Origin of the sequence: Staphylococcus sp. EZ-P03 (assembly GCF_003344575.1) — a bacterium.
GTDB lineage: Bacteria > Bacillota > Bacilli > Staphylococcales > Staphylococcaceae > Staphylococcus > Staphylococcus simulans_B.
In genome coordinates, this window is record NZ_QPMO01000008.1 from 1 (window position 1) to 57,671 (window position 57,671).

The window sequence follows — 57,671 nt, forward strand, 5'->3', positions numbered from 1 at the left end:
TCTATTTAAAATTAAAACAGGAAGATTTTTCATTTTTTATCATGAAAATCTTCCTGTTTTCGGTTCTGAGTCACATTAATGTCCCAGCCCCTTTTTCTGATTATTTTACGATTAATACAGGGATATGAGCACGTTTCGCTACTTTATGGCTGACACTGCCAAGTACGAATTTTTTTCTTGCTTGTGCTTTTCGGTTACTTACTACTAAGATGTCGTAATCACCGCTGTTCGCAAATTTTACTAATTCTTCTTTCGGATTGCCGCGCACGATAATCTCATCGTATTCAATACCATAGCCGTCAAGAATATCACGCGTAGGTTGTAATTCTTTGCTGCGTGCTTTTGTTAATTCATTTAGATGTGTGCCGCCTTTGATTGATGCTTGCGCATCTTGTTCTGAAATAGCATTTAATAAAGTGACAATTGTGCCTTCACCAGATAACTTTTTAACGTTTTCCAGTGCTTTTTTGTTTTCTAAATCTGTATCAACGCCAAGTAAAATGTTTTTATACATTCTCTATCCCTCCTTAATACTTATTCTAATAAAAATGTGTCAACATTTCCAATTAAATTTATATTCAACAAATTAAACTGATTTTAAATTACAAATTCTCAAATAATGCGTTAGGTACAGCAACGAATACATGTTAAAATTCAATAGAGGTTAGCTTCGATTTTTACTTCAAAGAAAGTTATAATTAAAAGAAGAGTAAGTAGAGAATGAGGGAAGTAAGTAATGACAAAACATGAACAAATTCTTGCACATATTGAATCACTTGCGGTAGGTCAGAAAATATCAGTCCGCAAAATAGCTAAAGATTTAGAAGTATCTGAAGGTACTGCATATCGCGCAATCAAAGATGCAGAACAGTTAGGTCTCGTTGCTACGATAGATCGCGTAGGAACTGTAAGAATTGAAAAGAAAACAAGAGAACAGATAGAACAATTAACCTTCGGGGAGATTGTCAAAATTATAGATGGGCAAGTATTAGCTGGACGCAACGGCTTGCATAATACATTGACAAAATTTGCGATAGGCGCAATGAAGCTTGAGAACGTAGTCAAATATTTAACAAAACATACATTACTTATTGTCGGAAACAGAACAGATGTACAGCTTGAGGCTTTGCGCCATGGAAGTGCAGTTTTAATTACAGGCGGATTCAATACGACGCCTGAAATCAAACGTTATGCAGATCAGCACAATTTGCCGATTTTATCTTCGAACTATGATTCGTATTTAGTCGCAAATATGATTAACCGTGCGATGTATAATCAAATTATTCGTAAAGAGATTCTCATCGTTGAGGATATCGTTAAACCGGTAACGGATGAAACAGTTGTCAAAGAGTCAATGACAGTGGCCGATTTAAAAAAGCGTTCTCAGCAATCAGGACATTCCAGATTCCCTGTTGTTGATGATGACTTTAAACTTGTAGGAATTGTGACAAGCAAAGATATTATTTCTAAAGACTCTGATGAATATGTGCATAAAGTTATGACAAAGCCAGTACTTAACGTACAATTGTCTACTACAGTAGCAACTTGTGCGCATATGATGATTTGGGAAGGTATTGAATTGCTTCCGGTTACAACCGTCAATAAAAAGCTTTTAGGTGTTGTTTCACGCGAAGACGTATTGAGAGCGATGCAATTATTAGGACGTCAGCCGCAAGTCGGTGAAACAATCAATGACCAAGTCGGCAAATACATTTCTGTTAACAAAGATAAAATCACAGTAGATGTTGCACCGCAATTAACAAGCCAATACGGGACTTTAAGTAAAGGCGCCTTTGTTGCAATCATTGAAGAAACGATACGTTTTAAGATGAGACAATTGAAAAAACAAGAAGTCATGATTGAAAGTCTCAGTATTATCTATATGAAAACTGTGTCGATTGAAACAGAACTTGAAATCCAATACAACATGCTAGATGTAGGGCGTAATTTTGCTAAAATAGAAGTAAGTATGCAAGCCGATCAGCAAGATGTCGCAAAAGCATTGATTATTTGCCAAATGCTTGAAAGCTGATAGGCGAACGCACCTGGAATTTGAAAATGAAGGAGTAACTCAGATGAACACGTTTAATGAAATTATGGAACAAATTGAACAAGCAGATACGATTATTATTCACCGTCACGTACGTCCGGATCCTGATGCGTACGGTTCTCAACTTGGATTAAAATCCTACTTGCAATTGAAATTTCCGAATAAACAAATTTATGCAGTAGGGGAAAGCGAATCTTCACTTGATTTTATGGGAACTTTTGATGCAGTGGATGATGCTTTGTATCAAAATGCACTTGTAATTGTGTGCGATACAGCAAATGCACCGAGAATCGATGATCAACGTTATAAAACAGGCAAGGGCTTGATTAAAATCGATCATCATCCGCCTATTGATCAATATGGTGATTTGAACTATGTCAATACTGAAGCTTCTTCTACAAGTGAAATCATCTTTGATATCATTCGTCATTTTAACGATACGTCTGTAATTAATGAAGAGACTGCACGCTTGCTTTATTTAGGTATTGTCGGCGACACTGGCAGATTCTTATTCAATAACACTACGCCGTATACAATGAAGTCAGCGGCACAATTATTGGAATATCCGTTTGAACATAATGCGGAATTGAATAAAATGGCAGAAAAAGACCCTAAATTAATGCCGTTCCAAGGCTATGTTTTGCAACATTTCGATATGAATGAAAACGGGTTTGCGAAAGTACAAATTACAGATGAAGTATTAAAAGAATACGGCTTAGCACCCAATGAAGCTTCGCAATTTGTTAACACTATCTCAGATTTGCGCGGATTGAAAATCTGGGTATTTGCAGTCGATGAAGGCAGTGAAATCCGTTGCCGTATCCGTTCGAAAAATATAGTAATCAATGATGTTGCACAAGCTTTCGGAGGCGGCGGCCACCCGAATGCATCTGGTGTTTCAGTAGACAGCTGGGAAGAGTTCGACCGCTTAGCTGAAGCGTTAAACCAAAAGTTGATTGATTAAGACATTGAATTCTAAGAAAGGAGGGATTGTCAGACATGAAAGCACATCTTAACATTCATACTGCTTACGACTTGTTAGAGTCGAGTTTGCGTATTTCAGACATTATTAAAAAAGCACAAACAGAAGGCTATCACGCACTCGCGATGACAGATCAGAATGTCTTATATGCAGTCCCTCAATTTTATGATGCATGTCTCGCAGCAAATATCAAACCTATTATCGGCATGACGGTCGTTTTAAGCGATGGACTGACAGAGATAGAAACAGTCTTATTAGCTAAAAACGACGATGGTTTGAAATCACTTTATCAATTGTCATCAGCGATTAAAATACAAGATAAACGCACAATTTCTATTGAATGGCTAAAACATTATCAAAATGATTTAGTCATTATTTTTAAGCGTGCAAATGCTGAACACTTGAATTTGATTGAAGCTTTCAAAGCACATGATGAAGTATATACAGACCATTTAAGCAGCGGTGCAGCTGAACAGTTAGATTTAGGCAGAGTGTGGATGCAAGAAGCTAAATATTTAGATGAACAAGATGCAGATTCGGTCAGTGCATTAAATGCGATTAAAAATAATACTGCCTTGGATTTAGTGAATACCGGCAGTGAGCAGCATGCACATTTCTACAGCCAGCAAGATATCGATAATCTAAGTCTGTCAGAAGATATCATTGAAACAACAGAAGCGGTCGCAAGCAAATGTAATGTTAATCTTCAATATCATCAATCATTATTACCGCAGTATGAAACACCTGACAAATCCTCATCAAAAACATATTTATGGAATCTATTAGAGCAAGCACTGACAAAGATGAATTTAGATCGACCTCAATATCGCGAACGTTTAGAGTATGAGTTTAATATCATTACAGAAATGGGCTATGAAGACTATTTCTTAATTGTCAGCGATTTGATTCATTATGCGAAAACACATGATGTCATGGTAGGGCCTGGCCGTGGGTCCTCTGCAGGTTCGCTCGTCAGCTATCTGTTAAATATTACTACGATTGATCCGCTTCGCTACAACTTGCTCTTTGAACGTTTCTTAAACCCGGAACGTGTCACGATGCCGGATATTGATATCGACTTTGAAGATACAAGACGTGAACGTGTCATTCAATACGTACAAGAAAAGTATGGAGAATACCATGTTTCAGGTATTGTCACATTCGGTCATTTATCCGCAAAAGCTGTAGCACGTGATGTAGGACGTATCATGGGATTTGAAGAAAAAACATTAAGCGAAATATCAAGGCTGATCCCTTCAAAATTAGGGATTACCTTAAATGAAGCTTATCAAGAACAAAACTTTAAAGACTTTGTGCACAGAAATCACAGACATGAACTATGGTTCGATATTTGTAAGAAGTTAGAAGGGCTGCCGCGTCATACGTCTACACACGCAGCAGGGATTATTATCAATGACCGCCCCTTGTATCAGCATGTTCCATTATTAATGGGGGATACAGGTTTATTGACGCAATGGACAATGACTGAAGATGAAAAGCTGGGCTTGCTTAAAATCGACTTTTTAGGATTAAGAAACCTTTCTATTATCCATCAGATCATTAACCAAGTTAAAAAAGATTTGAATCAAACAATCGAAATGGAAAAGATTCCGTTTGATGATAAAAAAGTATTTGCAATGCTGTCAAAAGGTGATACAACCGGATTATTCCAATTAGAATCTGATGGTGTCAGACATGCATTGAAACGTTTGCAGCCGCAGCATTTCGAAGATATTGTGGCGATGACTTCTTTATACCGTCCAGGACCGATGGAAGAGATTCCGACTTATATTGCAAGACGGCATGATCCTTCTAAAGTTCGTTATCTGCATCCGGATTTAGAGCCGATATTAAAACAAACTTATGGTGTTATTATCTACCAAGAACAGATTATGCAGATTGCAAGCAAGTTCGCAGGATTCAGTTATGGTGAAGCGGATATCTTGCGACGTGCCATGAGTAAGAAAAATAGAGCGGTACTTGAAAGCGAACGCCAGCACTTTATAGAAGGTGCGAATCAAAATGGTTATTCAGAACAGCTCAGCAAGCAGATTTTTGATTTGATACTTAAATTTGCGGATTATGGTTTCCCGCGTGCACATGCGGTAAGTTATTCTAAAATTGCATATACTATGGCTTATTTGAAAGTACATTATCCAAATTACTTTTATGCCAATATCTTAACGAATGCGGTAGGCAGCGAGAAGAAGACGGAACAAATGATTGCGGAAGCAAAATCAATGGATTTAAAAATCTTGCCGCCGAATATTAATGAAAGCCACTGGTATTATAAGGCAACTCCAAATGGTATATACCTTTCTTTAGGTGCAGTAAAAGGTGTTGGATATCAAAGTGTGAAAACCATCGTCGATGAACGCTACCAAAATGGACCGTTTAAAGACTTCTTTGATTTTACCCGCCGTTTATCCGGCCGTGTCAAAACACGCAAACTTTTGGAAGCTTTGATTCTCGTCGGAGCATTTGATCAATTCGGCGAAACACGTGCGACTTTATTAGGAACACTTGATCAAGTGCTGGATGGTGTCAGTCAAGTGGAACAAGATGAAATGCTGCTGGATTTTGTGACGCCAAAGGCAGAATATGAGAAAAAAGAAGAATTGCCAGACCAGGCACTCAGTGATTTTGAAAAAGAATATTTAGGCTTCTATATTACTAAGCATCCTGTAGAAAAATTATTTGAAACTAAACAATATTTAGGGATTTTCAAGCTGGACAATGCGTTGAATTATCAACCTGTTTTGGCACAAATCGACACATTGAGAAGAATCCGTACTAAAAATGGACAACCTATGGCTTTTGTTACGCTGAATGACGGTAATAAGAACATGGATGGTGTGATATTCCCTGATGCATTCCAAAAATATGAACTTGAACTCAAAGAAGAAGTACCGCTGATTGTGCAAGGGAAGTTCGAAGTCAGAAATAACCAAGATCAATTGATTATCAACACGGTACAATCATTAGAGGTGTTTGAAGATATGCGCTTTAAACAAGCAAAAATGATTGTGCTGAGAAATGTTGCGTTAGAAGATTTAACTTTTGATAGAAAAGGCAGTTCCGATTATCATCAACTGCCGATTTATGAATTCCATGAGCAATCACAAAAAATGGAGAAAGTGGGACAAATTAATAGAAATCATGAAACCATTGCGGCTCTCATCAGCCAGATATCACCTGAAAATATCAGACTGATGTGATAGCGTACAAAGTAAAGTGCTATAGAATCAGCTTATCTGAAGTTTTAGAAAGCTGATGCGTAAAACTTGCAAATTTTAAGGATTTCATGCATGTGAATCAGTGAAACTTCTGTTTCTGTGTTATAATCAGTACATATTTTCAAAGTGATACTAAAATTGGGATAGCAATGGTTAAATTTCAAGATAAAGACAAGACAGCTATTGCATCATTGAAGCATAAAAATCACAGAACTCATATCGATAATATGCAACAATTTTATTGAACAAAGGAGCGATCAGTTTGTCATTAAGAGATGAAGCTTTAGAAATGCACAAAAGAAATCAAGGCAAAATAGACATAGCGCCTAAAGTTAAAGTAACAAATAAAGAAGAATTGAGTTTGGCTTATTCGCCAGGTGTTGCGGAACCATGTAAAGAAATTTACGAAGATCCGCGCAAAGTCTATGATTATACATCAAAAGCCAATACAGTAGCTGTAGTTACAGACGGAACAGCAGTATTAGGTTTAGGCAATATCGGACCAGAAGCAAGTATTCCGGTAATGGAAGGTAAAGCTGTATTGTTCAAGAGCTTTGCTGGCGTAGCAGGCGTTCCGATTGCACTGGATACGACAGATACTGAAGAAATTATCCGTACTGTTAAATTATTGGAACCGAATTACGGCGGTATCAATTTAGAAGACATTTCAGCACCGCGCTGTTTTGAAATTGAAAACCGTTTGAAGAAAGAAACTAAAATTCCGGTTTTCCATGATGACCAGCATGGTACAGCTATTGTGACAATGGCAGGTTTAATCAATGCATTAAGAATTACAGGCAAATCATTATCAGATATCAAAGTTGTATTAAATGGTGCCGGTGCTGCAGGTATCGCAATTGTGAAATTGCTTTATTCTTATGGTGTCAGAGATATGATTATGTGCGACTCAAAAGGGGCAATTTATAAAGGTCGTCCGCATGGTATGAATGAAACTAAAGAATTTGTAGCGGAATGGACGAACAAAGATAAGCAAGAAGGCAAACTTTCTGATGTGATTAAAGGCGCAGATGTCTTTATCGGTGTATCTGTTGCTGATGCTTTATCTCAAGATATGGTAAAATCAATGAATAAAGATAGTATTATCTTTGCGATGGCAAACCCTAATCCGGAAATCAACCCGGATGATGCGAGAGCAGCAGGTGCCAAAGTTGTAGGAACGGGACGTTCTGATTATCCGAACCAAATTAATAATGTGCTTGCATTCCCTGGTATTTTCAGAGGGGCATTAGATGTGAGAGCGACACATATTAATGAAAAAATGAAACAAGCTGCAGTTGAAGCGATTGCTGACTTGATTAAAGAGGACGAATTATCACCTGAGTACTGTATTCCTGCACCGTTTGATAAACGTGTTGCACCTTCAGTAGCCAGAAATGTAGCAAAAGCAGCAATGGAATCTGGAGTTGCAAGGGTTGAAGTTGATCCAGATGATATATACAATAAAACGATGAGATTAACTGATATTAAATAAGTTATTTTTTTATAAAGCGCTGTTATGCGGTAGAAATCAGCATAATAGTGATGTGGAGGTTGACCAATGTTTAAAGATTTTTTTAATCGCGGCAGTAAAAAGAAAAAATATGTTACTGTTCAAGATTCAAAACAGAATGATGTTCCATCAGGTATCATGACTAAATGCCCTAAATGCAAAAAAATCATGTATACTAAAGAACTTTCTGAAAATCTCAATGTATGTTTCAATTGCGATCATCACTTATCATTGACCGCATATAAACGAATTGAAGCAATTTCAGATGAAGGTACATTTAAAGAATTTGATAAAGGCATGACGTCTGCGAATCCATTAGACTTCCCAGGATATGAGGAAAAGATTCAAAAAGACCAAAGCAAAACGGATTTGAAAGAAGCGGTGGTTACAGGGACTGCAAAATTAGATGGCGTTGCTTATGGTGTTGCAGTTATGGATTCGCGTTTCAGAATGGGCAGTATGGGTTCTGTAGTCGGAGAAAAAATCTGCCGTATTATAGATTATTGTACTGAACATAAATTGCCTTTCATTCTCTTCTCAGCCAGCGGCGGAGCAAGAATGCAAGAAGGTATTATTTCATTAATGCAAATGGGTAAAACAAGTGTGTCTTTAAAACGACACGCTGATGCAGGCTTATTATATATTTCTTATATTACACATCCGACAACAGGAGGCGTTTCTGCAAGTTTTGCGTCTGTTGGCGATATCAACTTATCAGAACCGCAAGCTTTAATCGGATTTGCGGGCCGCCGTGTCATTGAACAAACAATTAATGAGAAATTGCCGGATGATTTCCAAACGGCTGAATTCTTATTAGAGCACGGTCAATTAGACAAAGTGGTACACCGTAAAGAAATGAAAGCTACATTAAGCCAGTTATTAAGAATGCATACAGGACAAGGGGTGAAAAAAGATGCTTGATTTCGAGAAGCCGTTATTTGATATTAAAAATAAAATAGAAGCTTTGAAAGAATCTCAGGAGAAAAATGATGTAGATTTGCAAGAAGAAATCGAAATGCTCGAAGCTTCTCTCCAAAGGGAAACTGAAAAAATCTACAAGCATCTTAAACCTTGGGACCGTGTCCAGTTAGCAAGATTGCAAGAGCGTCCGACGACTTTAGATTATATTCCGTATATTTTCGATGACTTCATCGAATTGCATGGTGACAGAAACTTTAGAGATGACCCGGCTATGATCGGCGGGCTGGGTTATTTAAATGGTCAACCTGTTACTATTGTAGGGCAACAGCGCGGGAAAGATACGAAAGATAATATTTACCGCAATTTCGGGATGGCGCATCCTGAGGGATACAGAAAAGCTCTGCGCTTGATGAAACAAGCTGAAAAGTTCAATCGACCTATCTTTACGTTTATTGATACAAAAGGCGCGTATCCTGGTAAAGCAGCCGAAGAACGCGGTCAAAGCGAATCGATTGCCAGAAATTTAATTGAAATGGCAAGCTTGAAAGTACCGGTAATCACATTGGTTATCGGCGAAGGCGGAAGCGGCGGTGCTTTAGGTATCGGTATTGCGAACAGAGTATTGATGCTTGAAAACAGTACGTATTCTGTTATTTCACCTGAAGGTGCAGCAGCATTGTTGTGGAAAGACAGCAATCTTTCTAAAATTGCGGCTGAAACAATGAAAATTACTGCGCCTGACTTAAAAGAATTAGGTGTCATTGATGAAATGATAGCTGAACCTTTAGGCGGCGCGCACAAAGATATTGAAGAACAAGCAAAAAATATTAAAAAGGCATTTACAGCGCAATTAGCTGAACTTGAAAAGTTAGATGGCCAAGCGCTTGCTGACGATAGATTTAATAAATTCCGCCAAATGGGTGAATTTAAGGAACAATAAGGGAAAAGGATTCTATACTTCTTTTTAATGAAGTAGTATAGAATCCTTTTTTGTATCAAAAAGTGCACTTGATTTTCACTTTATGGGCTGTAGCATAATACATTAAAAATGGTACGAAAAACAAGTAGATTTCCTCCGTATCGATTCGATATTTAATAAAAAGTGTGGCTATATTTCGAAATGATAAATATAAAACGTTTACATTATAGATTGCATTGTATTTTTATGGATAACCACGCTATTTTATGGTATTTTTAATGTAAATCATACAAGTTAGGAAGGTCAGTTGTCATGAAAAAAATTGCAGTTTTGACTAGTGGTGGAGACGCACCGGGAATGAATGCTGCCGTTCGAGCAGTTGTGCGTACAGCCATCTATAATGGGATTGAAGTTTACGGTGTGTATCAAGGCTATCTCGGATTGATAAATGATGATCTTAAGAAGCTTGAATTAGGATCAGTGGGAGATACAATCCAAAGAGGCGGTACATTCCTTTACTCAGCACGTTGCCCAGAATTTAAAGATAAAGAAGTACGTGCGAAAGCAATTGAAAATCTTAGAAGCCATGGAATTGACGGATTAGTAGTAATCGGCGGTGACGGAAGCTACCGCGGTGCACAACGTATCAGTGAAGAGTGCCCTGATATTCAAACTATCGGTATACCGGGAACAATTGATAATGATATTCCAGGTACAGACTTTACAATCGGTTTTGACACAGCGCTCAATACAATTATTGAATCTGTCGATAAAATCCGTGATACTGCATCAAGTCATGCGAGAACATTTATTATCGAAGTCATGGGTAGAGATTGCGGCGACCTAGCTTTATGGGCTGGTTTAGCTGTTGGTGCAGAAACAATTTTAGTGCCAGAAGTAAAAACTGATATCAAAGATATCGCAGAAAAAATAGAAGCCGGTATTAAACGAGGTAAAAAACATTCAATCGTAATGGTTGCTGAAGGTGTTATGTCAGGACAATCTTGCGCTGATGAACTTGCCAAATACATCCATGTTGATGGACGTGTATCTGTATTAGGCCATATCCAACGCGGCGGAAGCCCGACTGGTCAAGACAGAGTATTGGCATCAAGATTAGGCGGTCATGCCGTTGAATTGTTAATTGAAGGTAAAACAGCATTGGGAGTAGGTATTAAACAAAACCAATTAACTCAAACACCATTTGACGATATCTTCAATAATAAAGGTAATAAATTTGATTTAAACATGTATGAGTTAGCACAAGAATTATCAATTTAATGATAAATTTAGTGAAATTTTTTAGGAGGCTTTTATAATGAGAAAAACTAAAATCGTTTGTACGATTGGACCTGCATCAGAATCTGAAGAAATGTTAGAAAAATTAATGAACGCTGGGATGAACGTTGCCCGCTTAAACTTCTCACATGGTGATCATGCGGAACACAAAGTACGTATTGACCGTATCAGAGAAGTTGCGAAACGTTTAGATAAAACAATTGCAATCATGTTGGATACAAAAGGACCTGAAATCAGAACACACAACATGGAAAACGGTGTGATCAACTTAGAAAAAGGTAAAGAAGTTATCGTCAGCATGACTGAAGTACTTGGAACAGCAGACAAATTTTCTGTAACTTATGAAGATTTAATCAATGATATTGAACTTGGTTCATACATCTTGTTAGACGATGGTTTAGTTGAATTAGAAGTTAAAGAAATCAACAAAGATAAAGGCGAAGTATTATGCGAAGTCTTAAACTCTGGTGAAATCAAAAACAAAAAAGGTGTTAACTTACCAAACGTTAAAGTAAACTTACCAGGTATCACTGACAAAGATGCGGACGATATCCGCTTCGGTATCGACGAAAACGTTGACTTCATCGCAGCAAGTTTCGTACGCCGTCCTAGCGATGTGTTAGATATCCGCAAAATTTTAGAAGAAGAACGCAACACTAACATCAGCATTCTTCCTAAAATCGAAAACCAAGAAGGTATCGACAACATTAAAGAAATCCTTGAAGTTTCTGACGGTTTAATGGTAGCTCGTGGTGACATGGGTGTTGAAATTCCACCTGAAAATGTACCAGTTATCCAAAAAGACCTTATCAGACAATGTAATAAATTAGGCAAACCAGTTATCACAGCAACTCAAATGTTAGACTCTATGCAACGTAACCCACGTGCTACAAGAGCCGAAGCAAGTGACGTAGCAAACGCTATCTATGATGGTACAGATGCAGTAATGTTATCTGGTGAAACTGCTGCTGGTTTATATCCTGAAGAAGCAGTTAAAGCAATGAGAAATATCGCAGTTGCTGCTGAAGCTGCTCAAAACTACAAAAAATTATTAAACGATCGTACTAAATTAGAAGAAACTAACTTAGTAAACGCAATCGGTGTTTCTGTTGCACATACTGCACTTAACTTAAAAGTTAAAGCAATCGTTGCAGCAACTGAAAGTGGTTCAACTGCTAAAACAATTTCTAAATTCCGTCCGCATTCAGACATTATCGCAGTTACACCAAGTCCTGAAACTGCACGTCAATTAGCATTAGTATGGGGCGTATTCCCAGTTGTTAAAAAAGGCCGCAAAACAACTGATGCATTATTAAACAATGCAGTGGCTACAGCAATCGAAACTGGACGTGTACAAAACGGTGACTTATTAATTATCACTGCCGGTGTACCAACTGGTGAAAAAGGTACTACTAACATGATGAAATTACATTTAGTAGGCGACGAACTTGTTAAAGGTCAAGGCGTTGGCCGCAACTCTGTTGTAGGTAATGCTGTAGTAGTTAACGAAGCTTCTGAATTAGAAGGCAAAGACCTTACTAATGCAGTAATCGTAACACACTCTACTGACGAAACATTCGTACCTTATGTTGAACAAGCTGCCGGTTTAGTTGCAGAAGAAGGCGGTATTACTTCTCCAAGCGCAATCATCGGTTTAGAACAAGGAATCCCAACAATCGTTGGTGCAAGCAACGCAACTAAATTAATCCATGATGATGCGGTTGTAACTGTAGATGCAAACACTGGTCGTGTTTATGACGGTTACGCAAACGTACTTTAATCAAAAGCGTTAAAATTTCATATTAAATTATATAAGCTGTCTGTTTCTTTTTTTGAAGCAGGCAGTTTTTTTATTGTTAGAAGTACGAACGCTAAAATGATTCATGTAATGATACATAATCTAGGAAATATTAATAACTTTAAGGTAATTTTTATTATTATTTAATAAGTAAATTGGTTTGCTAAGCTAACTATTTATGATAAAGTTTTTTCTGTAATTTATTTCAGAAGGGAGGTTTAATATTGGAGGTTAAGCACGCTTCTCATCAAAAGAGAAATGTGATTGTAGTGATCATGCTGATCAGTGCCTTTGCGGCAATGTTGAATCAAACGATTCTAAATACAGCGCTGCCTGCAATCATTAAAGATTTGGGTGTGCATGATACAACAGCACAATGGCTGATTACCGGCTTTATGCTTGTGAACGGTATTATGATTCCGCTCACTGCATATTTAATGGACAAGTATTCAACGAAGACGCTGTATATATTTTCCATGGCAGCATTTCTAATAGGTTCTGTCATTGCGGCACTTTCGCCTGTCTTTGCGATTTTAATGGCAGCGCGTGTCATTCAAGCTATCGGTGCAGGGATACTACTGCCGTTGATGCAATTTACAGTATTCACATTGTTCCCAGTTGAAAAACGGGGCTTTGCGATGGGATTAACCGGCATCGTTGCACAAACAGCACCTGCAGTCGGTCCTACATTAACAGGTCTGCTGATCGACCATTTCACTTGGCGTATACCATTTTTTGTTGTCGCAGCGATTTCAGTCGTTGTATTTATCTTCGGTATCTTCTTTGTAGAGCGTCAAAATCAACCTAAAGCAGCACATCTGGATAAAATTTCAGTGGTTTATTCTACATTTGGTTTCGGACTCATTTTATATGCATTCAGTACGGTGGGAAAATTAGGTGTGACTTCACCAGTTGTAATTTCAGCATTACTGCTTGGTCTTATAATTATCGTTGTTTTTACGTTAAGACAGTTGAAATTAAAATATCCTCTACTGGATATGCTGGTGTTTAAAAGCAGAACTTTCTCCTTGTCCGCATTTGCGTCTATGGCGCTGTTTATCGGAATTGTCGGACCTGCTTTATTAATTCCGATGTATGTGCAGACAGGTTTAAGATTATCAGCACTTTTATCAGGTTTAGTTATCTTGCCTGGAGCCGTATTCAATGCCATGATTTCAGTTTATACAGGAAAAATATACGATCGCTTCGGAGCACGGGTATTAATTATCCCTGGTTTCCTTCTACTGATTGTGATGACAATCTTACATGCGATGTTAACGGTAGATACGCCGTTTTGGTACGTAGTAGTGATATACGCGATACGAATGTTTTCTGTAGGCTTATTGATTATGCCATTGAATACTGCTGGATTAAACGCATTGCAAGATCATGAAATTTCTCATGGTACTGCAATTATTAATGCGCTACGTATTATTGCAGGTGCTATGGGCACAGCAATCAGTATCACAATTATGTCAGCCGTCGCAAAACATTTTACTGAACAAGCTCACCACCATGTTTCATCGCAAATGATTACGAGAATGGCAACAGTCAAAGGGATAGATGCCGCATTTGTTTTTACTACTATTATTATGATTATCGGTTTTGTATTAAGTCTGTTTATTAAAGAGCAGCGCACATAAAACAAGTTATTTATTGAAAGGATGGATTTCTGAATGTCAGTATTAACTAATGAAGAACGTGTTGAAATTTTGAGTAATATCGTCAATATTAATTCTGTGAATGATAATGAGATAGAAGTGGCCCAATATTTGAAAGGGCTGTTTGAAGCGCATGGAATTGAAACTGAAATAGATGAGATAACACAGACACGTGTGAATTTAATCGCTAAAATCGGAAGCGGTTCACCTGTAGTGGGTATTTCTGGTCATATGGATGTCGTATCAGAAGGGGATCGCGATGCATGGAAATATCCTCCGTTCGAATTAACTGAAGCAGACGGCAAGCTTTATGGGCGCGGTGCCTCTGATATGAAATCAGGTTTAGCAGCACTGGCGATTGCTTTAATTGAAATCAAGGAACAAGACTTATTGAAACAAGGTACCATTAAATTCATGGCAACCAGCGGTGAAGAAATGGAACAATTAGGTTCTAAACAGTTGTATGAAAAAGGATACATGGATGATGTCGATGCATTGATTATTGCAGAACCGTCAGAAACAAACATTGTATATGCACATAAAGGTTCTATGGATTATCGCATTACATCTTATGGTGAAGCAGCACACAGTTCTATGCCGATAATCGGACGCAATGCGATTCAGCCTTTAATGCACTTTGTATTAAATATAGATGAAGCTTATCAAGAAGCACTTCGTACATTGAATACAAGTCAATTAGACTTCACGCAAATGGTTAATCATTTAGGACACCGCTTTGGTGATAAAGTAGATTTAAATGAAGCGCAAAAAGTATTATCTGGTCTTGTCATCAGCAATACGATTTTCAACGGCGGCAATCAAGTCAATTCTGTACCAGATCGCGCAACAGCTGAATTCAATATCAGAACGGTACCTGAATATAACAATGACGATGTTAAAGCACTCTTCAACCATCATTTAAAAGCCGCTAACAACAACGGGGCAGATTTAAAAGAAGATTTATATTTAGACTTAGATCCTGTCATTACAACAGGTCAAAATACTTTAATCGAAACAGGTTACCAAATCGCAAAGGATATGTTTAATAAAGAGATTTTAATTACACCTATGCCAGGGGTTACAGATGCATCTAACTTATTAAAAGGCAAAGATGAAAACTTCCCATTCTTAATGTACGGTCCTGGCAGTACAGCACATCAAATCAACGAATATGTAGATAAAAAGACATATTTGGATTTCATTGAATATTTCATTTCGCTTTTAACACAATATACTAATAAAGCCGCTGAAAAATAAGCGCAAAAAGATACGCCTGCACAAAATAAGATGTGCAGGCGTTTGATTTGTTTATTGGGTGCTTTTTATTTTTGGTTTTATGATTGATGTTTCTTAAGTTGTTGTGTGTATCTCCAGTACATTAAACCTAACATGATAAACCAAATCGGTGATAAGAAAATCGCTGTTCTTGTGACAGGGTTGACAAATAATAATCCGAATACAAAGATGAAGAAGATTAAAATTGCATAACCTGAATACTTACCGCCCGGCAATTTATAAATTGCATTTTTATGGTTTTTAGGTTCGCGTCTATGGTAGTTGATATACGCGATTGTAATTAATGACCAAACGACTAAGAATAATACTGTTGATACTGTTGTTACGTAAGTAAATACTAAAGTAGCATCCGGAACAATATAGTTTAATAAAGCTGCGACAAGTAATAGGGCACATGAGACGATAATCGCAATGTGCGGTACACCGTTTCTATTTGTTTTATGGAAAATAGGCGGTGCTTGTTCTTGTCTTGATAATCCGAATAACATACGGCTATTTGAGAAAATACCGCTATTACAAGATGAAGCAGCTGCTGTTAATACCACAAAGTTGATGATACCAGCCGCAAATGGTATTCCGACCAATGCGAATAATCGAACGAACGGACTATCTGACGGGTCGACTTTATACCAAGGAATAATAGACATAATCACTGCAAGTGCACCAACGTAGAAAATCAAGATACGTGCAGGTACACTGTTGATTGCTTTCGGAATCGTTTTTTCAGGGTCTTTAGTTTCACCCGCTGTTACACCGATTAATTCGATCCCAACGAATGAGAACACTGCCATTTGGAATGACATGAAGAAACCTGAAATACCTTTAGGGAAAATACCGTGATTATAAAGGTTAGCCACATTTGCATGACCGAATTTCGTTTCATACGCTACGAAAATCATGCCAAGACCAACGACAATTAAAACGATGATAGTTGTCACTTTGATGATCGCAAACCAGAACTCTAATTCCCCGAAAATTTTCGCACTTAATAAGTTGAAGGCCATTAAGATAATGACACAAAACAGAGCGCTGACCCAGTTAGGAATCTGCGGCCACCAGAAGCTGACATATTTTGCGACTGCTGTAACTTCTGCCATCCCTGTAATAATCCAACATAACCAATATGTCCAGCCGGTTACGAACCCTGCAAAAGGTCCTATGTACTCATTTGTTACATCGGCGAAAGACTTGAAGTTAGTATTTGAAATCAGAATTTCACCTAAGCCTCTCATGAACATAAATAACATCAAACCGATAATGATGTAGGTTAATAAGATGGAAGGTCCTGTCATCGCTATCGTCTGTCCTGCCCCCAGGAACAATCCAGTACCGATTGCGCCACCAATCGCAATCAACTGAATGTGACGATTGCTCAGTTCTCTTTGTAAATTGTTTGCCATAGTTTAAAAACAACTCCCTTTTTGCACCTTAATAATATTATGCACATATCCCTTCAAGATGACAAATATTTTTTGGAAATAATGAGAATTTTCATGCAATTCTCAATGAAATATAGTTATTATGAATGATAATAATTTAAAATGGATGGCTGAAATCATGATGAAATCGTTACTTTAAGCTATAAAAATGTAATATATTACCAGAATTAAGAGGGGAAATTGCATTTTTCGCTGTGTACGGGTAATTACAATAGTATCAGCGCTTAATTTAAAGTTTCTAAATTGTTCACAAAAGCGTTCATATTGGATATAATACTAAATGAAAGCCATTTCAATTTGTTATAGAAAAGGGGAAATTAATATGGCAGAATTGCATAAAGGTTTAGAAGGGGTAATTGCAGCTGAAACAAAGGTAAGCTCAATTATCGATAGCCAACTGACATATGCTGGTTACGACATCGATGATTTAGCAGAAAACGCATTATTTGAAGAAGTCATTTTCTTATTATGGAACTATAGACTTCCAACACAAGATGAATTAAATGAGTTGCAAGAAAAACTATACGAGTATAAGAAATTAGATCAAAGAGTTTATGATCATTTCGAAGACTATGCAACTGACAACGTTCATCCAATGACAGCACTAAGAACTTCAGTTTCTTATGTTGCGCATTTCGATGAAAATGCTGAAAGCGAAACTGAAGAAGAAAAGTATGACCGTGCGATCAGAATTCAAGCGAAAATGGCATCATTAGTCGCTTCATTCGAACGCGTAAGACAAGGCAAAGAGCCTGTTTATCCTAAAAAAGGCTTAAACTATGCAGCTAACTTCTTATATATGCTGCGCGGTGAAGAACCAAGCGACATTGAAGTAGAAGCGTTTAACAAAGCATTAGTATTGCATGCTGACCATGAATTAAATGCTTCAGCATTCACTGCACGCTGTGCTGTATCATCACTTTCTGATATGTATTCAGGTATTGTTGCAGCTGTAGGTTCATTAAAAGGACCTTTACACGGCGGCGCAAACGAACGTGTAATGAATATGCTGTCTGAAATTCATTCAGTAGATGAAGTAGAACCATATATTGATAATAAATTGAAAAACAAAGAAAAAGTAATGGGCTTTGGTCACCGCGTATATAAAAACGGCGACCCTCGTGCTAAGTATTTAAAAACAATGAGTAAGAAAATCACTGATGAAACAGGTCAAAAACACTTGTATGATATCTCAGTGAAAATTGAAGATTTAATGAAGGAACGTACAGGCATTATCGCAAACGTTGACTTCTACAGTGCAACTGTATATCACAGCATGAACATTCCTCATGATTTATTTACACCGATTTTCGCAGTCAGCCGTACTTCAGGCTGGTTAGCTCATATCTTCGAACAATATAGAGATAACCGTATTATGAGACCGCGTGCACAATATATCGGCGAAACAAATCGTGAATATGTACCTATCGAAGATCGCTAATATTAAATAAAGAGACGACTTGGAATCATCACAATAATTTATATTAACGGAGGAATTTAGAATGGCACCAGAAAAAATTGTAAAACAAGAAGACGGTTTATTAGTACCTAACAATCCTATCATCCCTTATATCATCGGCGATGGTATTGGACCAGATATTTGGAGAGCAGCAAGCCGCGTATTAGACGCTGCTGTTGAAAAAGCTTATAACGGCGAAAAACAAATTGAATGGAAAGAAATCTTAGCAGGTCAAAAAGCTTATGACGAAACAGGCGAATGGCTGCCTCAAGAAACTTTAGATACAATTGAAGAATATCTTATCGCAATCAAAGGACCTTTAACAACACCAATCGGCGGAGGTATCCGTTCATTAAACGTAGCATTGCGTCAAACATTAGACTTATATGCATGCTTACGTCCTGTACGTTGGTTCAAAGGTGTTCCATCACCAGTTAAACGTCCAGAAGATACTGACATGGTTATCTTCCGTGAAAACACTGAAGATATTTATGCAGGTATCGAATTTAAAGAAGGTACACCAGAAGCTAAGAAATTAATCGATTTCTTACAAGATGAAATGGGTGCTAAAAATATCCGCTTCCCAGAAACATCTGGTATCGGTGTAAAACCTGTATCTAAAGAAGGTACTGAACGTTTAGTACGTTCTGCAATCCAATATGCGATTGATAACAACCGCAAATCAGTAACATTAGTACACAAAGGGAACATCATGAAGTTCACTGAAGGTGCTTTCAAACAATGGGGTTACGATTTAGCTGAAAATGAATTCGGCGACAAAGTATTCACTTGGCAGCAATATGATCGCCTAGTTGAAGAAAAAGGCAAAGATGAAGCAAACAAAATCCAAGATCAAGCTGAAGCAGACGGCAAAATCATCATCAAAGATTCAATTGCGGACATCTTCTTGCAACAAATCCTTACACGTCCAGCTGAATACGATGTAGTAGCAACTATGAACTTAAATGGTGACTACATCTCAGATGCATTGGCTGCACAAGTCGGCGGTATCGGTATTGCACCAGGTGCAAACATCAACTACGATACTGGTCATGCTATCTTCGAAGCGACTCATGGTACAGCACCTAAATACGCTGACCAAGATAAAGTAAACCCATCATCTGAATTATTAAGTGCAGTGTTAATGTTAGAACACTTAGGTTGGCAAGAAGCTGCTGACTTAATCACAGATTCAATTGAGAAAACAATTGCATCTAAAGTTGTAACTTACGACTTTGCACGTATGATGGAAGGCGCTAAAGAAGTTAAAACTTCTGAATTCGCTGATGAATTAATTAAAAACTTATAATCCATTCATAATAGATGGAAAGCTATACTGCTCTTTGGGGAGCGGTATAGCTTTTATTTTTACCTTTCAAATTATTTTGTTATTAACCTAATGTTAAGATTGTGTAAAGTTAATACATAGTATGTTATCTTTATGAAAATATAAGTTATAATTAGGTTGAAAAATACACAGGGGGTACTACCATGACTCAGAAAATTTTAGTAGTCGATGATGAACAATCAATTGTAACGTTGCTGAAATATAATTTGGAAACAGCAGGTTATTTAGTAGAAGTGGCCTATGATGGAGAAGAAGCGCTCCAAAAACTAGACGCTGTTCAACCTGATTTGGTCGTATTAGATGTAATGCTGCCTAAATTAGACGGTATCGAAGTCTGCAAATCGATTCGTTCAGATAAAAATCTTGTTCCGATTTTAATGTTGACTGCGAAAGATGATGAATTTGACCGTGTTTTAGGTCTGGAATTAGGTGCAGATGACTATATGACAAAACCATTCTCTCCAAGAGAAGTCGTCGCACGTGTTAAAGCAATTTTACGCAGATCTAAACAAGTGCACAGCCAAAAAGAAGATGAAACAGATAACGAAGATGTTATTATAGGTTCAATCAAAATCAGACCTGAATATTTTGAAGTATATAAGAACAACGAATTATTAGAATTAACCCCTAAAGAATTTGAATTATTATTATATTTAATTGAGCGTCAAGGACGTGTGATTACAAGAGAGCATATGCTGAACTCTGTATGGAACTATGAATTTACAGGAGATTCAAGAATTGTTGATGTGCACATCAGTCACTTAAGAGATAAATTAGAAGAAAATCCTAAGCAGCCGAAATTGATTAAAACTGTTCGTGGTTTAGGCTATAAATTAGAAAGACCGAAGTCAGCTAATTGAAGTTCTACACACGCTTACTGCTTACGTTAGCCGTACTGATTATCTCTTGTCTCATTGCGTTAGGATTATTAATCAATCATGCGATTTACACGACTATCTCTCAAAGGGATGCGGAAAGTTTAAAGCATGATGCCGAACGCATCAATGAGTCATATGAAAAGCATCACGAACAGACCATCAAAGAATTTGCACATTTAAATAATTTTGCAGTATCCATACATAACAATGATGGAGGCAAAACATTATTTAAGGCAGGAAATGATGTCCCGCCTAACAAGAACATCAATGTTGTCGGCAACCCGTCGAATCTTTTATACGATACGCATAAAGGCAACCACAGATTTACGTATAAGTTTATTGCGAATGATCATTTTGTCATCATTACAGGGTATAACAACGAGATTACGCAGCTTCAATTTGAAGCATGGAAATATATTGCGATTATCGGACTGTTTATTATTGTACTTGTCTTTTTAATTGTCAGAAATATCAACCGTACGTATATCAGACCCATCAATGATGTGACATATGCGACGAAATTGCTTGCACAAGGGCATTACCATATTCGTGTTCCTGAAAGCAATGTCAAAGAGACACGTGATTTATTCGTTACGACGAATGAGTTGGCACGCCGTTTGCAGAAAATGTATAACGAACAAAAGATTCAATCTAATCGTTTAAAAACAACACTTGAGAACATTCCAAGTTCTGTATTGATGATTGATAAATATGGCAAGATTGTAATTGCGAACACTGCTTATTATGATATGTTCAATCCGGAATCAAGTGTAGTAAACAAAAACTATAATAGAGTGATTAAAGGCAAACTCAATACGTTGATTATCGATGCATTCAAAACTGAAAAAACGATCAATGATCAAGTTAAAATTTACTTGAACAATGTACATGAAAGATACTTTGATACAGTGTGCGTACCGATTTTGTCGCGCAAGAAAAAAAGGCTTCAAGGCATGGTAGTTGTGCTCCATGATATTACCAGCTTGAAGAAACTTGAGAACTTGCGTCGCGAATTTGTCGCAAATGTATCGCACGAGTTGAAAACACCGATTACATCTATTAAAGGTTTTGCGGAAACGTTGATAGACGGTGCTAAAAATGATGAAACTACATTGGATGAATTCTTAAATATTATCTTGAAAGAGTCGAACCGCATTGAATCATTAGTGGAAGACTTGCTTGATTTGTCTCACATTGAACAGCAGACAGAAATTACTACAGAGCCTGTTGATTTATCTGAAGTGACCAGAAATACTGTCAAAACGCTGTATACGAACGGCAAAAAGAAAAATATCACATTAGACACTGAAATCGAAGATTATGTGTTGATTGATGCACAAGAATCTAAAATTGCACAAGTTGTCGTGAATATCGTCAGCAATGCGATCAACTATTCGCCAAAAGACAGTGTTGTCCATGTGAGAGTGTACAAAGATAAAGAGAAATGTGTCCTAGAAGTGGAAGACTATGGTATTGGTATTGCGCCTGAAGATCAAAAGCATGTGTTTGAACGCTTCTATCGCGTAGACAAAGCACGCAGCCGAGATTCTGGCGGTACGGGTCTTGGTCTTTCTATCACAAAACACATTGTTGAGGCTTATCATGGCCGTATTCAAATTGAAAGTGAAGTCGGTGTCGGAACAACGTTCAAAGTTATCTTTTTCGACAATAAAAATAAATCTAATAAAATCTCATAATCTTTGCGCCGGATGAATTTCCGGCGCTATTTTTATGAGTGGCATACAGACATATGATAAAATAGAACCAAACCAATTCTGGAGGTTATAGTGTGGAAAAATTAGTGTTAATTGATGGAAATAGTTTAAGTTTCCGTGCATTTTATGCATTGCCTCTATTAACGAATCGCGCTGGAATTCATACGAATGCGACATATGGATTTGCGATGTTATTAGAAAAAATTATCAAAGAAGAAAATCCGACGCATTTCTTAGTCGCGTTTGATGCGGGCAAAACAACATTCAGACATCAAACATATGGTGATTACAAAGGCGGAAGACAAAAGACGCCACCAGAATTAAGTGAACAGTTCCCGCTGATCAGACAACTTTTAGATGCTTATCATATTAAACATTATGAGTTAGAGAATTATGAAGCGGATGATATTATCGGTACATTAAGCAAAGCAGCTGACGAAGCAGGGATGCAGACGATTATTGTAACAGGCGACCGCGACTTAACGCAGCTTGCGACAGATAATGTAACCATTTATTATACGAAAAAAGGTGTAACAGATGTGGACCACTATACACCTGCATTTATTGCTGAAAAATATAATGGACTTAAACCGTCTCAAATTATTGATATGAAAGGTTTAATGGGTGATACATCAGATAATATTCCTGGTATTGCAGGTGTAGGAGAAAAAACAGCGATTAAATTATTGAATCAATTTGATTCTGTTGAAAATCTTTACGACCATTTGGATGAAGTGTCCGGCAAGAAGTTAAAAGAAAAACTTGAAAACGGACATGAAGATGCATTAATGAGCAAACAGTTAGCCACTATTAACGTAGAGAGCCCGATTGAAGTTTCATTGAAAGATACGAAACGACCTGAAGATACAGATCAATCACAAAAAATCGAACTCTTTAAAGAATTAGACTTTAAACAAATGCTGAATCAAATCGATGTGGATGCTGATGTTGAAAGTGAAAGTGCAAAAGAATATAAAGTAGAGACAGATTTTGATGCTATCGACTTTAATCAATTAGAAGCTGCTGCGATTCATTTTGAAGTGGATGAGGGCGACTATTTAACAGCAGATATTTTAAAATTCGGTCTGCATACAGATGACCATTATGTGGTGATTGACGGGTCAGAAGTAACACAACACTCTGCACTTGTTCAATGGTTAGAAAATAAAGATACGAAAAAATATGTTTACGATGCGAAAAAAACGTATGCAGAAGCACATCGTTTGAATATTGATATTCAAAACATTACCTTTGATATTATGCTTGCAAGTTACATTTTAGATCCATCGCGTTCGATTGATGATGTACATTCAGTAGTCAGCCAATATGGACAAAATTATGTGGCTGAAGCGGTACATGTATACGGCAAAGGACGCAAACGCCAAATTCCAGAGGATGAAGTCCTTAATCCTTATATAGCGGCGATATTAGATGCTATTAATCAATGTGTGCCGATTATGCATGACCAATTAAAAGAATACAATCAACTAGATTTATTCAAAGACTTAGAATTGCCGTTAGCACGTATTTTAGGCAAAATGGAAGAACTGGGTGTTTATACGGACGTTGAAGAACTTAAAGAGATGGAAAGCGAAATTCAAGGCAAACTTGATACATTGATTGCACGTATTCATGAAGCAGCAGGCGAATCATTTAATTTAAACTCGCCGAAGCAGCTAGGTGTAGTCTTGTTTGAAAAGTTAGGGCTGCCTGTTATTAAAAAGACAAAGACAGGTTATTCTACAGCAGTAGATGTACTTGAACAGTTACAAGGCGAACATCCGATTATTGAAGATATTTTAGAATATCGCCAACTTTCAAAACTGCAATCAACGTATGTTGAAGGCTTGCAAAAAGTAATACAAGCCGATAATCGTATTCATACACACTTTAACCAAACACTTGCACAAACAGGGCGTCTATCTTCAGTTGATCCTAATTTGCAGAACATTCCTGTTCGTTTAGAAGAAGGCAGACGTATCAGAAAAGCATTTAAACCTGCAGAATCAGGCAATGTGATACTATCTGCGGACTACTCTCAAATCGAATTACGTGTATTAGCACACATTACTGAAGATGAAAGTATGATGAAAGCATTCAGAGAAGGACATGACATTCATACTGCAACAGCGATGAAAGTCTTTAATGTCGAAGCGGATGATGTCGATGGTTTAATGCGCAGACAAGCCAAAGCAGTCAACTTCGGAATTGTTTATGGTATCAGTGATTATGGTCTCAGCCAAAGCTTAGGAATCACAAGAAAAGCTGCTAAACAATTTATTGATGACTATTTAGACAGCTTCCCAGGTGTGAAACAATATATGAGCGATATTGTTAAAGATGCGAAAGCAAAAGGATACGTAGAAACATTGCTGCATCGACGCAGATATATTCCAGATATTACCAGCCGTAATTTCAACCGACGCAGTTTCGCAGAACGTACAGCCATGAATACACCGATTCAAGGCAGTGCTGCAGATATTATCAAACTTGCAATGGTCAATTATGACAAAGCAATACAAGATACAGACTTCAATGCGCATTTATTACTACAAGTACACGATGAGCTGATCTTTGAATTGCCTGAAAGCGAAGTTGAAGCGTTCAGTGCCTTTATCGAAGAAATTATGGATAATGCGATAGAACTTGAAGTTCCTTTACAAGTAGATACGAATTACGGACCTACTTGGTATGATGCAAAATAGAAAGAGGGTACAAGATTGCCGGAATTACCAGAAGTTGAACACGTAAAAAGAGGAATAGAGCCTTTTGTGGTGAATCAAACCATAGAAGATGTAGTATTCTCTGATAAAGTTATAACGGGAAAGAAAGAGAACAGAGATACAATTATTAAACAAATGGACTTATCCATGTTTAAAAATCGTACAAAGGGATATAAAATTACACGTGTAGAACGTAGAAGCAAATATATCCTTCTCTATCTGGAAAATGATAGCGACCGCAGAGTAATTGTCAGTCATTTAGGTATGACTGGCGGTTATTTTGTGGTGAATCATTTAGATGAGATTATTGTACCGAATTACAAAAAACACTGGCATGTCAATTTTAAGTTGAGTAGTGGCAAGCAATTGATCTTTTCAGATATCAGACGGTTCGGTGAAATCAGAAATGTAGATGACATTACGGCATATGCGTCATTTAAAGATATGGCACCTGAACCTTTTGATGAAAATGCGTTGGCACATTACCAACAACAGTTAAAATTGGGTAAATATAAGAATAAACCGATTAAACAGGTCATATTGGATCATAAAGTCATAGCAGGGTGCGGCAACATTTATGCTTGCGAAGCTTTATTTAATGCACGTATTCATCCTAAACGCACGGTACAATCTTTAAGTCAAAAAGAACAGCAGCGTGTGTTTGAAGCAGTCGTGGATGTTTTAGCATTAGGCATTGAACAAGGCGGTACAAGTATATCTGATTATCGCCACGCAGACGGAAAGACCGGCCATATGCAAGATTACTTGAATGTATATAAGAAAAAGGTATGTCCGGTATGTAATGGTCCGATTGAAACAGAAGTGATTGCAGGAAGAAACAGTCACTTTTGTCCAAACTGTCAAAAATAAATTGTGAACGAGGGAGATTTTAATATGCAAAAGGTAATAGGTCTAACTGGCGGAATCGGAACTGGAAAATCTACCGTTTCCGAGTTGTTAGCAGTACACGGCTTTAAAATTGTAGATGCTGATATTGCGGCGAGAGAAGCGGTAGAAAAAGGTTCTGAGGGTTTAGAACAAGTCCGCCGAACTTTCGGAGATGAAGCAATAGATGAAAATGGCGAAATGAATCGTAAATATGTGGGCGAAATTGTGTTTAACGATGACAAAAAGCGCGAAGAACTCAACAATATCATTCATCCGATTGTGAGAGAATTGATGGAAAAACAAAAAGAAGCATATCTGGAACAAGGCTATAATGTCATCATGGATATTCCGTTGTTATTTGAAAATAATTTGCAAGATACTGTAGATGAAACTTGGTTGGTATATGCTTCTGAGAGTATTCAAGTGGAACGTTTAATGGAACGTAATGATTTAACACAAGAGGAAGCTAAAGCACGTGTTTACAGTCAGATTTCAATAGACAAAAAACGCCGCATGGCTGATCATGTAATTGATAACCGCGGTACACTATTGGAATTAAAACAAAACCTAGAAGCATTGCTTGTACAAGAAGGCTATATTAAGAGCTCTGAAGAGGTTTAATTCAGTTTCAATAACAATGTAAATATGAAATCAAAAATTGCTTATCATTAATGATAAGTAATTTTTTTGTTAATTTTGATAAAACGCTTTCATTTTTACGTAAATATGCTATACTTATTCCATAAAGTATAACACATATAAAAATCGAGGGGTGCTTTTTATGACAACGAATATTGCAATTAATGGAATGGGACGCATTGGACGCATGGTTTTGCGTATTGCTTCTAAAAATGATGACTTAAATGTGGTAGCAATCAATGCGAGTTATCCTCCAGAAACAATTGCACATTTAGTAAAATACGATACAACACATGGAAAATATGACGGTGAAGTTGAACCGACAGAAAATGGTATTCGTATTGATGGTCATGATATTAAATTAGTTTCAGATCGTAATCCAGAAAATTTACCTTGGAAAGATTTAAATATTGACATTGTCATAGAAGCAACAGGAAAATTCAATCATGGCGACAAAGCAGATGCGCACATTAAAGCAGGTGCTAAAAAAGTATTATTAACAGGTCCTTCAAAAGGCGGCCATGTACAAATGGTTGTTAAAGGTGTAAACAACGAAGACTTAGATGTTGAAGAATACGACATCTTCAGTAATGCTTCTTGTACAACAAACTGTATCGGTCCAGTAGCTAAAGTATTAAACGACAGCTTCGGAATTGAAAATGGTTTAATGACAACTGTTCACGCGATTACAAACGACCAAAAGAATATTGATAATCCGCACAAAGATTTACGTCGTGCGCGTTCATGCAACGAAAGTATTATCCCAACTTCAACAGGTGCAGCAAAAGCATTGAAAGAAGTTTTACCTGAATTAGAAGGTAAATTGCATGGTATGGCATTACGTGTGCCGACTAAAAACGTTTCACTTGTTGACTTAGTTGTAGACTTAAAACAAGATGTTACAGCTGAAGAAGTTAACAAAGCATTTGAAGATGCTGATTTAGACGGTGTATTAGCAGTTTCAGACGAACCGTTAGTATCAGTAGACTTCAATACAAACCCTAACTCAGCAATCGTTGATTCAATGTCAACACTTGTTATGGATGACAAGAAAGTTAAAGTTATCGCTTGGTACGATAACGAGTGGGGTTATTCAAACCGTGTCGTTGATATTGCAGTTCAAATTGGTGAATTGTTAAAGACTAAAGAAACAGCAACAGCTTAATTGATACTGCTGTCATAAATTTTTGACCAGTTAATTGGAAGTAGGGCTCCAATTAACTGGTTTTTTCATGTCTTAGTTTCCTTTCTTTTGTGACAACAATTTTTATAGTATAATAGGCCTAATCAATAAAAGAGGTGAAAATGAATGAAATGCCCTAAATGTAATTCGACACATTCTCGTGTAATAGATTCCAGACATGCTGATGAAGCTAATGCCATTCGCAGACGCCGTGAATGTGAAAATTGCGGGACTCGTTTTACCACATTCGAACATATTGAAATGAGTCCATTAATCGTTGTGAAGAAAGATGGTACGCGTGAACAATTTTCACGTGATAAGATTTTAAATGGGCTAGTTCGTTCATGTGAAAAGAGACCAGTAGGCTATCAGCAACTTGAAGATATTACCAATAAAGTTGAGTGGCGCCTAAGAGATGAAGGTCAAGCAGAAGTTTCTTCAAGAGAAATAGGCGAACATGTGATGAACTTATTAATGCACGTAGATCAAGTATCTTACGTACGGTTTGCATCAGTTTATAAAGAATTTAAAGATGTCGATCAATTACTTGCGTCGATGCAAGGTATTTTGCAAGAAAAGAATAAACGGAGTGAATCATAATCATGATGCGTCAAAGCGATTTCGGTTTACGACCTCAAGATCCTTTTAAAGTATTGCAAGCTGAAAAACTATCTGAAGCACAATTAGAAGTGCTTAATCGCTTGTTTACGCCGCTAATCGGCACAACAGCTATCGGTGTATACCATTATCTGTCGCAGTTTGCGTCATATCCTGCTGAAAGCAATAAAACTCATTATGTGATTATGAGTGAACTGAAGATAAACTTAGGCGATTTCAGAGAAGAGATGAATCGTTTAGAAGCGATAGGGTTAGTTAAAACATTTGCCAAACATAACGAGCAATATTCACAGTTTGTCTATCAATTAATAGAACCTCCCACATCTAAGAAATTCTTTAATGATCCTATGTTGTCTGTCTATTTGTATAAAGAAGCAGGCGGTAAAAGATTCCATGAATTAAGACGCTATTTTGAAAGCACTCCCATTAATTTAGATGAGTATCATGAAGTGACGCGCAATTTTACAGATGTATTTAAAGTACCGAATCATGTATTTGAACAGATGGATACAACCAATTCAATTATGGAAACTCCGCGATATGAAGGAATGAACTTAGAGCGGATTCAGTTTGATTTCGAACTGCTGTATCAATTGCTGAGCAATCATTTTGTCAGTGCTGAAATTGTCGAAGAAAAATCTAAGCATCTTATTACACAATTAGCAGTATTATACGGCATTACACCTGAAGGTATGAAGAACTTGATTTTAAAATCGCTGACAAGTGCACAGAAAATTTCGTTTGAAGAGTTGCGTAAACAAGCGCGTGCCTATTATGCGATTGAGCATGAAAATCAACTGCCTTCATTAGAAGCTAAAGCAGATATGCCGAATGCTGCACCAGCAAAAGAAACTACGGTATCGCTGACAACAATGCCTAAAACAGACGAGGAGTTTGAAGCGTGGTATCAACTGTTAGATGAAACCAGTCCGGTAGATATGTTAACCAGCTGGTCGGATTCAGAACCGACACCAAGTCAAAAGTATTTAATTGAAGACTTGATTGTTCGTGAACAGCTGCCGTTTGGAGTGATAAATATCTTACTGCAATATGTAATGCTGAAAAATGATAGTCAGCTGCCTAAAACGTATATCTTAGAAATTGCTTCTAATTGGAAGAAAAAAGGTTTCAGTTCGGCAAAAGAAGCCTTTAAGCATGTCAAGTCGATGCAGCAATCGCAAAAAGAGAAAGCACAGCAGCCGCAAAATTACAAAAATCGCAGCAAGTTCAATGATTATAGAAAGCAAACGGTATCGAAAGAAATCACTCCGGATTGGCTGTTGAACAGACAGCATGAAAAACGCCGTAAAAAAGGCGAAAAACGAAAAGTAGATACACATGATGAACAATTCTTAAAAGATAGAGAAGCCTTTTTAAAACAATTAAATGAAACATGGAAGGAGGATGAATAAACATGAAACGATTCAGCAATATTATGCAGACATCACCGGATTTTCAAAAACGCTTTGAAAAGATAAAAAGGGATGTTGTCAATGACCCGGATGTCAAAAAATTTTTAGAAGCACATCAATCAGAGGTCACAAATCGTATGATTGAAGAAGATTTGAATATTTTGCAAGAGTATAAAGATCAGCAAAAACATTATGATGGTCATGAATTCAAAGATTGTCCTAATTTTGTAAAGGGGCATGTACCTGAACTTTATATTGAAAATGGCAGAATCAAAATCAAATACCTTCCATGTCCATGTAAAATCAAACATGATCAAGAGCAGAAAGAAGCACATTTGATTACGTCGCATCATATGCAGCGAGATACACTGGATGCGAAATTAAACGATATTTATATGGATAACCGTAATCGTTTGGATGTCGCAATGGCAGCCAAACGATTATGTGATGATATAGTGAAAGGCAAAAGGGTCAAAGGTTTATACTTATACGGCTCTTTCGGCACAGGCAAATCCTTTATATTAGGTGCAATTGCCAATCAGCTGAAATCTGAATTGATTCCGTCTACCATTGTTTACTTGCCGGAATTTATCCGTACATTAAAGAACGGTTTTAAAGATGGTTCTTTTGAGCGCAAACTGCAAGTGGTCAGAGAAGCTGAAATTTTAATGCTTGATGATATCGGTGCTGAAGAAGTTACACCGTGGGTGCGTGATGAAGTGATTGGACCGCTGCTGCATTACAGAATGGTTCAAGAATTACCGACATTCTTCAGTTCAAACTTTGATTTCAAAGCATTAGAACATCATCTTTCGATTACAAGAGATGGATCTGAGCAGACAAAAGCTGCACGAATTATGGAACGTATTAAATCGTTAGCGGAACCTTACGAATTAGTAGGAGAGAATTTACGTGACGATTGATATTTTTAGAAAATAGGTTATAATGGAATTAAATCTAAATCAACGTAAACATAAGAGGATATGACAATTTATTCCCTGCTATACAGAAAGCTGCTGGTGATGAGAATGCGGCTATCATAATAAAGTGTTACTCCCTTTTAGATATGATATTTGTAATGAATATCCGGCTCAAGACCGTTATCTTATGCAGAGATGAGAAACAGTTATATGGGAATGTTCCTGTTTCTTAAACTAGGGTGGTATCACGAGAACCTCGTCCCTTTACAGGGCGGGGTTCTTTTTATTTTTACGTGAGATTAAAATGGAGGCGTTTTTAAATGGATAAAATCAACATTACTTTTCCAGATGGAAATAGTACTGAATTCGACAAAGGTATTACAACTGAAGAGATCGCACAATCAATCAGTCCGGGATTAAGAAAGAAAGCAGTTGCCGGCAAAATCAATGGACAAATGGTAGATTTAACTCGTCCGCTAGAAGCAGACGGCACAATTGAAATTGTGACACCTGGCAGCGATGAAGCATTAGAAGTATTACGTCATTCAACAGCACATTTAATGGCACAAGCACTTAAACGTTTATACGGAGATGTTAAATTCGGTGTAGGTCCTGTCATTGAAGGCGGTTTCTATTATGACTTTGATACAGATGCTAAAATTTCTTCTGAAGATTTCCCTGAAATCGAAAAAACAATGAAACAAATCGTGAATGAAAATCATAAAATCGAACGCAAAGTAGTCAGCCGCGACGAAGCAAAAGCATTCTTCAGCGACGACCCTTACAAGCAAGAATTAATCGATGCGATTCCTGAAGATGAAAATGTGACACTTTATACACAAGGCGAATTCACTGACTTATGCCGCGGTGTACATGTGCCATCAACTTCTAAAATCAAAGAGTTCAAATTGCTTTCAACAGCTGGTGCATATTGGCGCGGCGACAGCAACAACAAAATGCTTCAACGTATTTACGGAACTGCATTCTTTGATAAAAAAGATTTAAAAGCACACTTGAAAATGCTGGAAGAACGTAAAGAACGCGATCACCGTAAAATCGGTAAAGAACTTGAATTGTTTATGAACAGCCAATTAGTAGGTGCAGGCTTGCCGTTATGGTTGCCGAACGGTGCAACTATCCGTCGTGAAATCGAACGTTATATTGTGGATAAAGAGGTCAGCTTAGGTTACGACCACGTTTATACACCAGTAATGGCGAACGTAGACTTATATAAAACATCAGGCCACTGGGATCACTATCAAGATGACATGTTCCCACCGATGAAATTGGATGAAACTGAAGAAATGGTTATGCGTCCGATGAACTGCCCGCATCATATGATGATTTATAAAAACAAACCGCATTCTTACAGAGAATTGCCGATTCGTTTAGCTGAATTAGGTACAATGCACCGATATGAAGCAAGTGGTGCTGTATCAGGCTTGCAGCGTGTCCGCGGTATGACTTTGAATGATGCGCATATCTTCGTACGCCCAGATCAAATCAAAGAAGAATTCAAACGCGTTGTACAATTAATCTTAGACGTGTATGACGACTTTGGTTTCGAAAACTACAGCTTCCGTTTAAGCTATCGCGATCCAGAAGATACTGAAAAATACTTCGATGACGATGAAATGTGGGATAAAGCAGAAGCAATGCTTAAAGAAGCAGTAGATGAAATGGGCTTGCCATATGAAGAAGCAATCGGCGAAGCGGCATTCTACGGTCCTAAATTAGATGTTCAAGTGAAAACAGCTATGGGTAAAGAAGAAACTTTATCAACTGCACAACTTGACTTCTTATTGCCAGAACGCTTTGATTTAGCTTATATCGGCAAAGACGGAGAAGAACACCGCCCAGTTGTTATTCACCGTGGTGTAGTATCAACTATGGAACGTTTCGTAGCATTCTTAACTGAAGAAACAAAAGGTGCATTCCCAACTTGGTTAGCACCAATGCAAGTTGAAATCATTCCTGTAAATGTTGATTTGCATTATGATTATGCACGTCAAATTCAAGATGAATTGAAATCTCAAGGTGTACGTGTTGAAATTGATGACCGTAATGAAAAAATGGGATACAAAATCCGTGAAGCACAAATGCATAAAATTCCTTATCAATTAGTAATCGGTGATAAAGAAATTGAAAATAATGAAGTCAACGTACGTCAATATGGTTCAAAAGAACAAGAAACAGTTGAAAAAGATGAATTCATTTGGAATTTAGTAGACGAAATCCGATTGAAAAAACAAAGACAAAATTAACTCCTTGATATTACAGAAGAATTAATGTATATTACAATGTAGTTGAATAAATATTAAAAAAAGTGTTAGAGGTTGCATCTTTGAAGAGTTGCTTATCAGAAGCTTTATCGGAGCGTATGTTGAATAAGTTAAAGGCAAAGATGCCGAAATTTACAATAGCCGTAACTATTGTATTTTGGGACAGTTTCCTAATAGGAGCTGTACTGTCACATAATGTGATGTGCTACCGTATATTATAAAGTTCTAATGATGGTCGCATATCAAGCAAGATAGCGGCCATCATTTTTATATTCATGCAAGCCTCTATACTAAAGAAAGGAATCGATTATGAACAATCAATCTAATCAGGATGCAGGCATCCAAAGAGGTCTGAAAGACCGACATATTTCCATGATTGCAATCGGCGGATGTATCGGAACAGGTTTATTCGTAACATCAGGCGGCGCAATTCATGATGCTGGGCCTTTAGGAGCGCTTTTAGCGTATGCTGTTATTGGTATTATGGTTTTCTTCCTAATGACTTCATTAGGTGAGATGGCAACGTATTTACCTGTTTCTGGTTCATTCAGTACGTATGCCACTCGATTTGTAGATCCGTCATTAGGCTTTGCTTTAGGATGGAACTATTGGTTTAACTGGGTTATCACTGTCGCAGCAGACGTAACCATTGCTGCACAAGTAATTCAGTATTGGGACCCGATGAAAAGTATTCCAGCTTGGGCATGGAGTGTATTATTCCTTATCATTATCTTCGCACTGAACTCATTGTCAGTTCGTGTCTATGGTGAAAGTGAATATTGGTTTGCATTAATTAAAGTTGTAACAGTAATTGTCTTTATCGCAATCGGGCTGCTTACAATTGTCGGAATTATGGGCGGAAAATTCATTGGATTTGAAACCTTTACTTCAGGCGACGGTCCAATCCTAGGCGGTAATTTAGGCGGAAGCTTATTATCTATCTTAGGTGTATTCTTAATTGCTGGTTTCTCATTCCAAGGAACTGAGCTGATCGGTATTACAGCAGGGGAATCTGAAAACCCTGAACGTGCCGTACCAAAAGCAATTAAACAAGTATTCTGGAGAATTTTATTATTCTATATTTTAGCAATCTTTGTTATCGGTATGATTATCCCTTATACTCATCCAGCATTGATGGGCGGGGAAGATAACATTGCGACATCTCCGTTTACATTAGTGTTTAAAAATGCCGGTTTAGCATTCGCGGCTTCATTCATGAACGCAGTTATCCTAACTTCTGTATTATCTGCCGGCAACTCAGGTATGTATGCATCAACACGTATGCTGTACTCTATGAGTAAAGATAAACTTGCTGCACCAGTATTCGGCAAAACATCTAAACAAGGTGTGCCGTTCATCGCATTAGTTGCAACAGGTGTAGTTACAGTTGCTATTTTCTTATTACAAAAATTAAGCGGCGGCGCTTATGAATATATTGTTGCTGCGAGCGGTATGACTGGATTTATTGCTTGGGTTGGTATTGCAATCAGCCATTATCGTTTCAGACGTGCATTCACTGCACAGCATCATCATAAATATGAATTAAAATATAAAGCAAAATGGTTCCCATTCGGACCTATCTTTGCAGGTATCTTATGTGTGATTGTTATTATCGGACAAGATGTCGACTTCATTAAAACAGGCGACTTTGATCCAAACAGATTCTTAATCACATATATGGGTATCCCAGTATTCTTAGCTTTCTTCTTGTATCATAAAATCAGATACAAAACGAAAAAAATTCCATTGAAAGAGGTAGATTTACGTCAAGACGTGGATATGAGCCAATTTAAATAAAGTTTCAAATTTTAATTGACTTTATCTCTTAATGTTGATATGATTGTATACGTTGAATACGAAACGAACCAAGTAGAAGCTTCCCGCTTCTCACCTGTAGCGACGCTTAAGGCTGTTGGCAGGTCCAAAACAACGTTGCAATAAGACAACGTTGACTTTATGGAAAAGAGCGGGCACTTCTGTGTCCGCTCTTTTTACTTGGGATATTTCGTAAATATAACGGAGGTGTTAACCATAGCAAAGGATCAAACGCAAGTTAACGAAAGAATTCGTGCAAGAGAAATTCGTGTCATTGGTCAAGACGGTGAACAAATCGGTGTTAAACAAAAACGTGAAGCATTAGAAATGGCGGATCGTGTAGGTTTAGATTTAGTCGTAGTCGCGCCTAATGCTAAACCTCCTGTTGCTCGTATTATGGATTACGGTAAATACAAATTCGAACAACAGAAAAAAGAAAAAGAAATGAAGAAAAAACAAAAAGTTATCAACGTTAAAGAAATTCGTTTAAGTCCAACAATTGAGGAACATGACTTCCAAACTAAGTTGAAACAAGGACGCAAATTCTTAACTAAAGGCGATAAATGTAAAGTTTCAATTCGTTTCAGAGGACGTGCTATTACGCATAAGGAAATTGGTCAACGTGTATTAGAGAAATTTGCAGGCGAATGCAAAGACATCGCTACAGTTGAACAAAAGCCTAAAATGGAAGGCCGTCAAATGTTTATCATGCTAGCACCACTAGCAGAAAAATAATTTTTAAAGATATTATAGGAGGAATTTCATTATGCCAAAAATGAAAACACACCGCGGAGCAGCTAAACGTGTTAAAAGAACTGCTACAGGTAAATTAAAACGTTCAAGAGCTTTCACATCTCACTTATTCGCAAACAAAAGCACTAAGCAAAAACGTAAATTACGTAAAGCAAGCTTAGTATCACCAAGTGATATGAAACGTGTAAAACAATTATTAGCTTACAAAAAATAATTGACTAGAATCAAAACGCTTAACCAGTTCTGCTTTAGCTTTGATGAAAAGATTGCAGACTGAACCAAATTAAAATAATCAAGTTATAGATATAACCAAGGAGGAATTCAATATGCCACGTGTTAAAGGTGGAACAGTAACAAGAGCACGTCGTAAAAAAGTAATCAAATTAGCTAAAGGTTACTTCGGCGCAAAACGTACTTTATATAAAACAGCTAAACAACAAGTAATGAAATCAGGTCAATACGCTTTCCGTGACCGTCGTCAAAGAAAACGCGACTTCCGTAAATTATGGATCACTCGTATCAATGCGGCTGCACGCAACCACGGTTTAAGCTACTCTAAATTAATGAACGGCTTAAAACAAGCTGACATCGATATCAACCGTAAAATGCTTTCTGAAATCGCAATTTCAGACGACAAAGCTTTCGGTGAATTAGTAGAAAAAGCTAAAGCAGCTTTAAAATAATCAACTTACAATACTCAATCATTGGTAATCTTTATACTGATGATTGAGTTTTTTATTAGAAGCAGCTTTACTCAGATTTCTAATCTTTGATAAAATAGCAACGAGTACATATGTAAATAGTAAAGGAGAAAACCATGTCAAAATTTGATGAGAAAATCATTGTAGTACCAAGAGATATTGTGTTTAATCATGAAAAAAATGCTTTCAACGGCTTTTTACCGCAAAATGATCCAACTGGAGAAGCTATTTTTGAAACGTTAGATAAATATGAAGTAAAACGCCGCGGAGATATGGAAGAAGATCCTGCGTACAAACAACTTATCTCATATTGCTTGCTAGAAAATGAAAAAGGCGAAACGCTCGTATATGAACGTTTATCCGGCGGCGGCGAAGACCGCTTGCATGGTCAATCTTCTATCGGTGTAGGCGGACATATGAATGATGTAATGGACGCACAAACAATTAATGAAGTATTGCGTGTGAATGCACAACGAGAATTAGAAGAAGAAGTCGGTTTAAGTACAAGCAAAACACAAAATATGGAATATATCGGTTTCATTAATGATGATACGAATGAAGTGGGCGAAGTACATTTAGGAATCGTCTTTAAAATCAGAGTGGATTCTGAAAATGTAGAAGCAAAAGAAACAGATACACTTAAAATCAAATGGGTGAATCAAGGCAGAATCGAAGATTATGATGATTTTGAAACTTGGAGTGCGCTCATCTTAAAAGCATTGAATTAGAAGCGGGTGTTAACATGTCTGATGTAATTCCATTCCCTCAAAACAAAGCAAAACTGACGAAAGATATTAAATCGCATTTTGAACATGAAAATTACGATGAGATGTACGATGCATTTATGAAATTCGAAAAAAGTTTTGAATTAGATACTGAATTAGCTTTATTAAAATGTGAGATGCTTCTAAGAATGGAGCAATATTTGGAATTGAGAGAAGAAGCAATCATCCTATTGAAACAAGGTTTTGATGCCTACAATCGCTTAATGGTCTATTATATGACCAGCTTGCATGGGTTAGGACAGTACTATGAATGTGTGGAAGTCTTTAATCAGATTATAGATCAAGTGAATGATCATGATATCCGCATGCAGCTGTTTCCGATTAAAGAAGATGCCCAAATGCAGCTGAATGAAAACAAAAAGCATTATATCAGCAGGATGAAACAATTTACAGAATTGCAAGTCGATCAGCAGTTGTATTTATTGTTCGATATGATGCATGAAGGACAGTATGGTTTTTCAGATACGTTCGCAGAAATCATCAACCAAACAACATTACATGCACACGTTCAAACCATTATTTTGGAATACTTGAAAAAAGCACAATACCAACATCATGTGAGGTTCATTAAGAATAAAACAGAGTTCGATGTCGTACCTAAAGACTTGCCCGGCTTAGAGTATGCGCCTTTTACACAAAAGGTGATTCCTGAAGTAATGCAGCGGTTTGAGGATGCTTTCGGAGATCAAATGAGACCGGAAATTTCTCAGATGCTGCAAGGCTTTGCGATTGGGATTTATCCGCTTGAAATTGAAACATATGCGCCAATTGACGAGTGGATTACGACCTTCTTCAATTATATACAGTCAATGTTGAATCTGTCTGTATCTGATGAATTGAAGATGAATGATGAGGTCCTTAAATGGATTCATTTGATTGAACAGAATATCACAAAATGATTAGGGTATTATGATAGTATTACAACAATTAAGAGAAAAGATTAAATTGCAGCAGCAACTCGCAATACACTAATCACAAGGTTTGTAACCGTATTGTACGTATGCTATAATGAAAAAGTTGAAAAATTAAAATTACGATTATCATGGAGGTTTTTATATCATGACAGCAACATGGGAAAAAAAGGAAGGTAACCAAGGCGTTTTAGAAGTTACTGTTCCTGCTAAAAAAGTAGATCAAGCAATTGATCAAGCATTCAAGAAAGTAGTTAAACAAGTAAATATTCCTGGTTTCCGTAAAGGGAAAGTACCTCGCCAAATCTTTGAACAACGTTTTGGTGTAGAAGCACTTTACCAAGATGCAGTTGATCTTTTATTACCAGAAGCTTACGGTGAAGCTATCGAAGAAACAGGTATCAAACCAGTTGATCAACCTGAAATCGAAGTTACACAAATCGAAAAAGGCAAAGACTTGACTTTCAACGCTACTGTAACTGTAGAACCAGAAGTTAAACTTGGAGACTACAAAGGTCTTGAAGTTGAAAAGCAAAATGCTGAATTAACAGACGAAGAATTACAAGAACAAATTGATCACAGCTTAGGTCACTTAGCTGAAATGGTAATCAAAGAAGAGGGTGCAGTTGAAGAAGGCGATACTGTAAACTTAGACTTCGATGGTTATGTTGACGGGGAACAATTCGAAGGCGGACAAGCTGAAGGCTACGATTTAGAAATCGGTTCAGGTATGTTCATTCCTGGATTTGAAGAACAATTAGTAGGCTTGAATACTGGCGACGAAAAAGACGTTAAAGTTACATTCCCTGAAGAATACCACGCTGAAGAATTAGCGGGTAAAGAAGCGACTTTCAAAGTTAAAATCAACGAAGTAAAATACAAAAACGTTCCTGAATTAGACGATGAAATCGCTAATGAATTAGATTCAGATGCGGATAACGTTGAAGAATACAAACAAAATCTTCGCAAACGTCTTGAAGAAGAGAAAAAAGTCAACGCTGAAAACGTTGAAAAAGAAGAAGCAATCAACAAAGCTGTTGAAAACGCTGAAGTAGATATTCCTGAAGCAATGATCAACACTGAATTAAACCGTATGATGCAAGAATTCGAACAACGTATTCAACAATCAGGTTTAAACTTAGAAACTTACTTCCAAATCTCAGGTCAAGATGAGTCTCAATTAAGAGAACAAATGAAAGACGATGCTGAAGCACGTGTTAAAACAAACTTAACATTAACTGCAATCGCAAATGCTGAAGACATCGAAGCATCTGATGAAGATATCGATAAAGAATTAGAAGCAATGAGCGAACAATTCGGCATCTCAGCTGAAGATATCAAGAAAACATTAGGCAACACTGACTTAATCAAAGGTGATGTACGTGTTAAAAAAGTTATCGACTTATTAGTGGATAATGCTAAATTTGTTGAAGCTTCTGAAGATAAAAAAGAAGAAAAAGAAGACAAATAATCAATTCATTTCCAATTGAATAAATGAATGGGTAGAGGGTGAAGTTGCATTTCTAATGTGTCAATCAGCTTGAGAGATTCAAGGTGTTTGAGTTGCAGAATGTAGTTTCATCCTCTACAGTGATTTGTAATCGTAATTATTTCGTTTTAGTAAACCCTATGCTATATTGTTTGTAAGCAACATTGTTGCATAAACTTTACAAAATGATATATTCGATATACAAGTTCAATAAAGTAAAAATCTCATCATAGATATAATCAATACAATCATCAATAATTCTTAACCTGATTTAAGGAACTGTAATGATTGGTTTAAAAGTAACGATAAAGTCTATAAACAAATTCATTGCATAGTTTAAAGTCTTTGCGTATAGTCTTTATGGAATAGAGGTGTAAATAATAAATGTTTAAATTCAATGAAGATGAAGAAAAATTGAAGTGTTCTTTCTGTGGTAAGGACCAAGATCAAGTTAAGAAACTTGTGGCAGGCAGCGGTGTCTACATTTGTAACGAATGTATCGAATTATGTTCTGAAATCGTAGAAGAAGAACTTGCCCAAAATGCTACAGAAGAATTTACAGATTTACCAACTCCGAAAGAAATTATGGATCAACTAAATAACTATGTCGTTGGTCAAGAGAAAGCGAAAAAATCATTATCAGTGGCGGTATACAACCATTACAAACGTATCCAACAATTAGGGCCTAAAGATGATGAAGTAGAATTACAAAAAAGTAACGTCGCTTTAATCGGACCAACTGGTAGCGGTAAAACATTACTTGCACAAACATTAGCGAAAACGTTGAACGTGCCATTTGCGATTGCAGATGCGACAAGTTTAACTGAAGCTGGTTATGTAGGTGAAGACGTAGAAAATATCTTACTACGTTTAATCCAAGCAGCTGATTTCGATATCGATAAAGCTGAAAAAGGTATTATTTACGTGGATGAAATCGATAAGATTGCACGTAAATCTGAAAATACTTCAATTACTCGTGATGTTTCTGGTGAAGGTGTACAACAAGCATTGCTTAAAATCTTAGAAGGTACAACTGCTAGTGTACCGCCGCAAGGTGGACGTAAGCATCCTAACCAAGAATTCATCCAAATCGACACGACTAATATCTTATTCATCCTAGGCGGTGCCTTTGACGGAATCGATGATGTTATCAAACGCCGTTTAGGTGAAAAAGTGATTGGATTCGCTAGTAATGAAGCTGCAAAATATGATGAAAGTGCATTGCTAGAACACATCCGTCCTGAGGACTTGCAATCTTACGGATTGATTCCTGAATTTATCGGACGTATTCCAATCGTAGCGAACTTAGAAACATTAGATATTTCAGCATTGAAAAATATCTTAACACAACCTAAGAACGCTTTAGTAAAACAATACAAGAAAATGCTTGAGCTTGATCATGTAGAACTTGAATTTACAGAAGAAGCCTTATCAGCAATTGCTGAAAAAGCAATCGAACGTAAAACAGGTGCACGTGGTTTACGCTCAATTATCGAAGAATCATTAATTGAAATCATGTATGATATCCCATCTACTGAAGAAGTAGCAAAAGTGGTTATCACTGAAAATACAATTAATAACGAGTCTACGCCTGAATTATATGACGAAGACGGTAATGAAGTTAACTTAGAAAAAACTTCTGCATAATCGTATTGCATATTGCATTCTCAGCACTGATTAGGTGCTGAGAATGCTTTTTTTATACTTTTCTTTCGAAAACGGTGCACTTTCGAATTTGTTATCTGATATAATGAAACGCGAATCAATCTATAATGGATAGAAAAGAGGTCGAAAATGGATATCAACCCGAATAATATAGAACTATTGATCAGTGCAGTAAAACCTGAACAGTATCCAGAATCAGGGCTGGATGAGGTTGCTTTAAGCGGACGCTCTAATGTAGGGAAGTCCACATTTATCAATAGTATGATTGGCCGTAAAAATATGGCCAGAACATCACAGCAACCTGGTAAAACACAAACACTTAACTTTTATGATATCGATAACCAATTAATCTTTGTCGATGTGCCTGGATACGGCTATGCGAAAGTCAGCAAAAAACAAAGAGAGCAATTCGGTAAAATGATTGAAAAGTACATTACTCAGCGTGAACAGCTGAAGCTTGTGATTCAATTAATCGATATCAGACATGCGCCGACAGAAGATGACGTGTTAATGTATGATTTCTTAAAGTACTATGATTTGCCTGTTTTAATCATTGCGACAAAGCAAGATAAAATTTCTAAAGGTAAAATTCAAAAACATCTTAAAGTAATCAGAGAAAAATTAGAGATGGAAAGTGAAGATACGATTATCAGTTACTCTTCCATTAACAATAAAAACCAGCAAGTCATTTGGAATGCGATAGAGCAATATTTATAATTGTTCTAATGTAGCAGTCAAAAGTGTCATGAAAGTGCAATCACAATCTATGTATACAAAAAGCGCAGCAAGCGTTATAGCACTTGTGTCTAAAATATGAATGGATTTTACATTGATTCTTAAATTTGACGAATTTTTGACTGAACAAATGCTAGATTAGAATATTTCTAAATAAACCGGCTTGATGACTTTAAGGTTATAATTTGTGTGTTATAATGTAGGTATTGTCAATAGTATGGAGGGCGTTATAAATGCATATAATTGCGATAAGCATCAACCATCGTACCGCTGATGTAGCACTGAGAGAAAAAGTTGCTTTCAAAGCTGATGCCATACATGAATCGCATATTGATTTGTTTGAAACAAAATCAATATTAGAAAATGTAATATTGTCTACGTGCAACCGCACAGAAGTATACGCTGTTGCGGATCAAATTCACACAGGCCGTTATTACATTCAGCGCTTCTTAGCTCGTAAATTCGGTTTGGAAGTAGATGAAATCAAGGCAATGTCAGAAGCGTTGGTTGGAGACGAAGCTGTAGAACACTTATTTAATGTAACATCTGGATTAGACTCGATTGTGTTAGGGGAAACACAAATCTTAGGTCAAATGAGAGATGCGTTCTTTACAGCACAAGAAGTAGGTACAACAGGTACGATATTTAATCATTTATTCAAACAAGCAATCACATTCGCTAAACGTGCACACAACGAAACAGATATCGCAGATAATGCGGTAAGTGTGTCTTATGCGGCCGTTGAACTTGCTAAAAAAGTATTCGGCAACTTGAAATCACAGCATGCGGTGATTATCGGTGCAGGCGAAATGAGCGAATTGTCATTGTTAAATCTGTTAGGTTCTGGAATTGAGAAAGTTACAGTTGTTAACAGAACTGCTGAACGCGCACGCGATTTAGCAGATAAGCATCAAGTAGATTATGCACAATTAGACGAACTAGAATCATTATTAGTCAATGCTGATATTGTAATCAGTTCAACAAGTGCATCAGAATATATTATTACTCAAAGCATGATGGAAACTGTTACACGTCAACGCAAACAAGAACCGATGGTATTAATTGATATCGCAGTGCCGAGAGATATTGATCCAGCTATTGAGTCAGACATGAATGTGTTCAGTTACGATATCGATGATCTTAAAGGTTTAGTAGATGCTAACTTGCGTGAAAGAGAAGCAGCAGCAGCACAAATTGCTGATCAAATTCCGCAAGAAATTGCTTCACACAATGATTGGGTGAACATGCTGGGCGTTGTTCCAGTTATCAGAGCATTACGTGAAAAAGCAATGAATATCCAGCAAGAAACAATGGATAGTATTGATCGTAAATTACCTGATTTAAGCGAACGTGAACGCAAAGTAATCTCAAAACATACTAAGAGTATCATTAACCAAATGCTGAAAGATCCGATTAAACAAGCGAAAGAATTGAGTAATGATAAAAATAGCAGTGAAAAATTAGAGCTGTTCCAAAACATCTTTGATATTGAGGCTGAAAGCGAGTATGAAAAGAGCGTCGCTAAGAAAGAACGCAAACTCTCAGCACGACAAATCTTAGGTTTTGAATAAGCAGCCATAGTATGGTGATAATATGCAAGATATGTTTTTCGTGCGTTTCCATGAAGTAACTTTGCTGATTTATTTACTCAGTATTTCTTGCTATTTTTATGATTTTTTTAAAAAGAATCATAAAATTAGAACGTTAGGGTTTTACACACTAGGGATTGTTTGGGTATTGCAAACAATCTCTTTGTCTTTATATATCAATATGGCAAAAGCAGTTCCGTTAGGATCGGTTTTTGATGTGTTTTATTTTTTAAACTGGCTGATTTTATCATTTTCTATTGTAATCAGTGTAGTAAAGCACTTGGAGTTTTCTATATTTTTGTTCAATGCCATAGGGTTTATTGTAATGGCGATTCACACATTCAGACCGAATGAAACGTTTATTCAAAAAGCAGAATTTAACGTAAACCATGAGCTTTTGATTATTCATGTCTCATTGGCTATTATCAGTTATGCTTTCTTTTCATTAGCGTTTGTGAATGCAGCTTTATATGTATTGCAGTATCGCAACCTTAAACAAAAGCATTTTGACCAAAAATATTTTAGAATAGGCAGTGTAAACACCTTAGAAAAGATGACTTTCTATTCGACTATCATTGGTTTTACTTTGCTGGTCATTGGTGTCATCCTTGGAGCACAATGGGGTTTTCAGACAATAGGCTATAATATCTTATTGGACCCTAAAGTGATATCTTCAATTATAGTAATGGTGTGCTATGTGATATATATTCTTATTCGCACTAAGAAATGGGTAAGCCCTATTAATCAAGTGTTGTTTAATATGCTGATTTATATGTTCAGTATGTTTAACTTAATATTCGTTTCGCATTTCCCGAACTTTTTTGGGTAATGACAACCTTTAAGCAGAGGAGGAAGTTGACGTGCGCAAGCTTGTCGTTGGTTCAAGAAGAAGTAAGCTCGCATTGACGCAAAGCCGTCAATTTATTGAAAAGTTAAAAGAGGTACAACCAGATTTAGATATTGAAATAAAGGAAATTGTCACAAAAGGTGACCAAATCGTGGATAGACAATTATCTAAAGTAGGCGGAAAAGGTTTGTTCGTCAAAGAAATTCAACAAGCTTTATTCGACCATGAAATTGATTTTGCCATCCACTCTTTAAAGGATGTACCAAGTGAGTTGCCGGAAGGATTAACACTCGGCTGTGTTCCTGACAGAGAAATTCCTTTTGATGCATTTATTTCAAAAAATCATGTACAGCTCCAAGATTTGCCGGACGGCAGTATTGTAGGAACAAGTTCATTAAGACGCGGAGCACAAATATTAGCAAAATATCCTAATTTAGAAATCAAATGGATCCGAGGCAATATAGATACGCGTTTGCATAAACTAGAAACAGAAGACTATGATGCGATTATATTAGCAGCTGCAGGATTACGCAGAATGGGATGGTCCGACGATATCGTAACGCAATATCTTGAACAAGATATGCTGATTCCAGCTATCGGCCAAGGCGCATTAGGTATTGAGTGCCGCAGCGATGATGAAGAATTATTGGAATTATTGACGAAAGTGCACAATCAAAGTGTAGCTGAATGTGTAACGGCAGAGCGTACATTCTTAAAAGAAATGAACGGCAGCTGCCAAGTGCCGATCGGCGGTTATGCGACAGTCGGCGATAATGGTCAGCTTTCATTCACTGGTTTGATAATGTCTCCAGACGGCAAACAACGCTTTGAACATTCTGTGACAGGCCAAAATCCAGTGGAATTAGGCAAAGAAGTCAGCGATGTTTTGAAAAAACAAGGCGCTGATAAAATTATTGAAGCATTAAATGAGGAAAAGTAGTCTATAATACGGAGATGAATTCTTATGCCATCATCAGTCATAATGACACAAACGAGTTCCATTCATGATACAAGCAATGATTTGATTCATTTGCCATTCATACAAATCCAACCATTGTCATTTGATGAAAGCTTACTCACTCATCACTATCATTGGATTATCTTTTCATCAAAGAATGCAGTTCGGTATTTTTTACCTTATTTAGATCAAGTAAAGTATGATAAAGTTGCGGTAATTGGTGAAAAAACCCGACTTTTTTGCGGTTTGCATGATATTTTTGTCGACTTTTGTCCTGACGATTACTCTCAAGAAGGCTTTTTAGCAGCGTTCTCTTTCAATCAAGATGAAACTATTTTTATCCCAAGCAGTGCTGCTGCTCGTCCTTTGCTGGAAAACAAGCTTGCACAACGAGGCGCCAAAGTGACTAAAGTCGACTTATATCGACCGGTTCAGCATAAAGCTAACATTGAAAAAGCAATTCAATTATTACGTATACATCAGGCAGAAGGCATTGCATTTGCCAGTTCTTCTTCTGCGGATAATTTTTTTAATACTTTGAAGCAAAAGCATTTGAAATTATCATTTTCATGTTATGCCATCGGCCAACCTACTTATGACACGATTCATAAGTACGGATACGATGCATATATCGCAAAAATACAAACAATCGACGGTTTAATCAATACAATTAAAGAAAGTAGGAATCATAAATGAGTTTTGACAGACACAGAAGATTACGTGTAAATGAATCTATGCGTAGTCTTGTAAGAGAAAATCACGTAAGAAAAGAAGATTTGATTTATCCTATCTTTGTAGTGGAAAGAGATGACGTTAAAGAAGAAATTCCTTCCATGCCTGGTATTTATCAAATCAGCTTAAATCGATTAGATGAAGAGCTAAAAGAAGCGTATGATTTAGGAATACGAGCAGTGATGTTCTTTGGTGTCCCAAACGAAAAAGATGCGGTTGGAACAGGTGCTTATGCACATGAAGGTATCATTCAAAAAGCAACACGCAAATCTAAACAGCTTTATCCAGATATGCTTGTATTAGCAGATACTTGCTTATGCGAATACACTGATCACGGCCATTGCGGTTTAATCGATGATCATACACATGACGTTGATAACGATAAAACATTGCCATTATTGGTTAAAACAGCTGTATCGCAAGTTGAAGCAGGGGCTGACATTATCGCACCAAGCAACATGATGGATGGTTTCGTTGCTGAAATCCGTAAAGGTTTAGATGATGCAGGTTACTACAATATTCCAATCATGAGTTATGGTATTAAATATGCATCTAGTTTCTACGGTCCTTTCCGTGATGCAGCAGAATCAACACCATCATTCGGTGACAGAAAAACGTATCAAATGGATCCTTCAAACAGAAGAGAAGCTTTGCTTGAATTAGAAAGTGACTTAAAAGAAGGTGCTGACATGATGATTGTCAAACCAGCACTTAGTTTCTTAGATATCATCAGAGATGTTAGAGAAAGAACGAATGTTCCAGTTATTGCTTATAATGTCAGCGGTGAATACAGCATGACAAAAGCAGCAGCACTTCAAGGTTGGATTGATGAAGAAAAAATCGTAATGGAACAAATGATTTCTATGAAACGTGCAGGCGCAGATATGATTATTACGTATTTCTCAAAAGATATTTGCCGTTACTTAGATAATAAGGAGGACGAATAAATGGGTTACGAAAAATCGATTGAAGCATATAAGAAAGCAGAACAATTAATGCCTGGCGGTGTCAACAGTCCAGTACGTGCATTTAAATCTGTTGATATGCCAGCTATCTTTATGGATCATGGGAAAGGCTCTAAGATCTATGACATTGATGGTAATGAGTATATAGACTATGTATTAAGCTGGGGGCCTTTAATCCTTGGACATGAAAACAAGCAAGTAATCGACAGTTTGCATAAAGCGGTTGATAAAGGTACAAGTTTCGGTGCTTCAACACTTGAAGAAATCAAATTGGCTGAGCTTGTGATTGACCGTGTACCTTCAATCGAAAAAGTAAGAATGGTGTCTTCTGGTACAGAAGCAACACAAGATACAATTCGATTAGCAAGAGGTTACACTGGCAGAGATAAAATCGTTAAATTTGAAGGTTGTTACCACGGACACAGTGATTCGCTGCTTATCAAAGCAGGATCAGGTGTCGCAACTTTAGGTTTGCCTGATTCTCCTGGTGTACCTGAAGGCACAGCTAAAAGCACAATTACAGTGCCATACAATGATTTAGATGCGATAAAACAAGCATTTGAAATGTATGGAGACGATATTGCAGGTGTGATTGTTGAACCAGTAGCTGGTAATATGGGTGTAGTTCCGCCAGTTGAAGGCTTCTTGCAAGGCTTAAGAGATATCACAAATGAATATGGTTCATTGCTTATCTTTGACGAAGTCATGACTGGATTCAGAGTCGGTTACAACTGTGCACAAGGCTACTTCGATGTGATGCCAGATTTAACTTGCTTAGGTAAAGTTATCGGCGGCGGTTTACCTGTAGGTGCTTTCGGCGGTAAAGCAGAGATTATGGATAAAATTGCACCGGTAGGTTCTATTTATCAAGCTGGTACATTATCAGGCAACCCATTAGCAATGACAAGCGGTTATGAAACATTAAGCCAATTAACACCAGAAAGCTACGATTACTTCAACGAACTTGGCGATATTTTAGAAGAAGGATTGAAAAAAGTAGCAGCAAAACACAATGTACCTATGACGGTTAACCGTGCGGGTTCTATGATTGGTTACTTCCTTAATGAAGGACCAGTGACAAACTTTAAACAAGCTAATGCCAGCGACTTGAAACTCTTCTCAGAAATGTATCGTGAAATGGCGAAAGAAGGCGTCTTCTTACCACCATCTCAATTCGAAGGTACATTCTTGTCTACAGCACATACTAAAGAAGATATTGAAAAAACAATCGAAGCATTCGATAAAGCATTTGAAAGAGTCGCAAAATAATTATTAGATTAAGTAAATAAACTGATTCAGAGAGTGAAATGTCTGCAAAGATATTTCACTCTCTTTTTCATCATTTCAGTATGAAAAACGCTATGAAAACGGCTCCAAATCAATTCCTAACGTTTTCGTATCAAGCGTGTTATGATAAATATAATGGATAAGAAGTGGGATAAAGGTAGTGATAAAATATGAATAAAAAATTGCGTAATAATATTATTGTATTATTGATGGCAATTGTTATCAGTCTGATCTTATCAGCAATGCATATCATGCTACCATTTATGTTTGGTCCCATAATTGCGAGTATCATATGCATACGCTTGTTTAAAATGGAAATTGAATGGCCATTTTGGATAAGTCAAATAGGTTTGATTTTGTTAGGGGTACAAATCGGATCTACCTTTACACGTACTGTAGTGAATGACATTACAAATAATTGGTTCTCAATTATTTTAGTGACTGTGCTGCTATTGGTTATGGCAATCTTAATTGCTTATTTCTTCAAAAAGATAGCGAAAGTTAATAATGAAACGGCACTATTAAGTGTCATTCCAGGGGCTTTGAGCCAAATGCTGATTATGGCTGAAGAAGACAAACGTGCTAATATTTTAGTGGTGAGTTTAACACAAACTTCGAGAATTATTTTCGTTGTGATTTTGATTCCGATGTTATCTTACTTTATGTCCAGCGGAAGCGAAGATGTTCATGCCAGCAAGCTCATGAAACTCAAACCTTTGAGTGAAGTATTAAATATATGGCAAGTATTGTTTATTATTTTGGCTATCGCTGTAGTGTACTTTATCATGGGTAAAATCAATTTCCCGACAAGACAATTATTAGCGCCAATTGTTGTTTTAATCGCATGGAACATGTTGACTAATGCGACATTTACTTTAGATAACTATATGATTGCGGCAGCGCAAATTGCTTATATGATTCGAATCGGTATTCAAATTTCTAAATTGCTGAATGACTTGAAAGGCCGCGTCGCAGTCGCAATTATCATTCAGAATGTGCTTTTAATTCTACTTGCGGCTGTGATGGTTTACGTTGTTTCGATTTTTAACCATATGCCGTTAAATGACTTATTCTTAGGTGCTGCACCAGGCGGTATGAGTCAAATTGTTCTGGTTGCTATGGAAACACACGCTGATGTAGCGATTATATCGAGTTTCCATATCTTTAGAATTTTCTTCATATTATTCTTGGTTGCACCAATAATTAAGTATTTCTTAAGCTATACAGGACGTAAATTGAATAAGTAAGTACACAAAGAAAACCGCCATTTCGGCGGTTTTTTTAATGTATTAATGCGTTTGTCCTAATGCAATATTTTCGTCGCGATTATCCGGTGACAAGGCTTCAATTGCGGCTGTAAGTCCTTTAACAATCGTGCCGAGTGCCATAGAAGGGGTATTAGGTTTAGAGACAACTTGCTCTGGAATAAACGGTACATGAATAAATCCGAATTGAATATAAGGGAAGGTTGTCGCATGCAAATAGCCTAATTGATATAAAATATGATTACATACAAAGGTACCTGCAGTATTCGATAATGAAGCCGGAACGTCTGCATCTTTAATGGCTTGTGTTATACGTTTGACCGGCATGTTAGAAAAGTAGGCGGGTGCACCGTCTTCTTGAATGGTCTTATCAATGGGTTGATTGCCTTCATTATCAGCAATTCTTGCATCATCGATATTAATGCCGATTCGTTCAGGTGTAAGTTCAAAACGGCCTCCGGCTTGTCCAACAGTAAGTACTGCATCATAATGTTCAATCTTGAGCTGTTGTTTAATGACGTCTAATGATTTATGGAATACAGTCGGAATTTCTAATTTTGTAATAGTATGTTCGCCTATAGTGTCAGGTAATAATTTAACAGCTTCAAGCGCTGGATTTGTTTCTTCTTTACCAAATGGATCAAATGCAGTTACAAGTATATTCATATTATCGTCTCCTTTATATTAAAATGCCCAAAAGTACATTAAAGCAATATGGACTATAATTAAGATAAATGCTACGGGAATTTGTGCTTTAATCACACTGAATTCGCTTTTCATTTCAAGTAAAGCAACGGGTAGTGTATTGAAGTTTGCGGCCATAGGTGTTAATAAAGTACCGCAAAAACCGCCAGTCATTGCAAGTGCACCTGCTATTGCAGGGTCCGCACCTTGTGCAATCACAAAAGGAATACCGATACTCGCTGTAATGACGGTGAAAGCTGCGAAAGCATTACCCATCAGCATGGTAAACAGCACCATGCCTATAATATAAGCAGCAGCTCCGATAAGGTGATTGCCTTCAGGCAAGAAACCGGAAATACTATTTGAAATCACTTTGCCTACGCCGCTGACAGTAAATAAGACACCTAATGCGGCTAAGAATTGGGGTAAAATACCGACAGTTCCGACTTGTTGTGTCAGACGGTCGCTGTCATATAATATATATTGGACTTTTGGTTTAATTACTATGTAGGCAGCAATTAAGCCTACGATTGAAGCGATACCTAAACCTATAGCACCGCCTAAAGGTGTCCAATTTGAGATGATCACCGCAACAACAGCTAAGACAACTGCCGGCCAAAAGAGTTTGTTTCCATAACGTTTTGCGCCTGTTTCGCCTTGATTTTCTGTGACATCTACAATATTTTTGATTGCGACTTGTTTAAGGAGTGTCAATACACCCATTAACAAGATAATAGCGCCGTTTACAACGTTCGGCAGATAAGGGCCGAAAATAAATGTAATCGCAAGCAGCGTCCAAAATAGAGCAGTTCCTATGCGTTTTGTTTTTTCTTTATCTTTTAATACACGATAAGCGGTATAAAGTAATTGAATACCGATTAAAATATAAAAGCATTCAAGGATGGTATCAAGTGTGTGTTGACTCATGACTGATCCTCCTTGTGCTGATATTTTCTAGCCAAGTATCGATCAAGCATAATGTTCTTAATGGCCACAATGATTAAAGTGATGATTGCTATCGGTACAGAAGCAATGGCAAGATTGACTGCGTTGACTTTAATATCTAAAGAATTAAAAGTACCGACCATTAGTAGGACACCAGCAGCGCCCACAAAAAGGTTCTGCCCAAAGAAATTTCCGTAATTTTCCATGGCAGATGCTTCTGCTTTTATTTTTTCGACATCTTTTTCATCTATTTGTTCAGGTTTGAGGCGATATTTCGTTGCGAGTGCACCTTGTACCATAGGATTAATCAACGGACGTACAAATTGAGGGTGTCCGCCGATACGTATTGAAGCTAAACCTGCCAATTCACGTATCAGCAAATACAGTGATAATAACCTCCCGCTGGTCATGGATTTGATTTTCCCTATCAATACTGTGGATTGTTTCTTAAGTCCGAAACGTTCAATCAAACCCACCATAGGCAAAGTTAATAGGAAAAGGGAAACCAAGCGGTTATCGATAAATGCTTTGCCGAGTACATCTAATATTTCAAAGAAATGCATACCAGACACAAGTCCAGTCACGATAGCTGCAGCTAATATGACTGCTATCGTATCAAATTTTAATAGGAATCCGATAATAATTACCAAGATACCTATTAATTTCAACCATTCCATACAATTCCTCCTTCAAAAAAATAATATAAATGTCATTTTAGCATAAATTAGAAGGAATTTTTAGATAATTTCAAATATTATAAATAAAAGTAAGAACAAAAATTGTTCCTACTTTTGAGATGGTTTAAATGGACAGCCGATTAAATGCGCATCATATAAACCTGCAGCTTCTAAAAAAGAAAACATAGTTACAGGACCCATAAACTTAAATCCGTATTGTTTTAAAGCTTTCGACATCTTTTTTGCTCTTTCATCAACTGTAATACGGTCTTTAGGTGTTTTGTATTTTAAATCGATAGGGTGATAATCAACAAAGGACCAAAGAAAATCACTGAAGCTGCCGTGTTCTTTTTCAATTGCTATATAACCTTTTGCTTGGCTGACTATCGCTTCTAATTTTTTTCTGTAATGGACAATGTTTGGAAATTCCATCAGTGCATCGATATCTTTTTCTGTCATTTGTGCTATTTTATATGGATCGAATTGATAAAAAGCTTCTCGGTAGGCAGAACGTTTCTTTAATATCGTCAGCCATGATAAACCTGCATGCTGCGATTCTAATGCCATTAATTCAAAAAGCTTTCGGCTATCATATAAAGGTTGTCCCCATTCTTTGTCATGATATTCAATATAAAGGGGATCAGTTGTCCCAAAGGCACATTCATTCACAAAATTTCACTCCATCCGCATTGACTTATTTTAGAGTTCTATTATACTATAAATTAGTAGTGAATATAGAAATCGGGAAGAGTAAGCAGTTTTTAATTTCAAAGAGAGTGTATGGTCGCTGAAAATACATAATTATTGCTGTCGAAGGTAGCCCGCTTAGTTCTTTAACTGAACTGATAGTAAGTTAAAGCGTGTTTGAGCGTTAATCATTATTAAGTGCAATATAGATGAACTATGTTGAATTTAGGTGGTACCACGGAACATCCGTCCTATGTTTAGGAACGGGTGTTTTTATTTTTAAGGAGGCGTTTGTCCTATGGAAATGAAACCAAAATACAATCCGAATGAGGTTGAAGCTGGACGCTATCAACAATGGGTAGAAAAAGGCTACTTCAAACCTAGCGGAGACCAATCAAAAGAAACATACACTATTGTTATCCCACCTCCGAATGTAACAGGTAAATTACATTTAGGCCATGCTTGGGATACAACTTTGCAAGATATTTTAACAAGAATGAAACGTATGCAAGGCTACGATACTTTGTACTTGCCTGGTATGGACCATGCAGGGATTGCGACACAAGCAAAAGTAGAAGCTAAATTACATGAACAAGGCATTTCAAGACATGATTTAGGCCGCGAAAAATTCCTTGAAGAAGTTTGGAGCTGGAAAGAAGAATATGCTTCATTCATTCGTCAGCAATGGGCGAAATTAGGTCTTGGTCTGGATTATGACAGAGAGCGTTTTACTTTAGATGAAGGATTAAGCAAAGCGGTAAGAAAAGTCTTTGTTGATATGTATAAAAAAGGCTTGATTTATCGCGGAGAACGTATCATCAACTGGGATCCGGTTGCTAAAACAGCAATTTCTGATATCGAAGTAATCCATGAAGATACAGCTGGTAAATTCTATCACTTCAAATATCCATATGCAGATGGAGAAGGCTATATTGAAATTGCGACAACACGACCAGAAACAATGCTTGGCGATACAGCTATCGTAGTCAATCCGAATGATGAACGCTATAAAGATGTTATCGGCAGAAAAGTTATCTTGCCGATTGTCGGTCGCGAATTACCGATTTTGGCAGACGAGTATGTTGATGTTGAATTTGGTAGCGGTGCGATGAAAGTTACGCCTGCACATGACCCTAATGACTTTGAATTAGGCAAACGTCATAACTTAGAATCAATCATCGTTATGGATGAATCTGGAAAAATGAATGATAAAGCAGGCAAATACGAAGGCATGGACCGCTTCGAATGCCGCGAACAATTAGTCAAAGATTTAGAAGCTGAAGACTTAGTTATCAAAATCGAAGACCATACGCATTCAGTCGGCCACTCTGAAAGAAGCGGCGCGATTGTCGAACCTTATTTATCTACACAATGGTTCGTTAATATGGATCCGCTTGCTAAAAAAGCATTAGACAATCAAAAGACAGATAACCGTATTAACTTTGTACCGGACCGCTTTGAACATACATTCAATCAATGGATGGAAAACATCCGCGACTGGACAATTTCTCGTCAATTATGGTGGGGTCATCAAATCCCAGCTTGGTACCATAATGAAACAGGAGAAATTTATGTAGGCGAAGAAGCACCGGCTGACAGTGAAAACTGGACACAAGACGAAGACGTTTTAGATACTTGGTTCTCAAGTGCTTTATGGCCATTCTCTACTTTAGGCTGGCCGGATACAGAAGCAGAAGATTTCCAACGCTATTATCCTACTAATGCATTAGTTACAGGATATGACATCATCTTCTTCTGGGTTGCACGTATGATTTTCCAAGGTCTTGAGTTTACAGAAACTCGTCCATTCAACGATGTATTGCTTCATGGTTTAGTACGTGCTGAAGATGGGCGCAAAATGAGTAAATCATTAGGCAACGGTGTAGATCCTATGGATGTTATTGATCAATACGGCGCTGACAGCTTGAGATATTTCTTAGCAACAGGTTCATCACCTGGTCATGATTTGCGTTATTCTACAGAAAAAGTAGAAGCGGTTTGGAACTTCATCAATAAAATCTGGAATGCTGCGCGCTTCAGCTTAATGAACATCGGTGAAGACTTCAAATTTGAAGATATCGATTTATCTAAGAATTTATCACTTGCTGATAAATGGATTTTAACGCGTCTAAATGAAACTGTGAAAACAGTAACAGATTTAAGCGATAAATATGAGTTCGGCGAAGTCGGCCGTGCTTTATACAACTTCATTTGGGATGAGTTCTGCGACTGGTATATTGAAATGAGTAAAATTCCGATAAACGGTGAAGACGAAGATCAAAAACAAGCAACACGTTCAGTATTGAGCTATGTATTAGATCGTACAATGCGTATGCTTCACCCGTATATGCCGTTTGTTACAGAAGAAATTTGGCAAAACTTGCCGCATGAAGGCGAAACAATTGTGACAAGTGCATGGCCGAAAGTTCAATCAGAATTCATGTTTGAGGAAAGTAAACAAACAATGCAATATGTGGTAGAAATTATCAAAGCTGTACGTCAAGCACGTTCAGAAGTTAATACACCATTATCTAAAGCAATTCCTATCTATATTAAAACGAAAAGCGAAGCCATCACTGAAATGTTAGAAGAAAACAAACACTACATTGATCGTTTCGGACACCCAAGCGAACTTGTGATTGCGACAGATATCGAAACACCAGATAAAGCAATGACATCTGTTGTAGGTGCAGGTGAAGTGATTTTACCACTTGAAGGTTTAATTGATATGGACAAAGAAATTGCACGTCTTGAAAAAGAATTAGATAAATGGCAAAGCGAACTTGACCGCGTAGATAAAAAATTATCTAACGAAAACTTTGTTAATAAAGCACCAGAAAAAATTATTAACGAAGAACGTGCGAAAAAAGAAGATTATCAAGAAAAATACGATAGCGTTAAAGCTAGAATCGAACAATTAAAAGCATAGGAGTCCTGATTATGAATTACCTAGACAGCTTATATTGGATACATGAAAGAAATAAGTTTGGTATCAAGCCTGGTACTAAACGTATGGAATGGATGCTCGAACGTCTAGGGCATCCTGAACAAAATATAAAAGGTATCCATGTCGGCGGAACAAACGGCAAAGGTTCAACAGTTGCTTACTTGCGTGCTGCGCTTGTCGAAAATGGTTATGACGTCGGTACATTTACATCGCCTTATATTGAAACCTTTAATGAAAGAATCAGTTTAAACGGCGAACCTGTAAGCAATGAAACCATTGTTGAACTTGTGACTCGCGTCAAGCCGGTGAGCGAAGCGTTAGAAGAAGAAACTGAATATGGTACAGCTACAGAATTTGAAATCATTACGACAATGATGTTCTTATATTTCGGTGCGTTGCACCCAGTGGATTTTGTGATAGTAGAAGCGGGTCTTGGAATTAAAAATGACTCTACCAATGTATTTTCACCGATTATGACGCTATTGACGAGTATCGGATTAGATCATACAGATCTGCTTGGTCCAACATATTTAGATATCGCCAAAGACAAAGGCGACATCGTGAAGCCGAAAACACCATTTATTTATGCAGTGAAAAATGAAGAAGCATTGAAATATCTCGGCACATACGCTGAAAAGCAGCAAGCACCTGCCTATGAGTTGGATAAAGATATTTCTGTTGTGTCTCAAGAAGATGAGTTCACGTACCGCTTCAAGGACTATGAACTCGAAAACATTGCATTGCATATGCTGGGAGAGCATCAAAAAGAAAATGCGGCACTTGCAATTACTGCTTTGATTATTTTGTTTGAAGAAGGACAAATTCATTTAGACTTTAATAAAATGATTAAAGCGATGGAAAATGTCAGCTGGACTGGACGAATCGAACAAGTGAAAGCAGAGCCGCTCATGATTATTGACGGAGCGCATAACAATGAAAGTATCGATGCGTTAGTAGATACAATTAAAAACTATTATCATAAAGATAAAGTAGATATCTTGTTCTCTGCAGTCAGCGGCAAACCGATTCATCATATGCTTGAGGATTTAAGCGAGATTGCAAATCAAGTGTATATCACTGATTTTGATTTCTATCGAGCGAAACCAAAAGAAGAGATTGCAGAAGAAGCGGAAAACTTTAATCCTATTCTTATCGATGATTGCAATACGTTCATTGAAAGTTATGATGGTGATACATTAGTTATCACAGGCAGTCTATATTTCATCAGTGAAGTTAAAGCAAAAGTTGATTTCGAAAAATAAATAGTTATTAATAGCCTTCCTTTTCAGTCTCATGCAGAGATTGTGCAGGAAGGCTTTTTTATATAGAAGGGTAAAAAGCGTTTTTTTGAACTTAAAACGGTACATAATTATCATATTTGATTTTAAAATAATTATATTTGTTAAATCATAAACAGGGGCGTATAATAAGATATTATTTCAGAAAGTGGGTGAAGCACCTGACGCTTCTTTTATCATCATTAATATGTCTTATTTTAGAAAGCTTCTTATTTCAATTGTGTCATGTAAGACAATTAAGTTTCAGGTATTTTAAACAGCGCTCTCAATGCGAACATTGCAGGCAGCCGATTCAATGGTATGATTTGATTCCAGTTGCAAGTTTCCTTTTATTAAGGGGGAGATGCAGGTATTGCCATGCACAGTTATCCATCCTTTATTTAGCAGGTGAGATCTTGGCATGTATGCCTGTATTGCTGTTAAGTTATCATGTTGTCCTGTTGCCTCAAGATTTGTTTACAGCGCTTTATTTATTATTGATTGCGGCTGCATTATATGACATTCAAACACAAACTATTCCTCTGCATTATCTCCTTATCACTTTCATTACCGCACTCACGCTTGCACCTCAGATTTATGTTTTCAACTTTTTTATTGTAGGCTTGCTGCATTTGTTGTTCTTTGTATCGTGTTATGCAATAGGGTATGGTGATATCTTCCTATTCTCTGTCATCAGCCTTATAGTTCCGTATCTCTTTTTCCTTTTTTTATTCTGCATCACATTTATTATTGGCGGTTGTATTATTTTAATATACTTGTT

The 57,671-nt window shown here is 37.1% G+C and carries 47 protein-coding genes, 1 riboswitch and 2 other annotated features (1 of these 50 running past the window's edge); of the genes, 41 read left to right on the forward strand and 6 right to left on the reverse strand.

The features are described from left to right. Positions 1 to 100: 100 nt before the first annotated feature. The gene (locus DVJ99_RS03560; RefSeq protein WP_114603168.1) at positions 101 to 514 is read right to left on the reverse strand and encodes a universal stress protein; all 414 of its coding nucleotides are present in this window, start codon (positions 512 to 514) and stop codon (positions 101 to 103) included. 222 nt (positions 515 to 736) lie between these two features. On the opposite strand from DVJ99_RS03560, the gene DVJ99_RS03565 reads away from it, so the two are divergent. The 10 genes from DVJ99_RS03565 to DVJ99_RS03610 all read left to right on the forward strand — a co-directional run bounded on the left by DVJ99_RS03565 (position 737) and on the right by DVJ99_RS03610 (position 15,633). Next, positions 737 to 2,032, forward strand: coding sequence for a DRTGG domain-containing protein (locus tag DVJ99_RS03565; RefSeq protein WP_114603169.1), 1,296 nt, complete (start codon positions 737 to 739; stop codon positions 2,030 to 2,032). Between the two features lie 43 nt (positions 2,033 to 2,075). Continuing rightward, positions 2,076 to 3,014 carry a DHH family phosphoesterase gene (locus DVJ99_RS03570; RefSeq protein ID WP_114603170.1) on the forward strand — a complete coding sequence of 313 codons (939 nt, stop codon included), beginning with the start codon at positions 2,076 to 2,078 and terminating at the stop codon, positions 3,012 to 3,014. A gap of 35 nt (positions 3,015 to 3,049) precedes the next feature. Further along, the gene (locus DVJ99_RS03575; RefSeq protein WP_114603171.1) at positions 3,050 to 6,250 is read left to right on the forward strand and encodes a DNA polymerase III subunit alpha; all 3,201 of its coding nucleotides are present in this window, start codon (positions 3,050 to 3,052) and stop codon (positions 6,248 to 6,250) included. Positions 6,251 to 6,530: 280 nt separating this feature from the next. Beyond that, complete coding sequence (gene ystJ / locus DVJ99_RS03580; protein WP_114603172.1) at positions 6,531 to 7,760, forward strand: NADP-dependent malic enzyme; 1,230 nt, start codon at positions 6,531 to 6,533, stop codon at positions 7,758 to 7,760. Between the two features lie 66 nt (positions 7,761 to 7,826). Then, positions 7,827 to 8,699 carry an acetyl-CoA carboxylase, carboxyltransferase subunit beta gene (gene accD / locus DVJ99_RS03585; RefSeq protein ID WP_114603173.1) on the forward strand — a complete coding sequence of 291 codons (873 nt, stop codon included), beginning with the start codon at positions 7,827 to 7,829 and terminating at the stop codon, positions 8,697 to 8,699. After that, a complete protein-coding gene (locus DVJ99_RS03590; protein ID WP_114603174.1) occupies positions 8,692 to 9,639 on the forward strand; it encodes an acetyl-CoA carboxylase carboxyltransferase subunit alpha in 948 nt (315 codons plus the stop codon). The genes accD and DVJ99_RS03590 overlap by 8 nt, the downstream gene beginning before the upstream one ends. A gap of 291 nt (positions 9,640 to 9,930) precedes the next feature. Then, the gene (pfkA, locus tag DVJ99_RS03595; RefSeq protein ID WP_114603175.1) at positions 9,931 to 10,899 is read left to right on the forward strand and encodes a 6-phosphofructokinase; all 969 of its coding nucleotides are present in this window, start codon (positions 9,931 to 9,933) and stop codon (positions 10,897 to 10,899) included. Positions 10,900 to 10,936: 37 nt separating this feature from the next. Beyond that, positions 10,937 to 12,697, forward strand: coding sequence for a pyruvate kinase (gene pyk, locus DVJ99_RS03600; protein WP_114603176.1), 1,761 nt, complete (start codon positions 10,937 to 10,939; stop codon positions 12,695 to 12,697). Between the two features lie 293 nt (positions 12,698 to 12,990). After that, entirely contained in the window at positions 12,991 to 14,358 is a 1,368-nt protein-coding gene (locus tag DVJ99_RS03605) for an MDR family MFS transporter (RefSeq protein WP_114603262.1), read from the forward strand. Positions 14,359 to 14,391: 33 nt separating this feature from the next. Then, positions 14,392 to 15,633, forward strand: coding sequence for an ArgE/DapE family deacylase (locus tag DVJ99_RS03610; protein ID WP_114603177.1), 1,242 nt, complete (start codon positions 14,392 to 14,394; stop codon positions 15,631 to 15,633). Between the two features lie 77 nt (positions 15,634 to 15,710). On the opposite strand, the gene DVJ99_RS03615 is transcribed toward DVJ99_RS03610, so the two are convergent. Beyond that, on the reverse strand, positions 15,711 to 17,072 hold the full coding sequence (locus DVJ99_RS03615; protein WP_114603178.1) for an amino acid permease: 1,362 nt from the start codon (positions 17,070 to 17,072) through the stop codon (positions 15,711 to 15,713). Between the two features lie 361 nt (positions 17,073 to 17,433). Between DVJ99_RS03615 and DVJ99_RS03620 the strand changes: the two genes are divergently transcribed. The 28 genes from DVJ99_RS03620 (at position 17,434) to DVJ99_RS03755 (ending at position 49,655) form a co-directional block, all read left to right on the forward strand. Further along, entirely contained in the window at positions 17,434 to 18,552 is a 1,119-nt protein-coding gene (locus DVJ99_RS03620; protein ID WP_105992575.1) for a citrate synthase, read from the forward strand. Between the two features lie 61 nt (positions 18,553 to 18,613). Beyond that, a complete protein-coding gene (icd, locus tag DVJ99_RS03625) occupies positions 18,614 to 19,879 on the forward strand; it encodes an NADP-dependent isocitrate dehydrogenase (protein ID WP_114603179.1) in 1,266 nt (421 codons plus the stop codon). Between the two features lie 182 nt (positions 19,880 to 20,061). Further along, a complete protein-coding gene (locus tag DVJ99_RS03630) occupies positions 20,062 to 20,778 on the forward strand; it encodes a response regulator transcription factor (protein ID WP_105992577.1) in 717 nt (238 codons plus the stop codon). Next, positions 20,775 to 22,493, forward strand: coding sequence for a two-component system histidine kinase PnpS (gene pnpS / locus DVJ99_RS03635; RefSeq protein WP_114603180.1), 1,719 nt, complete (start codon positions 20,775 to 20,777; stop codon positions 22,491 to 22,493). The genes DVJ99_RS03630 and pnpS overlap by 4 nt, the downstream gene beginning before the upstream one ends. Before the next feature lie 92 nt (positions 22,494 to 22,585). After that, a complete protein-coding gene (gene polA / locus DVJ99_RS03640; RefSeq protein WP_114603181.1) occupies positions 22,586 to 25,216 on the forward strand; it encodes a DNA polymerase I in 2,631 nt (876 codons plus the stop codon). A 15-nt stretch (positions 25,217 to 25,231) separates the two neighbouring features. After that, positions 25,232 to 26,104: a bifunctional DNA-formamidopyrimidine glycosylase/DNA-(apurinic or apyrimidinic site) lyase gene (gene mutM, locus DVJ99_RS03645; RefSeq protein ID WP_114603182.1), complete on the forward strand. Its 873-nt coding sequence runs from the start codon at positions 25,232 to 25,234 to the stop codon at positions 26,102 to 26,104. 24 nt (positions 26,105 to 26,128) lie between these two features. Next, positions 26,129 to 26,743 carry a dephospho-CoA kinase gene (coaE, locus tag DVJ99_RS03650; RefSeq protein WP_114603183.1) on the forward strand — a complete coding sequence of 205 codons (615 nt, stop codon included), beginning with the start codon at positions 26,129 to 26,131 and terminating at the stop codon, positions 26,741 to 26,743. Positions 26,744 to 26,903: 160 nt separating this feature from the next. Further along, positions 26,904 to 27,926, forward strand: a complete 1,023-nt coding sequence (locus tag DVJ99_RS03655; RefSeq protein WP_105992582.1) for a glyceraldehyde-3-phosphate dehydrogenase — start codon at positions 26,904 to 26,906, stop codon at positions 27,924 to 27,926. A gap of 144 nt (positions 27,927 to 28,070) precedes the next feature. After that, positions 28,071 to 28,544, forward strand: coding sequence for a transcriptional regulator NrdR (nrdR, locus tag DVJ99_RS03660; protein WP_105992583.1), 474 nt, complete (start codon positions 28,071 to 28,073; stop codon positions 28,542 to 28,544). 2 nt (positions 28,545 to 28,546) lie between these two features. Further along, positions 28,547 to 29,974 carry a replicative helicase loading/DNA remodeling protein DnaB gene (locus tag DVJ99_RS03665; protein ID WP_114603184.1) on the forward strand — a complete coding sequence of 476 codons (1,428 nt, stop codon included), beginning with the start codon at positions 28,547 to 28,549 and terminating at the stop codon, positions 29,972 to 29,974. Positions 29,975 to 29,976: 2 nt separating this feature from the next. Next, positions 29,977 to 30,897, forward strand: coding sequence for a primosomal protein DnaI (dnaI, locus tag DVJ99_RS03670; RefSeq protein ID WP_114603185.1), 921 nt, complete (start codon positions 29,977 to 29,979; stop codon positions 30,895 to 30,897). Positions 30,898 to 31,214: 317 nt separating this feature from the next. Next, on the forward strand, positions 31,215 to 33,158 hold the full coding sequence (gene thrS, locus DVJ99_RS03675; RefSeq protein WP_114603186.1) for a threonine--tRNA ligase: 1,944 nt from the start codon (positions 31,215 to 31,217) through the stop codon (positions 33,156 to 33,158). Positions 33,159 to 33,216: 58 nt separating this feature from the next. Continuing rightward, positions 33,217 to 33,392, forward strand: a riboswitch (Lysine riboswitch). A gap of 93 nt (positions 33,393 to 33,485) precedes the next feature. Next, a complete protein-coding gene (locus DVJ99_RS03680) occupies positions 33,486 to 34,973 on the forward strand; it encodes an amino acid permease (RefSeq protein WP_114603187.1) in 1,488 nt (495 codons plus the stop codon). A gap of 64 nt (positions 34,974 to 35,037) precedes the next feature. After that, positions 35,038 to 35,176 (forward strand) — a sequence feature (ribosomal protein L20 leader region). Positions 35,177 to 35,198: 22 nt separating this feature from the next. Continuing rightward, positions 35,199 to 35,726 carry a translation initiation factor IF-3 gene (gene infC, locus DVJ99_RS03685; RefSeq protein ID WP_105993049.1) on the forward strand — a complete coding sequence of 176 codons (528 nt, stop codon included), beginning with the start codon at positions 35,199 to 35,201 and terminating at the stop codon, positions 35,724 to 35,726. 31 nt (positions 35,727 to 35,757) lie between these two features. Beyond that, on the forward strand, positions 35,758 to 35,958 hold the full coding sequence (gene rpmI, locus DVJ99_RS03690) for a 50S ribosomal protein L35 (RefSeq protein WP_114603188.1): 201 nt from the start codon (positions 35,758 to 35,760) through the stop codon (positions 35,956 to 35,958). 112 nt (positions 35,959 to 36,070) lie between these two features. Next, positions 36,071 to 36,427, forward strand: coding sequence for a 50S ribosomal protein L20 (gene rplT / locus DVJ99_RS03695; protein ID WP_105992589.1), 357 nt, complete (start codon positions 36,071 to 36,073; stop codon positions 36,425 to 36,427). Between the two features lie 134 nt (positions 36,428 to 36,561). Next, positions 36,562 to 37,173, forward strand: a complete 612-nt coding sequence (locus DVJ99_RS03700) for an NUDIX domain-containing protein (RefSeq protein WP_105992590.1) — start codon at positions 36,562 to 36,564, stop codon at positions 37,171 to 37,173. Positions 37,174 to 37,187: 14 nt separating this feature from the next. Continuing rightward, positions 37,188 to 38,129 (forward strand): hypothetical protein, encoded by a 942-nt coding sequence (locus DVJ99_RS03705; protein ID WP_114603189.1) that lies wholly within the window; start codon positions 37,188 to 37,190, stop codon positions 38,127 to 38,129. Between the two features lie 160 nt (positions 38,130 to 38,289). Continuing rightward, positions 38,290 to 39,612: a trigger factor gene (gene tig, locus DVJ99_RS03710; RefSeq protein ID WP_105992592.1), complete on the forward strand. Its 1,323-nt coding sequence runs from the start codon at positions 38,290 to 38,292 to the stop codon at positions 39,610 to 39,612. 402 nt (positions 39,613 to 40,014) lie between these two features. Continuing rightward, positions 40,015 to 41,277 (forward strand): ATP-dependent Clp protease ATP-binding subunit ClpX, encoded by a 1,263-nt coding sequence (gene clpX, locus DVJ99_RS03715; protein WP_114603190.1) that lies wholly within the window; start codon positions 40,015 to 40,017, stop codon positions 41,275 to 41,277. Between the two features lie 147 nt (positions 41,278 to 41,424). Beyond that, positions 41,425 to 42,012: a ribosome biogenesis GTP-binding protein YihA/YsxC gene (gene yihA, locus DVJ99_RS03720; RefSeq protein WP_114603191.1), complete on the forward strand. Its 588-nt coding sequence runs from the start codon at positions 41,425 to 41,427 to the stop codon at positions 42,010 to 42,012. A 251-nt stretch (positions 42,013 to 42,263) separates the two neighbouring features. Then, the gene (hemA, locus tag DVJ99_RS03725) at positions 42,264 to 43,601 is read left to right on the forward strand and encodes a glutamyl-tRNA reductase (RefSeq protein WP_114603192.1); all 1,338 of its coding nucleotides are present in this window, start codon (positions 42,264 to 42,266) and stop codon (positions 43,599 to 43,601) included. 22 nt (positions 43,602 to 43,623) lie between these two features. Then, a complete protein-coding gene (locus tag DVJ99_RS03730; RefSeq protein ID WP_114603193.1) occupies positions 43,624 to 44,448 on the forward strand; it encodes a cytochrome C assembly family protein in 825 nt (274 codons plus the stop codon). A 31-nt stretch (positions 44,449 to 44,479) separates the two neighbouring features. Further along, positions 44,480 to 45,406, forward strand: a complete 927-nt coding sequence (gene hemC, locus DVJ99_RS03735) for a hydroxymethylbilane synthase (RefSeq protein WP_114603194.1) — start codon at positions 44,480 to 44,482, stop codon at positions 45,404 to 45,406. A 42-nt stretch (positions 45,407 to 45,448) separates the two neighbouring features. Next, positions 45,449 to 46,120, forward strand: a complete 672-nt coding sequence (locus DVJ99_RS03740; protein WP_240430808.1) for a uroporphyrinogen-III synthase — start codon at positions 45,449 to 45,451, stop codon at positions 46,118 to 46,120. Continuing rightward, positions 46,117 to 47,103 (forward strand): porphobilinogen synthase, encoded by a 987-nt coding sequence (gene hemB / locus DVJ99_RS03745; protein WP_114603196.1) that lies wholly within the window; start codon positions 46,117 to 46,119, stop codon positions 47,101 to 47,103. The genes DVJ99_RS03740 and hemB overlap by 4 nt, the downstream gene beginning before the upstream one ends. Then, positions 47,104 to 48,390: a glutamate-1-semialdehyde 2,1-aminomutase gene (gene hemL / locus DVJ99_RS03750; RefSeq protein WP_114603197.1), complete on the forward strand. Its 1,287-nt coding sequence runs from the start codon at positions 47,104 to 47,106 to the stop codon at positions 48,388 to 48,390. It abuts the gene before it with no gap. Between the two features lie 188 nt (positions 48,391 to 48,578). Next, on the forward strand, positions 48,579 to 49,655 hold the full coding sequence (locus DVJ99_RS03755) for an AbrB family transcriptional regulator (protein ID WP_114603198.1): 1,077 nt from the start codon (positions 48,579 to 48,581) through the stop codon (positions 49,653 to 49,655). A gap of 42 nt (positions 49,656 to 49,697) precedes the next feature. On the opposite strand, the gene pcp is transcribed toward DVJ99_RS03755, so the two are convergent. From pcp to DVJ99_RS03775, 4 genes are all read right to left on the reverse strand, one after another. Next, a complete protein-coding gene (pcp, locus tag DVJ99_RS03760; RefSeq protein ID WP_114603199.1) occupies positions 49,698 to 50,339 on the reverse strand; it encodes a pyroglutamyl-peptidase I in 642 nt (213 codons plus the stop codon). 18 nt (positions 50,340 to 50,357) lie between these two features. After that, the gene (locus tag DVJ99_RS03765) at positions 50,358 to 51,284 is read right to left on the reverse strand and encodes a DUF979 domain-containing protein (RefSeq protein WP_114603200.1); all 927 of its coding nucleotides are present in this window, start codon (positions 51,282 to 51,284) and stop codon (positions 50,358 to 50,360) included. Continuing rightward, positions 51,281 to 51,979 carry a DUF969 domain-containing protein gene (locus tag DVJ99_RS03770; RefSeq protein WP_114603201.1) on the reverse strand — a complete coding sequence of 233 codons (699 nt, stop codon included), beginning with the start codon at positions 51,977 to 51,979 and terminating at the stop codon, positions 51,281 to 51,283. Before DVJ99_RS03770 ends, DVJ99_RS03765 begins: the two co-directional genes overlap by 4 nt. Positions 51,980 to 52,087: 108 nt before the next feature. After that, complete coding sequence (locus DVJ99_RS03775) at positions 52,088 to 52,648, reverse strand: DNA-3-methyladenine glycosylase I (protein WP_114603202.1); 561 nt, start codon at positions 52,646 to 52,648, stop codon at positions 52,088 to 52,090. Between the two features lie 59 nt (positions 52,649 to 52,707). Further along, positions 52,708 to 52,923, forward strand: a binding site (T-box leader). Positions 52,924 to 52,964: 41 nt separating this feature from the next. Here DVJ99_RS03775 and DVJ99_RS03780 point away from each other — a divergent pair. The 3 genes from DVJ99_RS03780 to DVJ99_RS13465 form a co-directional block, all read left to right on the forward strand. After that, positions 52,965 to 55,595 (forward strand): valine--tRNA ligase, encoded by a 2,631-nt coding sequence (locus DVJ99_RS03780; RefSeq protein ID WP_114603203.1) that lies wholly within the window; start codon positions 52,965 to 52,967, stop codon positions 55,593 to 55,595. A gap of 11 nt (positions 55,596 to 55,606) precedes the next feature. Next, positions 55,607 to 56,875 carry a bifunctional folylpolyglutamate synthase/dihydrofolate synthase gene (locus tag DVJ99_RS03785; RefSeq protein WP_114603204.1) on the forward strand — a complete coding sequence of 423 codons (1,269 nt, stop codon included), beginning with the start codon at positions 55,607 to 55,609 and terminating at the stop codon, positions 56,873 to 56,875. A gap of 188 nt (positions 56,876 to 57,063) precedes the next feature. Then, a protein-coding gene (locus DVJ99_RS13465; protein WP_162912133.1) for an A24 family peptidase crosses the window boundary here: on the forward strand, positions 57,064 to 57,671 show its 5' portion. The gene runs 109 nt beyond the window's last position; only the first 608 of its 717 coding nucleotides appear in the window; its start codon is at positions 57,064 to 57,066; its stop codon lies beyond the right edge, outside the window.

Excerpts from the sequence above, each read along its gene's own strand:
- DVJ99_RS03560 (WP_114603168.1), bottom strand. The coding sequence starts at position 514 with ATGTATAAAAACATTTTACTTGGCGTTGATACAGATTTAGAAAACAAA.
- DVJ99_RS03565 (WP_114603169.1), top strand. The coding sequence starts at position 737 with ATGACAAAACATGAACAAATTCTTGCACATATTGAATCACTTGCGGTA.
- DVJ99_RS03570 (WP_114603170.1), top strand. The coding sequence starts at position 2,076 with ATGAACACGTTTAATGAAATTATGGAACAAATTGAACAAGCAGATACG.
- DVJ99_RS03575 (WP_114603171.1), top strand. The coding sequence starts at position 3,050 with ATGAAAGCACATCTTAACATTCATACTGCTTACGACTTGTTAGAGTCG.
- accD (WP_114603173.1), top strand. The coding sequence starts at position 7,827 with ATGTTTAAAGATTTTTTTAATCGCGGCAGTAAAAAGAAAAAATATGTT.
- DVJ99_RS03590 (WP_114603174.1), top strand. The coding sequence starts at position 8,692 with ATGCTTGATTTCGAGAAGCCGTTATTTGATATTAAAAATAAAATAGAA.
- pfkA (WP_114603175.1), top strand. The coding sequence starts at position 9,931 with ATGAAAAAAATTGCAGTTTTGACTAGTGGTGGAGACGCACCGGGAATG.
- pyk (WP_114603176.1), top strand. The coding sequence starts at position 10,937 with ATGAGAAAAACTAAAATCGTTTGTACGATTGGACCTGCATCAGAATCT.
- DVJ99_RS03605 (WP_114603262.1), top strand. The coding sequence starts at position 12,991 with ATGCTGATCAGTGCCTTTGCGGCAATGTTGAATCAAACGATTCTAAAT.
- DVJ99_RS03610 (WP_114603177.1), top strand. The coding sequence starts at position 14,392 with ATGTCAGTATTAACTAATGAAGAACGTGTTGAAATTTTGAGTAATATC.
- DVJ99_RS03615 (WP_114603178.1), bottom strand. The coding sequence starts at position 17,072 with ATGGCAAACAATTTACAAAGAGAACTGAGCAATCGTCACATTCAGTTG.
- DVJ99_RS03620 (WP_105992575.1), top strand. The coding sequence starts at position 17,434 with ATGGCAGAATTGCATAAAGGTTTAGAAGGGGTAATTGCAGCTGAAACA.
- icd (WP_114603179.1), top strand. The coding sequence starts at position 18,614 with ATGGCACCAGAAAAAATTGTAAAACAAGAAGACGGTTTATTAGTACCT.
- DVJ99_RS03630 (WP_105992577.1), top strand. The coding sequence starts at position 20,062 with ATGACTCAGAAAATTTTAGTAGTCGATGATGAACAATCAATTGTAACG.
- coaE (WP_114603183.1), top strand. The coding sequence starts at position 26,129 with ATGCAAAAGGTAATAGGTCTAACTGGCGGAATCGGAACTGGAAAATCT.
- DVJ99_RS03655 (WP_105992582.1), top strand. The coding sequence starts at position 26,904 with ATGACAACGAATATTGCAATTAATGGAATGGGACGCATTGGACGCATG.
- nrdR (WP_105992583.1), top strand. The coding sequence starts at position 28,071 with ATGAAATGCCCTAAATGTAATTCGACACATTCTCGTGTAATAGATTCC.
- DVJ99_RS03665 (WP_114603184.1), top strand. The coding sequence starts at position 28,547 with ATGATGCGTCAAAGCGATTTCGGTTTACGACCTCAAGATCCTTTTAAA.
- dnaI (WP_114603185.1), top strand. The coding sequence starts at position 29,977 with ATGAAACGATTCAGCAATATTATGCAGACATCACCGGATTTTCAAAAA.
- thrS (WP_114603186.1), top strand. The coding sequence starts at position 31,215 with ATGGATAAAATCAACATTACTTTTCCAGATGGAAATAGTACTGAATTC.
- DVJ99_RS03680 (WP_114603187.1), top strand. The coding sequence starts at position 33,486 with ATGAACAATCAATCTAATCAGGATGCAGGCATCCAAAGAGGTCTGAAA.
- rpmI (WP_114603188.1), top strand. The coding sequence starts at position 35,758 with ATGCCAAAAATGAAAACACACCGCGGAGCAGCTAAACGTGTTAAAAGA.
- rplT (WP_105992589.1), top strand. The coding sequence starts at position 36,071 with ATGCCACGTGTTAAAGGTGGAACAGTAACAAGAGCACGTCGTAAAAAA.
- DVJ99_RS03700 (WP_105992590.1), top strand. The coding sequence starts at position 36,562 with ATGTCAAAATTTGATGAGAAAATCATTGTAGTACCAAGAGATATTGTG.
- DVJ99_RS03705 (WP_114603189.1), top strand. The coding sequence starts at position 37,188 with ATGTCTGATGTAATTCCATTCCCTCAAAACAAAGCAAAACTGACGAAA.
- tig (WP_105992592.1), top strand. The coding sequence starts at position 38,290 with ATGACAGCAACATGGGAAAAAAAGGAAGGTAACCAAGGCGTTTTAGAA.
- clpX (WP_114603190.1), top strand. The coding sequence starts at position 40,015 with ATGTTTAAATTCAATGAAGATGAAGAAAAATTGAAGTGTTCTTTCTGT.
- yihA (WP_114603191.1), top strand. The coding sequence starts at position 41,425 with ATGGATATCAACCCGAATAATATAGAACTATTGATCAGTGCAGTAAAA.
- hemA (WP_114603192.1), top strand. The coding sequence starts at position 42,264 with ATGCATATAATTGCGATAAGCATCAACCATCGTACCGCTGATGTAGCA.
- DVJ99_RS03730 (WP_114603193.1), top strand. The coding sequence starts at position 43,624 with ATGCAAGATATGTTTTTCGTGCGTTTCCATGAAGTAACTTTGCTGATT.
- DVJ99_RS03740 (WP_240430808.1), top strand. The coding sequence starts at position 45,449 with ATGACACAAACGAGTTCCATTCATGATACAAGCAATGATTTGATTCAT.
- hemB (WP_114603196.1), top strand. The coding sequence starts at position 46,117 with ATGAGTTTTGACAGACACAGAAGATTACGTGTAAATGAATCTATGCGT.
- hemL (WP_114603197.1), top strand. The coding sequence starts at position 47,104 with ATGGGTTACGAAAAATCGATTGAAGCATATAAGAAAGCAGAACAATTA.
- DVJ99_RS03755 (WP_114603198.1), top strand. The coding sequence starts at position 48,579 with ATGAATAAAAAATTGCGTAATAATATTATTGTATTATTGATGGCAATT.
- pcp (WP_114603199.1), bottom strand. The coding sequence starts at position 50,339 with ATGAATATACTTGTAACTGCATTTGATCCATTTGGTAAAGAAGAAACA.
- DVJ99_RS03765 (WP_114603200.1), bottom strand. The coding sequence starts at position 51,284 with ATGAGTCAACACACACTTGATACCATCCTTGAATGCTTTTATATTTTA.
- DVJ99_RS03770 (WP_114603201.1), bottom strand. The coding sequence starts at position 51,979 with ATGGAATGGTTGAAATTAATAGGTATCTTGGTAATTATTATCGGATTC.
- DVJ99_RS03780 (WP_114603203.1), top strand. The coding sequence starts at position 52,965 with ATGGAAATGAAACCAAAATACAATCCGAATGAGGTTGAAGCTGGACGC.
- DVJ99_RS03785 (WP_114603204.1), top strand. The coding sequence starts at position 55,607 with ATGAATTACCTAGACAGCTTATATTGGATACATGAAAGAAATAAGTTT.